Consider the following 57491-nt stretch of genomic DNA (forward strand, 5'->3'; position numbering starts at 1 on the left):
TCGGGACGAAGTGGTAGTCCATGACGTCGATGTGCACACCGTCGGCGCTGCTGATGCGCGAGATCTCGGTCGCGATGTTCGTGAAGTCGGCGTTCAGGATGCTCGGTGTGATTTTCATGCCCACGGGCAGACTCTATCGACAATTCCCGCCCGCCGAGCGGCCCCGCCCACCCGCCGCGGCGCCTACGCCACCGCCACGAGCGCGAGGAACATCGCGTCCGTGCCGTGGCGATGGGGCCACAGTTGCGCGGTGTCGCCACGCAGGCCCGGCACACCCGGCAGATACTGCGGGGCGCTGAGCAGCCGCGTGTGCGGGTGATCGGCGAGCACGGCGTCCACGACCTCGGTCGTCTCGGCCGCGTGCGGCGAGCACGTCACGTAGGCCACGACGCCGCCCGGGCGCGCGGCGGCGAGAGCGCTGCGCAGCAGCGCCCGTTGGAGCGGCACCAGGTCGCCGAGCGAGGCGGGATCGCGGCGCCAGCGGCTCTCGGGCCGGCGGCGCAGCGCCCCGAGCCCCGTGCAGGGGACGTCGGCGAGGACGGCCGCGAACGAGCCCGGCGCCCAGGCCGGCCGCGTCCCGTCGGCACAGATCACGGTGTGCGGCCCGGGATAGGCGGCCATCGCCCTGTCGATCAGGCGCGCCCGGTGCGGGGCCACCTCGGCGGCGACGAGGGGCACTCCGCGCTCCCGGGCCAGACCGTGGAGCAGCGCCGCCTTGCCGCCGGGGCCGGCGCACAGGTCGAGCCAGGGGCCTGCGACCTCGACGGCCCGCGACAACGCGAGCGCGACGAGCTGACTGCCCTCGTCCTGGACGCCGACGCGGGCGCTGCGCACGTCCTCCAGCTCGCCCGGCACACCGTCGTAGCGCGCGCCGACCGGCGACCAGCGGCACGGCTCGGCGCCGAGGGCGAGGAGATCCCGCCGGTCGGTGATTCCGGGGCGGCACACCAGCGTCGGGGCGGCGGGCTCGTTGTTGGCCGCGAGCGCCGCCTCCACCTCGTCCGCGGGCAGGACGTCCGCATAGGCCCGCACGATCCACTCGGGGTGATGAAGGCGGGTGGCGAGCACGACGAGCGGGTCGGTCTCGCCGGCGACCAGCACCTCCATCCAGTCGGACAGCTCCTTCGCGGCGACCTTTCGCAGGATGGCGTTGACCAGCCCCGTGACGCGCTCCCCGACCCGCTCCCGGGCCAGGTCGACGGTCGCGGCGACCGCCGCGTGCACCGGAATCCGCATGGCGAGGAGCTGGTGCGTGCCGAGCCGGAGCAGGTCGACGACGGCCGGCTGGAGCGTGGTGAGGGGTCTCCGCCCCGCCACCGCGAGGATCCGGTCGTAGGTGCCCTGGAACCGACAGGTACCGTTCACGAGCTCGGTCGCGAACGCGGCGTCGCGACCCGTCAGCCCGGCCGACCGGAGCGCGTGGGACAGCTCGATGTTCGGGTACGCCCCGTCCCCGGTGACCGCGCGCAGGACCGCGAACGCCGTGACCCGCGGGAGGTCCGCGCGGCGTCTCACCGCAGCCACGGGTCGTCGTCTCGCAGCCCGCGTCCCCAGGCCGCCGCGTCCATGGGCCGCTTTCCGATCGGCTGCACCGTGACGAGCTCGAGCGTGCCGGCACCGGTTCCCGCCCACACCCCGAGCCTCCCCACCCGTAGCCGTCCCGGTGCGAGGTCCGCCGGGTCGGCGATCCGGCTCCGCAGGATCTTGAACCGATCGCCCCCATAGGTCGTCCAGGCTCCCGGATGCGGGCTGCACCCGCGGACCAGATCGTGCAGCCGTGCGGCGGAGGCCGTCCAGTCCAGCCTGGCGTCGGCGACGGTCACCTTCGGGGCGAGAGAGATCCCGGTGTCGGGCTGCGGCTCGGGCTCGGCTCCGGCGGCGACGGCATCGAGGGTGTCGACGAGCAGCCCGGCCCCGTCGACGGCCAGTCGCGCGAGCACCTCACCGGCCGTTTCGGCGGGGTCGATCCGTGTCGTGAGCGTGCGATACACCGGCCCGGAGTCGAGGCCCGCGTCGATGAGGAAGGTCGTGGCCCCGGTGGTCTTCGCGCCGGCCATGAGCGCACGCTGCACCGGTGCCGCGCCCCGCCAGGCGGGCAGCAGCGAGAAATGGAGGTTCACCCATCCGCGAGCCGGGATCTCCAGCGCGCCGGGCGGCAGCAGCGCGCCGTAGGCCACGACGGGAACGCAATCCGGCGCCAGCTCCCGCAACTGTGCCTGGAATACGGGATCGCGCGGGTGGCCGGGTCGCAGCAGCGGCAGTCCGAGGTCCAGCGCGCGGCGCCCGACCGGGGACGGGACGAGCCGCTTGCTGCGTCCCTTCGCGGCATCGGGCCTGGTGAGGACGGCCACCACCTCGTGGGACGACGAGAGCAGGGCGTCCAGGGACGGCAACGCCACGTCGGGCGTCCCGGCGAAGACCACACGCATCCTCTCAGCTTAGGGCGTCGCCGCACGGCGGATCGTCGGGGCCGGCGGCTAGAGTGCGGCGCATGGAAGGGCAGGGCGTGGTCGATCCCGTGGCGAGCGTGGTGCTCGACCTGAACCTCCCCCACCTCGACCGGGAGTTCGAGTACGCGGTTCCGGCCGACCTGGCCGATGCGGCCGTCGCCGGCGCGCGGGTGCGGGTGCGCTTCGCCGGCCGTCTCGTGGACGGCTTCATCGCGGACCGCCGCGCCACACCCCGTCACGAGGGCCATCTCGCCCCGCTTCACAAGGTCGTCTCGCCCGAGCCCGTCCTGCTGCCAGAGACACTCCGGCTGCTGCGCGCGGTGGCGGACCACTACGCGGGCACCGTGGCCGATCTGCTGCGCTTCGCCGTCCCGCCGCGGCATGCCGCCACGGAGCGGGCCGACCGTGCCGCCCCGCCGGCGCCCGTGCTCGACATCTCCGAGAACGCACTCGCGGCGTACCCGGCGGGCGCGTCCTTCCTCACCGCTCTCCGGGACGGCCGCAGCCCCCGCGCCGCGTGGCAGGTCGCCGCCGTGCACGCTCCGCTCGGCGAGCCGTTCGGCGCCATGGTGACCGCGGCGCAGGAGACGCTGCGCAGCGGCCGGGGCGCAATCCTGCTCGTGGGTCACCGACGCGATCTCGACCGGCTCGCCGCCGAGGTCACGGCCAGGTGCGGGCCCAACTCCTTCGCGGTGCTCGCTGCCGACCTCGGGCCGTCGGTCCGCTACCGGCATTTCCTTTCGGTTGTGCGGGGGCAGCAGCGTCTGGTGATCGGGACGCGCAACGCCGTGTTCGCGCCCGTGCGTGAGCTCGGCCTCGTGGGCATCTGGGACGACGGCTCCGACGACTACGCCGAGCCGCACGCCCCGTACCCGAACGCGCGGGAGGTCGCCGCGATCCGCGTCGCCCAGCAGGGAGCGGGCATCCTGCTCGCGTCCCACTCCCGCAGTCTGGAGGCGCAGGCGTGGGTCGAGGCGGGCTGGCTCCACGACATCGCCGTCCGGCCGGCCGCCCTGCGCGAGCGCACGCCCGTGGTGCACATCGCCGCGTCCACCGACTTCGCGCTCACCCGGGACCCGCACGCCCGCTCCGCACGGCTGCCGCGGGAGGTCTTCGACACGGTTCGCGCGGGTCTTGCGGCCGGGCCGGTGCTCGTGCAGGTTCCGCTGGCCGGCTACGTGCGGGGCGTCGTCTGCTCCGCGTGCGGGACCCCGGCCGCCTGTCCGCGGTGCGGCGGGCGCCTGCAGGGCGAGCCCTGGGCGGCCGGAATCCGGCTCACCTGCGCATGGTGCGGGCCCCCGCAGACCCGGTGGGCGTGCCGCGAATGCGGCGGGCGCGACCTGCGGACGTCCGGTGTGGGATCGGCGCGCACCGCCGAGGAGCTGGGACGCGCCTTCCCCGGCACCAGGGTGATCACGTCCTCCGGGGATCGGATCGTCGACGAGACCTCCGACGAGGTGGCGCTCGTCGTGGCCACGCCGGGAGCCGAACCGCGTGCCGCGCACGGCTATGCGGCCGCCGTTCTGCTCGACACGCTCGCGGCCCTCAACCGCCCCGACCTGCGCGCCGCCGAGGAGTCGCTCCGGCGCTGGCTCAATGCTGTGGCGCTGGTCCGCCCCGCGGCCGACGGCGGCACGGTGCTGGCGGTCGGCCCGAGCACGTCCGGAGCGCTGCGGGCCCTCGTGCGGACCGACCCCGTCGGGTTCGCCACCCGCGAGCTCGCCGACCGGCGTGCGGCGGGGTTCCCGCCGGCGGCGAAGCTCATCACGGTCGAGGGGCCGCCGAACGCCGTCGCCGAGTTCGCCGCCGAACTCCGCCTTCCCGACGGCGCGGCGATCCTCGCCCGCACCCCGGTGCCGGCCTCGTCGTCCGACGACCTCGAACGGCTGACGCTGCGCTCCGCACGGCACGCCGGTCGGGCGCTGACGGCCGAGGTCAGGTCCGCCGCCGCGGTCCGCACCGCGCGAAAGGACACGGGCGCGCTCCGGATCCGCGTCGACCCGCAGGTGCTGGGCTGAGCGCTACTTCAGGAGGTGCGCGATCTCCCCGGAGAGCTCGTCGCAGATCCACGGCGCGTTGCGGGTGCCGATGCGCGCGACGCCCAGCAGCAGGCATCCCAGCGCGACCATCGGCGTCCAGAAGCTCCCGGTGCCGGCGACCTTGACCTTCACCGGCTCGGGTGCGGTCTCGCACATGATCTTGACCTGGCTGAACTGCGGGCCGCCGTGGCGTCCGGTGGACGACTTGACCCAGTCGGCGCCCGCCTCGCTGGCCAGTTCCACCGCCGTCTTGATCTGGTCGTCGGTCAGCAACTGCACCTCGAGGATCGCCTTGCACTCCGCCCCGCCGTCGTGAGCGACCTTCACGACCTCGGCGATGTCCTTCTTGTAGAGGTCGTAGTCGCCGCTCTTGAGCGCGCCGTGGTTGGCGACCATGTCCACCACCCACGGCTTCCCGCTCAGCGCCGTGACACCCTCCTTCGCTTCCGCGACCTTCATGGCCGTGGAGACCGCACCGAACGGGAAGGCCAGCACCCACCCGGTCTCGATGCCCGTCCCTGCGAGCTGCTCCGAGACGTAGGGGGCCCAGAAGGTATTGGTGTGGAATCCCTTGAATCCGTACTGCTTGGCGATCTCGATACCGTGGTCGATGTCGTCCTGGCTCGCGTCGGAGTTCAGGACCGAGAAGTCCATCGCCTGGGCAAGCCCCTCCTTCGAGAGATCAAGGTCCTTCACGTGGATCGGCGCGGGCATGGGTACCACTCTCCTCTGATGTCGGTGTCTCTCCCGAGACGGACGCGCGGCCTGCGATGGCCGGCGGAGACGCCACTCTGCGTGTCCGTCGCTCGTTGCCTGTACATGTATAGCCCAGTTTAGTCATGCCGATCCCGCGACCCACAGCCCTGCGCGCTGACTGTGGACGTCGTCCGGCGCGCGGCTCCTACCCGGTCTCGTCGAGACGACGGCCCTCCCGGATCAGCCGATCGGCCGGCAGGCGCACACTGCGCCGCGCCGTGGCCTCCGAGGCCCAGCCGATCCGCAAGACGATGGCAGGATGCTCACCGACCGCCGCCGGGAAGACGGCGTCGAAGTCGTCCTGCTGCGCGCGGATCACCTCTGCGTAGCGGCCGAAGGTCTCCGGCTCGACGGCCGCCTTCGTGAGGTACTGCGGCATGACTCCGTGCGGCTGGACAGCCAGCCCCCGAGCGGTCGCGGCGAGCCAGATCCGCTCCATCGCCCGCCCGGCCTCGACGTAGCCGGCGGCATCCGCGCGTCGTGCGGTGACCAGACACAGGGCGCCCGCATGCCGCAGCCGGTCGGCCAGACGGCGCGCGACCAGCCGCCCGATTCCCAGCCTGCTCACGAGCCCGACGACAGGGGCGTGCCTCATCAATCGGCCCATCCAGACGAGAACGCCGGGCACCCCGAGCGCTTCGAACTCCAGCCCGAACCCGGTGGTCTCGATGTCGTGCCGGGTGAACCGCAGGATCTCGAAGAGCTCGTCGTGCAGCGGTCTGTGCTCCAGCCGGATGTAGGTCGAAGCGGCGTCCATCGTGGCCATCCGGTCGAGTGCGCCGCGCCCGGCGGCCCAGTGGACGCCCGCAGCAAGCCCGGCGGCTGCACCGGTGAGTGCCGCCACAATCCCGGTATCGAGCGGTCGGTCCTCGAAGGCGCCCCGGTCGGTCCGGCGCTCGTGGAGCACCGACGCCAGCGCGTCGCCCTCGCCGGCCCGCCCCAGCCGGACGATCACGGGCGTGTCGCGGCCGAGCGCTCCGGGCTCGACCTCCGGGTCGCGGCCCGCGTGGCGGGCGGCGATCACGAGGTTCTCGACCGCAGCGCCGAGGCCGACCCAGGCGAACATCGCGTTCACATCCGTCGGGAGCACACGGCTCGGCTCCAGCCGTGCCTCGATCGCGTCCCCCGCCCGGGCGAACACCCATGCCTGCATGTTGTCCGGAGACGGAGCGCGTCGCGCGGCCGCGATCAGGTCGGCGAACAGCCCGTCGGGGATCATGGCCGGGCCTCCCCCGCCGGCCAGGTCGGGGTGCGTGCCGCGGCGAAAACGTCGAGGGCGTGGCGCAGCATCTCCTCGGTGTGCGTCGCCATCAGCGAGACCCGCAACAGTTCCTGGTTCCTCGGGACCGCCGGGTGGGTGACCGGGTTGACGAAGACACCGCCGTCGAGCAGCCGGTGATACGCCGCGAGGGTGAGCAGCTCGTCGCCGCAGAAGACCGGCAGGATGGCATTGCCGTGGTCGTCCACCCGGTACCCCAGGTCTCGCAGGCCGGCCGCCAGGAACCGGGCGTTCGCGAGCAGGCGCCGGCGCCGCTCGGGCTCGGCCTCGACGACTCCCAGCGCCGCGAGCGCCGCCGCAACCGACGCCGGGGGCAGGCTCGCCGAGAACAGATGGGCACGCGCGGTGTGCCGCAGCGTGTCGATCACCTTGCGGTCGCCCGCCACGAAGCCGCCGATCGACGCCAAGGACTTGCTCATCGTGCCCATCACGAGATCGACCTGATCGAGCATCCCGAAATGCTCGGCCACGCCGCGTCCTCCCGGCCCCATCACGCCGATCGCGTGGGACTCGTCCAGCAGCAGTCGCGCATGGCGGGCCCGGACGAGCCGCACGATCTCGGGAAGGTCGACCACCGTGCCCTCCATGCTGAACAGCGAATCGGTGACGACCAGCGTCCGCCGGCCCGGCCGCCGCTCGAGCGCCTCCGCGAGCGCCGCGGTGTCGGCATGGCGGTAGCGCACCACCGTGGCACCCGCCAGGCGTGCCCCGTCGATCAGGCTGGCGTGGCTGCGCTCGTCCATCACGACGACGCCGTCCCTCCCGGCGAGCGCCGAGACGACCCCCACATTCGTCTGATACCCGGTCGAGCAGACCAGCGCGTCGTCCTTGCCGAGGAACCGGGCCAGTCGATCCGCGAGGTCGACGTGCAGGTCCAGCGTGCCGTTCAGCATCGGAGACCCCGAGCACCCGCTGCCGTACCGGGCGAGCGCCGCGCTCGCCGCCGCCGTGATCCGCGGGTGGGTCGCGAGGCCGAGGTAGCAGTTGGTTCCGAGCATCACCACCGGGCGTCCGTCGTGGACCACGACCGGCTCCTGCGCGCTTTCGAACACCGGGCGGAACGGATACAGGCCGGCGACGCGTGCGACGTCCGCGCGGGTGTAGCCGCACGGCCTCACGAACGGGTCGGCAGGATCCGCCGGGTCGGCGAACAGCCGGGCCGCGTCGGCAGGCTGCGGGCGGGCGGCCACGGTCGCCGGGTCGGAGCTCGCGAAGGCGCGGTGGCGGTTCTCCGGCTGGGGGATGCCGGTGCGGAAGAGCTCCGCGTAGGCCGCGCTGTGATCCGGGTCGCGGACGGCCTTGACCAGGAACACGACCGGGTGCAGCTCGGCGCCCAGCGACGTCTTGGCATCGTAGGTGGTGATGCCGAGGTTCAGCGACGTCTTGCCGAGGTCACAGGCCACCCGGATCACCTCCAGGAACAGGTTCGGGTACAGCGCGTAGTCGTCTCGGACGCTGCCGTCGATTCCCTCCGCCACGCCGAAGTAGTCCCCGTCGCCGACCAGGCCCAGGCCGAACGCGACGATCTCGCCGTCCAGCTTGATCGCGACGACGTGACTGCGTCCGGGCAGGTGCCGCGCCATCGCCTCGAAGTAGGCCGGGGTGAGGACCTCGTGCTCGTACTCGCCGTGCCGCTCGGCGACCTGCCGCCACAGCGCCGCCAGCCGGTCGGCATGAGGTGCGTAGTCGTCGATCACCTCGACGCTGATGCCCGGCGCGTGCAGGGCGTCCTGCACCCGACGGATGCGCTGTCGCTTCTTGTGCTTCAGCGCGGCGAGGTACCCGTCGAAATCCGGCCACCGCAGGGCGAGACGGGCGATCGGGAAACCGAGCACCGGCTGGTAGCCCGCCGCCCGGACGGCGTGGAAGTCCGGATACCGCTCGACCGGAATGTCCCGCACGACGATCAGGTCGGCGCCCTCGATCCGGGCGAGCTCGTCGAGCGTCGGCCCGAGAGCGCCCAGGAACGCCTCGCGATGCTCGCCGGGCGCCTCGATCGTCGCACCGAGCGACGCCAGGTGCCCCACCTCCAGCAGCCGGAACCTCATGAAGTCCGGTCGCCATTCCTTCACGGCGGCCAGCACCTCGGGCGACGTCGCGGTCGTGAGCTTCGTGAGGTCCATGTCGAACGCGAAGCACGAGGCGATGCCCACCGCCTCGCCGGCGCAGGAACCGATCAGATAGTGAGGGTGCAGGTCGTTGATGCCGGACGCCTCGACAGCACGGAGGTGCCCCGACTCGAGACCGACCGCGGTCGTCGAGGCAAGCCCGTCCCACACGGCGACGGGGACGTCCACGATGGACGTGTAGCGGGCGATCGTGATGTCGCCGGCACGCGCGGGCCGGCCGATGACCACCGGGTCGGCAGCAAGGATGCTCACGCGTCGAAGCTACGACGCCGCGCGCCGGCCCGCTCCCCGTTCGGGGTCCTCCTCGGGTTAAGTCAGCGCTCCCCCGGACACGACCCCAGCCCGTGCCCCGATCGGTCTACGACGTCGTCCTCACAGCACCGAGCGGACCGGGCGCGACACGGCCTCGCGCAGCGCCTCGGCGCGGTCGGTGCGCTCCCAGGTCATGACCGGCAGCTCCCGGCCGAAGTGCCCGTAGCACGTCACCTGGGAGTAGATCGGCCGCAGCAGGTCGAGGTCGTCGATGATCGCCGCAGGACGCAGGTCGAAGACCTCGTCCACGGCCGCGACGATCCGCTCCAGCGGCACCTTCTCGGTGCCGAAGCACTCCGCATAGAAGCCCACGGGATGTGCGCGGCCGATGGCGTAGGCGGCCTGTACCTCGCAGCGGTCGGCCAGCCCGGCGGCCACGACGTTCTTGGCGACCCAGCGCAGCGCATACGCGGCGGACCGGTCGACCTTCGACGGATCCTTCCCCGAGAACGCCCCACCGCCGTGCCGGGCCATGCCGCCGTAGGTGTCGACGATGATCTTGCGTCCCGTCACGCCGGCGTCGCCCATCGGGCCGCCGACGACGAAGGTGCCCGTGGGGTTCACGAAGGTGCGCAGGCCCTCGGTCGACACCGCATAGCGACCGAGCACGGGGGCGATCACCCGGTCCCGGATCGCCGCGGCCAAGTCTCCGTGCTCGATCTCCGCCGCGTGCTGCGTCGACACGACGACCGTATCGACGCGGACCGGACGGTCACCCTCGTACTCGACGGTCACCTGGGTCTTGCCGTCGGGACGCACCCACTCCAGTTCGCCGGACTTGCGCACCTCGGTGAGGCGCTCGGCCAGTCGATGGGCGATGTCGATCGGCATCGGCATGAGCGTCGACGTCTCGTTGGCCGCATAGCCGAACATGAGCCCCTGGTCGCCGGCCCCCTGCCGGTCGTAGGCGTCCGACGAGCCCTCGTTGCGCGCCTCCTCGGCCGTGTCGACCCCCTGCGCGATGTCAGGCGACTGGGCACCGAGCGAGACGAGAACACCGCAGGAGCGACCGTCGAAGCTCTTCTCGTCGTCGTCGTAGCCGACCGCGAGAATCCGGTCCCGCGCGATCCGGGAGATGTCGGCGTAGGCGGTTGTCGTCACCTCCCCGGCGACGATCACCGTCCCTGTCGTCACGAGGGTCTCGACGGCGACCCGCGCGTCGTGGTCCTCGGTGAGCAGAGCGTCGAGGACCGCGTCGGAGATCGCGTCGGCGAGCTTGTCGGGGTGTCCTTCGGTGACGGATTCGGACGTGAACAAACGCTTCAATGCTCCCCCTCGATCTCGGCTCGCGCCGCGGACAGGATGTGGTGGGCGACCGTGTCCTTGGGGCCGGCGGCGCGCGCGACGATCCCCTGACGGTCGATGATCACGACGCTGTTGTCACGCGAGCCGAAGACCCGGCCGGCGGTGACGTCGTTGAGGACGAGCAGGTCGCAGCCCTTGCGGCGGAGCTTCTCGGTGCCCAGCCGCAGAAGCTCGTCGCCCTCGGCGGTCTCGGCGGCGAAGCCGACGATCACCCGCGCCCGCGGGGACGCCGCCGCGAGGCCCGCGAGGACGTCGGGGGTCTGGACGAGCGCGAGCGTCATCCCGCCCGTCCCGTCCTTCTTGATCTTCGCGTCGCTGCGGGTCGCCGGCGTGAAGTCGGCGGGAGCGGCGGCCATGACGACGATGTCGGCGTCCGGGGCGAGAGCCGTCATCGCGTCCGCCAGGTCGGCGGTCGACACGACATCGACCACCTCGATCCCGCTCGGGACGGGTGCTCCGATCGTGGCCCGCACCAGAGTCACGGCCGCCCCCCGCAGGGCGGCGGCGCGCGCGATGCCGATCCCCATGCGCCCCGACGATGCGTTGGACAGGTAGCGCACAGGGTCGAGGACCTCCCGCGTTCCCCCGGCGCTGACGACGACGCGCAACCCTTCGAGATCTCGGCTCACGATCGCCGCCGTCGCCGCGTCGTCCCGCAGGCCGGTCGCCACGGCGTGGATGTCTTCGGGCTCGGGCAGCCGGCCCGGCCCGGAATCGGCACCGGTGAGGCGACCACTCGCGGGCTCCATGACCACCGCTCCGCGGTCGCGGAGCGTGCGGACGTTCGCGCCGGTCGCAGGATGCAGCCACATCTCGGTGTGCATCGCGGGGACGAACAGCACCGGGCAGCGGGCCGTCAGCAGTGTCGCGGTGAGCAGGTCGTCGGCACGACCGGCCGCGGCCCGCGCCAGGAGGTCGGCCGTCGCGGGAGCGACCACGACGAGGTCGGCGCTCTTGCCCAGCCGCACGTGCCGGACCTCTGCCACGTCATCCCAGACCTCACTGGTCACGGGGTGTCCGGACAGCGCCTCCCATGTGGGCGCGCCAACGAACCGCAGTGCGGCCGCGGTCGGAACGACCGTCACGTCATCGCCGGCCTCGGTGAACCGGCGGACGAGCTCACACGCCTTGTAGGCAGCGATCCCGCCACCCACGCCGAGGACGACGCGACTCACGGCGGGTCAGGCGAGACCGGGGTCGCCGAACGGGTCGAGTGAGAAGTCGGGCTCGGCGGCCTCGGCCTCAGCAGCCGCGGCGGCCTCGGCCTCGGGGTCGAACTCGTTGCACTCCAGGACGCCTGCCTCGATCTCGCGCAACGCGATCGACAGCGGCTTCTCCTGCACCGACGTCTCGACCAGCGGTCCGACGCTCTCCAGCAGGCCTTCGCCGAGCTGGGAGTAGTAGGCGTTGATCTGACGTGCTCGCTTTGCAGCGAACAGAACCAGCCGGTACTTGGAGTCGACCTTGTCGAGCAACTCGTCGATCGAGGGATGGGTGATGCCTTCGGCAATGTGATTGGTCAATGCAAACCTTCGCTCGGGCAGCGCAAGACGCGCCATTCTTCACAGGCCCAGTAAGCCTACCAAACGCTCCACGGTCTGCGGTATCTCGTCGTTCACCACCACGGCATCGAACGCCTCGGCGGCGGCGAGCTCGCCCTTGGCGGTCTCCAACCGGCGCTGCTGCATCTCGTGGCTCTCGGTCCCCCGGCCCACAAGCCGCTCCACCAGCGCGTCCCAGCTCGGCGGGGCGAGGAACACCAGCCGGCATCCGGGAAGATGCTCGCGCACCTGGAGCGCACCCTGCAGGTCGATCTCCAAGATCACGGTGCGTCCGGCCGCCACGGCCCGCTCCACCGGCGCGGCCGGTGTGCCGTACCGGTGGGCACCGTGGACCTCGGCCCACTCGAGCAGCCCGTCGGTGGCGATCAGCTCGTCGAACTGCTCGTCGGTCACGAAGTGGTAGTCGACGCCGTCGACCTCGAGCGGCCGCGGCGGTCTGGTCGTCACCGACACCGAGACCCACACGTCGGGATGCTCGGCCTTCAGCCGCTTCACGACCGTCCCTTTGCCCACGGCCGTAGGACCGGAGATGACGGTGACGGAGCCTGTCACGAGAACTCGGCGCGCAACGCGGCCGTCTGGTGCCTGCCGAGCCCGCGGATCCGCCTGTTCGGCGCGATCTCCAGCTTCTCCATGATCCGGGCGGCCCGCTTCTCGCCGACGCGCGGGAGCGCCTTCAGCAGGTCGATGACCTTCACATGCGCGAGGACCTCGTCCTCGGTCGCCTTGTCGAGCGCCTCGCCGAGCGTCAGTTCGCCGGAGCGCAGCTGCTCCTTGAGGGCGGCTCGCTGACGACGGGCGGCGGTTGCGGCCGCCCGGGCTCCCTCCAACTGCTCCGGGGTGAGAGATGGGATGCTCACTGGTTCGCCTCCACGGTTGATGTCTGCGCCCCAAGATAGCGGCATTCGGGGGGCAAGACACCCCTGGTACGGGAGGAGAATGGCTTTTGGTCCCCCCTGCGAGGAACTCGGCCCCCGGCTCGCCGCTTCTCCTTGTCCTGCTGACGTTCCGGCGATCAGACGCCGAGGAACTGCTCCACCTTCGCCGTGAGCGCGAACACGCTCGGACCGGCCGCCAGGACCCCGCGGCTCACGACCGGCAGAACGCGGTCGAGCGCGTCGCCGAACAGCCGCGGGAGGTCGTCGATGCGACCGCCCTGGAACCCGATCCCCGGGACGAGGATCGACCCGTTGAACCCCGACAGATCGCACCCGATCGAGTCGTGGGTGCCCCCCACGACGAGACCGATCGCCCCCTGGCCGCTGCGGCGGTTGAGGCGGGCGCTCTCGTCGATGATCCGCTGCGCGACCGAGGAGTCCTCCCCCATCGCGAGCTGGATCTCGGCACCCTCGGGGTTGGACGTCCGGGCCAGGACATAGACGCCGCGCCCGGTGTCGTGCGCCTGGTCGAACGCCGGCATCAGCGAGCCGAAGCCCAGATAGGGCGACACCGTGATCGCGTCGGCCCGCAGAGGCGCGTCGTCGGCGAGGTAGGCCGCCGCATACCCGGCCATCGTCGAACCGATGTCACCGCGCTTCACGTCGAGGATGCTCAGCGCACCCGCTGCGCGGATGTCGGCCAGCACCCGTTCCAGGACGGCGATGCCGGCCGCTCCGAACCGCTCGAAGAAGGCCGACTGCGGCTTGAACACCGCGACCTTGTCGCCGACGGCCTCGACGACCGCGCGGGCGCACTTCTCAAGGCCCACCGCGTTCGCGGGCAGCCGCCAGGCCTCCAGGACACTGGCGTGCGGGTCGATGCCGACGCACAGGGATCCACGGGCCTCGGTCACGGCGGCGAGTCGCCCCTGATATGTCGCGGTCATGCCGTCCTCCTCGTCGGCGGCAGGGCGTTGATCGCTGCGATCAGGCCCGACCCTTCGTAGATGAAGCCAGTGTAGAGCTCCACGAGCCGAGCGCCGGCGTCGAACATGGCTTCCGCATCGGTGGCGCTCATGATTCCGCCCGACGCGATCACCGGCAACGGGCTGTGCGCGGTGATGTAGGTCACGACCTCCCGCGCCCGCGCCGTCAGGGGCACGCCGGACAGCCCGCCCGCCTCCGCCGCGCGGGCCTCGTCGGCCGGTGCCAGCCCGTGCCGGGTGAGCGTGGTGTTGGTCGCGATCACGCCCCGGACGTTCTGCTCGCAGGCGGTCTCCAGGACCGCGTCGACCTCATTCCAGGACAGGTCGGGGGCGATCTTGAGGAAGATCGGCACCGCGCCCAGCGGCTCGGCCGCCGCCAGGTGCTCGGCCTCGCGCGTCAGCGCGCCCAGCAGGGCGCCCAGATGGTCCGCCCCCTGCAGGCTCCGCAATCCGGGCGTGTTCGGACTCGACACGTTGACCGCGATGTAGTCGGCGAACGGCGCGAGCGCCCGCAGCGACGTCAGGTAGTCCTCGGCGGCGGCGTCGAGCGGGACGGCCTTCGTCTTCCCGAGCGAGATCCCCAGCGGGACGCCGACCTGCAGGTTGCCCCGCCGGACGCCGAGGCCGTCCAGTCGCTCGGCCATGGCCCGCGCACCGAGGTTGTTGAAGCCCATCCGGTTGATGATCGCGGAGCTCTCGCGGAGCCGGAAGACGCGCGGCCGGTCGTTCCCGGGCTGCGCGAGCCCCGTGACCGTGCCCAGCTCGGCGAAGCCGAACCCGAACGCCTGCCACGCGAGAGCCGCGCGGCCGTCCTTGTCGAGACCCGCCGCCACGCCGACGCGGCCCGGGAACGCGACGCCTGCCACGCTCACCGGATTCGCCGCACCGCCGTGCAGCAGCCGGAGCAGCCCGCGCACGGCAGGGCTGGCGCCGAGCCGCTCGAGCCAGGTGATCATGTCCTCGTGGATCGCCTCGGGATCACCGTGATGGGCCCGGAAGAGCAGAGGACGCAGGAACGTCCGGTAGCCCGTGCGCAGCAGCACCGCCCGCGCGGTCACCGCAGGCCCGCGCGCAGTTCGGCGTCCATGTCGGCGCTCCACGCCTGCAGCGGACGCACTCCGAGCTCGCCCTTGCGGAGAGACTCGATTCCCTGCACCGCCGCCTGCAGCCCGGCACCCGTCGTGATGCAGGCCACGTCGCGCAGGACGGCCGCGGTGCGGATCTCCCAGCCGTCCTTGCGCGGACTGCCGTGGGCGCTGTGCCCGTGGGGCGTGTTGAAGACGAGATCGACATCGCCGTCGGCGATCCGCTGGGCGATCGTCGGTTCGCCGTCGGGGCCGGGGCCCTGGCTCACCTTCCGCACGGTCCGCACCGAGACGCCGTGACGACGCAGCACCTGCGCCGTGCCGGCCGTCGCCCACAGCTCGAAGCCCATGTCGGCCAGCCGCTTCACGGCGAAGATCGCGTTGCGCTTGTCCTGGTTGGCCACGGAGACGAACACGCGCCCCGACGTCGGCAGGTCTCCGTAGGACGCCGACGCCGTCTTCGCGAACGCCTTCCCGAAGCTCGAGTCGATGCCCATCACCTCGCCCGTGGACTTCATCTCGGGACCGAGGACGGTGTCCACCGACACACCCTCGGGCGTCCGGAAGCGGTTCCACGGCATGACCGCCTCCTTCACCGAGATGGGCGCCGAGTCCAGGTTCGCCGCGCCGTCGCCCTCGGCGCGCAGCATCCCCTCCGCGCGCAGATCGGCCACGCTGAGACCCAGCATGATGCGCGCCGCAGCCTTGGCGAGCTGCGTGCCGGTGGCCTTCGACACGAACGGCACCGTGCGCGACGCGCGGGGATTCGCCTCCAGCACGTACAGCGTGTCGGACAGCAACGCGTATTGGATGTTGAGGAGCCCCCGGACGCCGATCCCGTCGGCGATCAGCCTCGTGGACTCGCGGATCTTGTCGATGACCTCCGCGCCGAGCGTGATCGGCGGCAGCGAGCACGCCGAGTCGCCCGAGTGGATGCCGGCCTCCTCGATGTGCTCCATGACGCCGCCGAGATACAGCTCCTGCCCGTCGTACAGGGCGTCCACGTCGATCTCGATCGCGTCATCGAGGAAGCGGTCGACGAGAACGGGCCGGTCGGGTGTGATGAGCGTGGCGCGCTGGATGTAGGCCGCCAGCGACTCCTCGTCGTAGACGATCTCCATGCCCCGCCCGCCGAGCACGTACGACGGCCGCACGAGCACGGGGTAGCCGATCTCGGCGGCGATCCGCTTGGCCTCGTCGACCGAGAGCGCCGTCCCGTACGCGGGCGCAGGCAGGTCCGCCGCCGCGAGCACGCCCCCGAAGGCGCCGCGGTCCTCGGCCAGGAAGATGGACTCCGGCGACGTGCCGACGATGGGGACGCCGGCCTTCTTCAGCCCCGTGGACAGCCCGAGCGGCGTCTGCCCGCCGAGCTGCACGATGACCCCGCGGACCGGGCCGACGGCCTGCTCGGCGTGGACGATCTCGAGGACGTCCTCCAGCGTCAGCGGCTCGAAGTACAGCCGGTCCGAGGTGTCGTAGTCGGTGGAGACCGTCTCGGGGTTGCAGTTGACCATGATGGTCTCGTACCCCGCGTCGCGCAGGCTCATCGCCGCATGGACGCACGAGTAGTCGAACTCGATGCCCTGCCCGATGCGGTTCGGACCGCTGCCGAGGATGATCACGGCCTCGCGTTCCCGAGGCGCCACCTCGGTCTCCTCGTCGTAGGACGAGTACATGTACGGCGTCCGCGCCGCGAACTCCGCGGCGCACGTGTCGACCGTCTTGTAGACCGGCCGCACCCCGAGCGCCCAGCGGCGCTCCCGCACGACGGCCGGGCTGAGGCCGCGCACCGCCCCGACCTGCCGGTCGGACAGTCCGTGGCGCTTGGCCAGGCGCAGCACGTCGGCGGTGAGCTCGGGCGCGGTGCGCACGGTCTCCGCGACCTGCACGAGCAGGAGCAACTGGTCCAGGAACCACGGATCGATCCGGGTGACCTCGTGCACCTCCGCGGTCGAGACGCCCATCCGCAGCGCCGCGACGACCGCCGACAGCCGCCCGTCGTGCGGTCGTGCCGCCCGGGCGAGCGTCTCCTCGCGCGTGGCGTCGAGCGGCGCCGCGAAGTCGAACGGGGCCTTCGCATCCTCCAAGGAGCGCAGCGCCTTGCCGAGCGCCTCGGTGAAGTTGCGTCCGATGGCCATCGCCTCGCCGACCGACTTCATGTGGGTGGTGAGCGTCGAGTCGGCGAACGGGAACTTCTCGAAGGCGAAGCGCGGCACCTTCACCACGACGTAGTCGAGGGTCGGCTCGAACGACGCCGGCGTCTCGGCCGTGATGTCGTTGGGGATCTCGTCGAGCGTGTAGCCGACCGCAACCCGGGCCGCGATCTTCGCGATCGGGAAGCCCGTGGCCTTCGACGCCAGCGCCGAGGACCGCGACACCCGCGGGTTCATCTCGATGACGACCATGCGCCCGTCGGCCGGGTTGATCGCGAACTGGATGTTGCACCCGCCCGTGTCCACCCCCACCGCACGGATGATGCCGATGCCCACATCGCGCATCCGCTGGTACTCGCGGTCGGTGAGCGTCATCGCGGGCGCGACCGTGATCGAATCGCCCGTGTGGACGCCCATCGGGTCGAGGTTCTCGATGGAGCACACGACGACCACGTTGTCGGCCTTGTCGCGCATGACCTCCAGCTCGTACTCCTTCCAGCCCACGACCGACTCCTCGATGAGGACCTCGGTCACGGGGCTGGCGGCGAGACCGATGCCGGCGATCCGCCGCAGTTCCTCCTCGGTGGAGGCGTGGCCGGAGCCGATACCGCCCATCGTGAAGGAGGGCCGCACGACGACCGGGTATCCCAACTGCCCGGCGGCGGCCATCACCTCCTCGATGCTGTGGCAGATGACCGAGCGCGCGACCTCGGCTGGTCCGCCGGCGACGTCGAGAGCCTCGACGATGTGCTTGAACTGCTCCCGGTCCTCGCCGCGTTGGATCGCCTCCACGGACGCGCCGATGAGCTCGACGCCGTAGGCGTCCAGCACGCCCGACTCGTGGAGGGCGACGGCCGTGTTGAGCGCGGTCTGTCCCCCGAGCGTGGCCAGCAGGGCGTCGGGACGCTCGGCGGCAATGATCTTCTCGAGGTAGGTGGGCGTGATCGGTTCGATGTACGTCGCGTCGGCGAACTCGGGGTCGGTCATGATCGTCGCCGGATTCGAGTTCACGAGGATCACCCGGAACCCCTCCTGCCGCAGGATGCGGCATGCCTGCGTCCCAGAGTAGTCGAACTCGGCGGCCTGGCCGATGACGATCGGGCCGGAACCGATGACGAGGATGGAGGAGATGTCGGTCCGGCGGGGCATCAGGCGTCCTTCCCCGCCCGGTGGGCGAGCATGTCGGTGAACCGGTCGAACAGATAGGCGGAATCGTGCGGGCCGGCGGCCGCCTCGGGGTGGTACTGGACGCTGAACGCGACGAGCTCGCCGTCGGCGTCGTGCAGTTCGAGTCCCTCCACGACGTCGTCGTTGAGACACACATGGCTGACGGTCGCGGCACCCCACGGGGTGTCGATCACCTCGTCGCGCGGCGCGTCGACCGCGAAGCCGTGATTGTGGGCCGTGATCTCGACCTTGCGCGTGGTGCGGTCCATCACCGGCTGGTTGATCCCGCGGTGGCCGTACTTGAGCTTGTAGGTCGGGAATCCGAGCGCCCGGCCGAACAACTGGTTGCCGAAGCAGATCCCGAAGAACGGCATGCCGTCGTCGAGGACCTGCCGCAGCAGGTCCACCGAGGCCGTCGCGGCGGCCGGATCGCCGGGCCCGTTGGAGAAGAACACCCCGTCGGGCCGCAGGCTCCTCAGATCCTCGAAGGACACCGAGGCCGGCAGGACGTGCACCTCGATACCGCGCTCGGCCATGCGGTGGGGCGTCATGTCCTTGATCCCGAGGTCGACGGCGGCGACGGTGAAGCGCCTCTCCCCGGCGGGCGGGACGATCACCTCGTGGCTCGTCGTCACGTCCCCGACGAGATCGGCGCCGGCCATCGACGGCTGCTGCAGCACCTTGGCGCGCAGCGACGCCGGGTCGAGATCGACCGTCGAGATGCCGACCCGCATCACGCCGCGTTCGCGCAGATGCCGCGTGAGCGCGCGTGTGTCGATGCCCGTGATCCCGACGACGCCCTGTCGCGCGAGTTCCGAGGGCAGGTCGCGGTCGCTCCGCCAGTTCGAGCGGACGCGGGACACGTCCCGTACGACATAGCCCGCCACCCAGATCCGCGACGACTCGTCGTCCTCGTCGTTCCACCCGGTGTTGCCGATGTGGGGGGCCGTCGCGACGACGACCTGGCGATGGTAGCTGGGGTCGGTCAGGGTCTCCTGGTAGCCGGACATCCCCGTCGCGAACACGGCCTCGCCGAACGTCTCGCCCTGGGCGCCCATGGACTCGCCGCGGAACGATCGCCCGTCCTCGAGAACCAGCAATGCAGGAGCGCCGGGTGTCAGTCCGCCAATCGTCATCGGATTCTCCTTGAGTTCGCCCCGACACTAGCAAAGGACACGGCCCGCCCCGGGTGTCGCCCGGCCGGTGTCAGGTGCCCGTGATTCGTGTCAGCACGCCGTTGAGGAAGGCCGGCGACTCGTCGGTCGACAGCTCGCCGGCAAGGCCCACCGCCTCGGACACGGCGACCTGGGCCGGGAGTCCGCCGTAGACCGACTCGTACACGGCGATGCGTGCGAGGTTGCGATCCACCCGGGGCATGCGGGTCAGGGTCCACCCCTCCCGCAGGCTGTCGACGATGCGACGGTCGATCTCGTCGGCGTGCGCCACCACGCCCTGCACGAGCTCGGTGGTGTACACGCGCACCGGCGGGTCGGCGTCCGCGGTCCGTTCGCTCAGCGTCGAGAGCGGGTCGTTGCCGCGCAGCTCCGCCTCGAACAGGATGTCGAGAGCGCGTTTGCGCGCCTTGCCGCGCGCCGACGTGCGGGGAGCGCCCGGGTCGTGCGCCACCTAACTGACCCGGCCCAGGTACTCACCGGTGCGGGTGTCGACCTTCACACGCTCACCGGTGACGATGAACAGCGGCACCTGGATCTGCAGGCCGGTCTCGACCGTCGCGGGCTTCGTGCCGCCGGTGGAACGATCGCCCTGCAGGCCCGGCTCGGTGTAGGTCACCTCCAGCTCGACGCTGGCCGGCAGGTCGATGTAGAGCGGGTTCTCCTCGTGCAGCGCGACGGTCGCGAGCGCGTTCTCCAGCAGGTAGTCCTTCGCATCGCCCACCACATCGTCGGGGATGTTGAGCTGGTCGTACGTCGCGGTGTCCATGAAGACGAAGGACGCGCCGTCGTGGTAGAGGTACTGCATCTCGCGGCGGTCGACGTTCGCGGTCTCGACCTTCGTGTCGGAGTTGAACGTCTTGTCGACCACCTTGCCGCTCAGCACATGCTTGAGCTTCGACCGGACGACGGTGTTGCCCTTGCCTGGCTTGTGGTGCTGGAACCAGATGACGGTCCAGAGCTGACCGTCGAGGTTCAGGACCATGCCGTTCTTGAGGTCGTTGGTCGAGGAGGTGCCCATTAGCTGCCTTTCGCGCGAGAAACCGCAGGCCAGTGTAGCGGTCTCCGCGACCCTGGGCGTCAGGTTCGGGCAGGCCGGTCGCGGTTCGCGGCCGCCTGGGTCACGACCTCGTCGCGCCGGGCGGCGTACGGGCAGGCGATCTGCTCGGTCTCGGTCGCGAGCTCGTCGAGCCCGGCGTCGCGCAGCCCGGCGACGATCTCCGCCAGGTCGGACAGCGACCGGTTCTGGCTGAGCTTCGCCTTCGCCACGACCCGGGTCACCTGGAGCTCGATCCCGACGATGGCGCGCAACTGACCGCTGCGGTACGGCTCGGGCAGGGCGTCCACGTCGTACCCCGGTTCCAGCAGCTCCGCCAGTTCGGCGGCGGCACGGCACGCCCACTGCTCGTCGTCGTGGATCACGAGGCGGCCGTATGCGTGGACCGACAGGTAATTCCAGGTCGGGATCGCCGTGCCCGCGGCCAAGACGTCCGGCATCCACCGGGTCGTCATGAAGGCATGCGGACCGGTGAGGATCAGGAGCGCCTCGCCGATGATCTCGGCGCGCCACTGCGGGTTGACCCGCGACATGTGTGCGATGAACGATCCGTGCGGACCGTCGTCGGGGTGGTACACGACCGGCAGCAGGGTCGCCTCGGGACCGTGCGGGGTCACCGTCACGAGATCGCCGGCCCGCGGCTGCGCCAGGAATCGTCGCAGATGCTCGTCATCCATCTCGTACTGCCGGGGCACGTACACGATCACTCCACCTCTGTCCTGAAGAAGACGTCCGTGCTCACTCTGCCAGAGCCGCGAAGGCTACGCTGAGGACGGCCTCCGGCGGATCCTCCAGCACGCGCGCATGACCGATCCCGGTGAGGGAGATGAGCCGCAGTGACCGTCCTCGCGCCTTCTTGTCGACCGCCATCACCTCGCGAAGCGTCTCCCACCGGTCGCTGCGGTAGGACGTCGGCAGGTGGAGCGAGCGGAGCACGTCGCCGTGCCGCGCGGATGTCTGCGGGTCGAGCAGCCCGAGCATCAGGGCGACCTCGGCCATCCAGGCCATGCCGACGCTGATCGCCTCGCCGTGGCGCCAGGTGTACCCCTCGACCCGTTCGATGGCGTGCCCCAGGGTGTGCCCGTAGTTCAGGATCTCCCGCCCGACCATGTCCCCGTGCGACGTGTACTCGCGGAAGTCCTGCGACACGACCTGCGCCTTCACCGTGACCGCCCGGCGGACCAGGTCGGCCAGCACGGGCGATCGGCAGTCGAGGCACGCCTCCGGCTGGGACTCGATCGTGTCGAGGATCACCGGGTCGGAGATGAACCCGCACTTCACGACCTCGGCCATGCCGGCGCGCAGGTCGGCGTCGGGCAGGCTGGAGAGAAAGTCCAGGTCGCAGCTCACCGCGATCGGGTGGTAGAAGGACCCGACGAGGTTCTTGCCCGCCGGAAGATTGATGCCCGTCTTCCCGCCCACCGCCGCATCCACCATGCCGAGCAGCGTGGTCGGCACCGCCATGTAGTCGATGCCGCGCAGCCAGGTCGCCGCGACGAATCCCGCGACATCGGTCGTGGCTCCACCCCCGAGCCCGATCAGCAGGTCCGAACGGGTGAAGCCGTGCCCCGCGAGGCGCTCCCAGCACGCGGCGACGACTCCGGCGGTCTTCGCGGCCTCCCCGTCGGGGAGTTCGACCAGGATCGTCTCCTCGGCGAGCGACACCGCGGCGAACTCGGCCGCCTGCGCGGTCAGCGTGGGCGGATGGAGGACGGCGACGCGAGCCCTGTGATCGGTGAACGTGACGACCTCGTCGATCAGCCCGCGTCCGATCCGGACCTGATAGGGGCGTTCCCCGTGGACATCGATCACATCGCGGTGCGTCATGGCTCCTCCTTCACGGCGGACAGGATCGAGGCGACCACGTCGGCCGGATCGGTGTGATCGGTGTCGACGGCGATGGTCGCCACCTCCTCGTACAGCGGGGTGCGTTCGGCCAGCAGCGTCTGCAACCGGCTCCGCAGGTTGCCCCACAGCAGCGGGCGGCTCGCGTTGAGCCCGGCGCGCCGTGCCGCCTGGGCGGCGGAGACCCTGAGCCACACGACGGTGTGTCCGGCCAGCGCCCGGCGGATCTCGGCGCTGACGACGGCGCCACCGCCCAGCGAGACGACTCCGGGCCCGGTGAGCGCGGCGAGCGTCTGTTCGACCTCGAGCGCGCGGAAGTGCGGCTCGCCGTCGGTCACGAAGATCTCGGCGATCGGCTTTCCGGCGACCTCCTCGACGCGGGCGTCCACGTCCACGAACGACAGGCCGAGCGCCGTGGCCAACGCGCGACCGATGGTCGTCTTCCCGGCGCCCGGCGCCCCCACCACCGCGATGGTCGTCACAGGAGGTCTCGCGATCGCAGCGAATCCAGGTACGCCCGGTGATTGCGCGCGGTCTCGGCCACGGAGTCCCCGCCGAACTTCTCCAGTGCCGCGTCCGCCAGGACATAGGCGACCATGGCCTCGGCCACCACGCCGGCCGCCGGGACGGCGCACACGTCGGATCGCTGATGGTGCGCCGTCGTCGCCTCGCCGGTCACCGTGTCGAACGTGGCCAGCGCCCGCGGCACGGTGGCGATCGGCTTCATGGCGGCCCGGACCCGCAGCGAGGCGCCGGTGCTCATCCCCCCCTCGGTGCCTCCGGACCTGTTCGAATGACGCACGATGCCCTCGGCGTCCTTGAAGATCTCGTCGTGGGCGAGGGAACCACGGGTGCGGGCGAGGTCGAACCCGTCCCCGACCTCGACGCCCTTGATCGCCTGGATGGACATCAGCGCGCCCGCGAGCCGGGCGTCGAGCCGGCGATCCCAGTGGACGTGCGAGCCCAGTCCCGGCGGGAGGCCCTCGGCGATCACCTCGACCACGCCCCCGAGGGTGTCGCCCTCCTTGTGCGCCCGGGCGATCTCGTCCTGCATCGCCTCGCTCCCGGCCGGATCGGCGCAGCGCACGGGGTCGGCGTCGATCCGCGCCAGGTCCGCGTAGACCGGGCGCGTGGCGGCCGGGACGCGGGCGGCGCCGAGTTCGACGACATGGCTCAGGACGGTGATGCCGCAGGCCTGGAGCAGGAAACGTCTCGCCACCTCTCCCATCGCGACGCGGGCGGCGGTCTCGCGCGCCGACGCGCGCTCCAGCAGCGGGCGCGCCTCGGCGAAGTCGTACTTCTGCATGCCCGCCAGATCCGCGTGGCCCGGGCGCGGCCGCGTCAGGGGCGCGTTCCGGGACAGCCGAGCGAGATCGGCCTCCGGGACGGGATCGGCCGCCATCACCTGCTGCCATTTCGGCCACTCGGTGTTGCCGATCATGATCCCCACCGGAGAGCCCAGCGTGCGACCGTGCCGCACGCCCCCGACGATCGTGACCTCGTCGGCCTCGAACGCCATCCGTGCCCCCCGGCCCGCTCCGAGACGACGCCGGGCCAGCGCGGCCGCGATGTCGGCGGTGCCCACCTCAACGTGGGCCGGGATCCCTTCGAGCGTCACGAACAACGCGGGCCCGTGGGACTCGCCGGCGGTGAGGAAACGGAGCATAGGGGGCAGTCTGTCACGTCGCCGTCCGCCGTGCTGCCTCCGCCCGCACGGCAAGAAGTAGCGGCGCGGCGGGGACGCTGCGCCCGGTGAACAGGCGGAACTGCGCGGTCGCCTGGTGGACGAGGAGATCCAGCCCCGACAGCACCGCGGCGCCCGCCTGCGCGGCCGCCGTGGCCAGCGGCGTCGGCCAGGGGTCGTAGATCACGTCGAACACGAGCCGCGGGCCCGCGTCCAGAACGGCCCGGACATGCGGCCCGACCCCGGCCGACGGAACCGTCGAGACGACCGTGTCGCAGGACGGGAAGGTCCCCCAGACGGTCGTGTCGGTCGCGACGCCGAGATCGTCGCCGCGGGCCGCGAGCAGGGCCGCCTTCCGTTCGTCGCGCGCCGCCACCACAACGCGCGCCCCGAGCGAGCCGAGCGCGACCACCGCCGACAGGGCCGTCGCGCCGGAGCCGATCACGACGGCCGAGCGGGGAGCCGGCAGACCCGTCCCGGTCACCGCGTCCACCAGACCGCCGACGTCGGTGTTGTACACGCGCCGCACCGGGCCGCCGGGGTGCGGCTCGATCACGAGCGTGTTCGCGACGTGCATGCGCTCCACGAGAGGGTCGGGCACGCCCAGCGCGGCGACGGTCTCCTTCAAGGGCATGGTGACGCTGAACCCCCGCCACGACGCGTCCCTCGACCGGAGGAAGCCCTCGACCTCGGCGGGACGCAGCTCGACCACGTCGTACCGCCAGTCCTCCAGCCCACAGAGCTCGTAGCCACGGCGGTGGATCACCGGCGACAGGGAGTGCGCGGCCGGGTATCCGAGGACGGCGACGCGGTGCTGGCCCGGAGCCGGACCGGTGGAGCGGTCGGCTCCGTCAGCAACGTCCGGAATGGGCATTGCACCAGTCCTGGAACTTCTTGACGTTCGCCTCGTGCTCCTCGTAGGAGCTCGTGAAGAGGGTCTCGCCCGTGTCGAGATCGACGGTCACGAAGTACAGCCAGTCGCCGCTGTCGGGCGCGATCGCGGCCTCCAGCGCCGACTGGCCCGGCGAACCGATCGGGCCGGGCGGGAGACCCTTGTGGACGTAGGTGTTGTACGGGGACGAGTTCTTGCGGTCCTCGTCGGTCGTCGTGACCGTCCCGCTCTTGCCGACCGCGTAGTGGACGGTCGAGTCGAGCTGGAGGTTCATGCCTTTGGCGAGCCTGTTGTAGATGACGCGGGCCACCTTCGTCTGGTACTCCGACGTGTGGACCTCGCCCTCGATCAGGGAGGCGATGATGAGCGCCTGGTAGGCCGAGACCTTGTTCTCGCCGGCCCGGCCGGAGAAGTTGATCGAGTTCGTGACCTTCGTGAACTGCTTGGTCGTGAGCGACACGATCTGCACCGCGGTCGGGTCCTGCGGGAGCTCGTAGGTCTCGGGGAAGAGGAACCCCTCGGGGTTCTTGTTCGCCCAGGACGGAAGCCCGATCTTGCTCGCGTCCTTGAGCGCCGTGGTGATCTCGGACTGCTCGAGCCCCCCGGCCTTGGCCATGATCGCGACGCTCTGGGTCACGGTCAGACCCTCCTGCAGCGTCATCTTGGTGCGGACGAGGTTGTTGGAGTCCAGCAGCATCGACAAGGCGGTCTTGGCGGGCAACTGCGTCTTCAGCCGGTACTTGCCGGCCTGGATCTTGCTGGCGTCGGGTTCGTCGTTGACGGCCTGGCTGAAGGCCCGGGTCGTCTTCACGACGTCGGCCTTCACCAGCAGCGTCCCGATCCCGCCCAGGGACATGCCTTTGGGGACGGTGACCTCGATGTCGTCCTTGCCGTCGCCGATGTAGTCCTCCACGGTGCGGATCGCGTAGTAGGCCTCGTTCACCTTGACCGCGGCGAAGACGCCACCGCCGATCAGGATCCCCAGGGACAGCACGATCGCGAACGCGCTCTTCAGCCGGCGGCCGAGCGCTCCCTTCTCGACCTCCGTCGGCTCCTTCGGGCTCACAACGCCTTCCCTTCCACGAGCTCACCGGGCAACGACCCCGACCGGCGCTCCAACTCGACGGCCTGCTCCAGTATCGCAACCGCCGCGGCCTGATCGATCACGCGACGCCGACGGCGAGCCGATCTTCCGGCCTCCGCCAGCGCCTTGTGCGCGACGGCGGTGGTGAGCCGCTCGTCCACCAGACGCAGCGGCACGGGAGCCAGCCGCGACGCCACCGTGTCGGCGGCCTCCCGGATGGCGATCGCCGCCGGGCCCTCGTCTCCGCGTAGCGTGCGCGGCAGTCCCATGTACACCACGACCGGCTCCCGCTCGGCGATCGCCGCGAAGAGCCGGTCCAGCCCGGCCGGCGACGGGTCGAACGTGTCCACCGGGACGCACAGCGTCGCGGTCGGGTCGGTGGCCGCCACGCCGATGCGGACTTTCCCCCAGTCGACGGCGATCCGGACGCCCGGCTCCATCTACGGGGCGGACAGGGCTCGCTCGACCGCCGCGACGGCCGCGGGGATGCCGGCCGCATCGGTGCCGCCTCCCTGCGCGATGTCGTCGCGCCCGCCGCCACGCCCGCCGAGTTCGGCGACGGCCGCTCCGACCAGCGTCCCTGCCTTGCGGCCCTGCGCCCGCGCAGCCGCCGTGGTGGCCACGACGACGGACGGCTTGCCGCTCGCGCCGCCGAAGAGCGCGACCACTCCGGCCTGCGCGCCGAGCCGGTCGCGGACGTCCAGCGCGAGGTCGCGCAACTGCGCCGCGTCGGCATCCGCCACCTCTGCGGTGACGAGCCGGACGTCCGCGATCACACGGCCGTCGGCGAGCAGTTGCGGGATCCGCGCGGCGAGTTCGCGCCGTTTCAGGTCGGCGATGGTCCGGTGCGCATCCTTCAGCTCGGCGACCAGCGCGCCCACCCGGTCGGTGAGCTGGCCGGGCTGCACCTTCAGCAGCTCCGCGAGATTTGTCACGAGCGCGCGTTCGGCGGCCAGGTGCGAGAACGCATCGGTGCTGACGAGGGCCTCCACCCGGCGCACGCCCGAACCGACGGACGACTCGCCGAGCAAGGTGAGCAGCCCGATCTGGGACGAACGCTCGACATGGGTGCCGCCGCACAACTCGCGCGACCACGGCCCGCCCATCTCGACCATCCGGACGATCTCGGGATACTTCTCGCCGAACATCGCCATCGCGCCGAGCGCCTTCGCGTCGGCCAGCGGCAGTTGGGTCGCGCTGACCTCCAGGTCCGCCTTGATCGCCTCGTTGGCGCGGCCTTCGAGCTCCTGTCGCAGCGTCTCGTCGAGAGCCACCGTGGAGCTGAAGTCGAACCGCAGATAGCCGGGCTTGTTGTACGAGCCCGCCTGCACGGCTGTCGGACCGAGGATCTCGCGCAGGATCGCGTGGACGACATGCGTCGCGGAGTGCGCCTGGCACGCGCCGAGTCGGTCCACCCCGCTGACCTCGCCGGTCACGGCGCCCCCGGTGACGAGCTCCCCGTCGGACACGCGCACCTTGTGGACGATCAGTCCCTGCACCGGCCGCTGCACGTCCAGGACGTCGAGCACCAGCCCGTTCCCGGTGATCCGGCCCGCGTCGGCGTCCTGTCCACCCGACTCGGCGTAGAACGGCGTCTGGTCGAGGACGACCTCGACGACATCACCGGGCCCCGCCTTCGTGACGAGCTCACCGTCGGACACGATCCCGAGGATCTTCGCGTCGGACGCCAGATCGGTGTACCCCAGGAAGCGCGTCTCCCCCACCGAGCGCAACTCGCGGTACGCCTCGATCGCGAGCTGCCCGCCCTTCTTCGCCTTCGCGTCGGCCTTGGCCCGGGCACGTTGCTCGGCCATCAGGCGTGTGAACTCGTCGCGGTCGACGCTCAGGCCCTGCTCCGCGGCCATCTCGAGGGTCAGGTCGATCGGGAAGCCGTAGGTGTCGTGGAGCTGGAACGCCCGTTCGCCGGACAGGACGCTCTGCTGCTCGTTCTTGGCGGCGGTGGCCGCCAGATCGAAGATCTGCGTCCCGGCCGCGAGAGTACGGCGGAACGCCTCCTCCTCCGCATAGGCGTTCTGGCTCACGCGGGTCCATTCGGACGCCACCTCCGCGTACGACCGGCTCATCAGGTCGCGGCTCACCGGCAGCAGCTCGGGCAGGACGGGATCCTCGACGCCGAGCAGACGCATGGACCGGATGACGCGTCGCAGGAGGCGCCGCAGGACGTACCCGCGTGCCTCGTTGCCCGGGGCCACGCCGTCGGTCATGAGCATGAGCGCGGATCGGGTGTGATCCCCCACGACGCGCATCCGCACGTCGTCTCGCCGGTCCGCGCCGTAGCGCTTCCCGGACAGCTCCGCGGCGCGAGCGATCACGGGGTAGATCTCGTCGATCTCGTACATGTTGTCCTTGCCCTGCAGCAGGAACGCCACACGCTCAAGACCCATGCCGGTGTCGATGTTCTTGCTGGGCAGGGGCCCGGCGACGTCGAAGTCCTCCTTGGCCCGGACCTCGGACAGTTCCTCCGTCTGGAAGACGAGGTTCCAGATCTCCAGGAACCGGTCCTCGTCGACGACGGGCCCGCCGTCGGGACCGAACTCCGGCCCGCGATCGATGTAGATCTCACTGCACGGCCCGCCCGGACCGGGGATGCCCATGTGCCAGTAGTTGTCCTTCAGGCCTCGGCGCTGGATGCGCTCGGGCGGAACGCCCACACCGCGCCACAGGCCCGCCGCCTCGTCGTCGTCGAGGTAGACGGTGACCCACACCCGGGCCGGGTCGAAGCCGTAGTTGCCGTCGTCGGGGCTGCCGGTGACGAGTTCCCAGGCGTACTCGATCGCTTCGGCCTTGAAGTAGTCGCCGAAGGAGAAATTCCCCGGCATCTGGAAGAAGGTCCCGTGACGCGTCGTCTTGCCGACGTCCTCGATGTCGAGGGTGCGGACGCACTTCTGCACGCTGGCGGCCCGTGCCCACGGCGGATCCTCGGCACCGGTGAAGTACGGCTTGAACGGCACCATGCCCGCGTTCACGAACAGCAGGGTCGGGTCGTTGTACACGAGAGGTGCGGACGGCACGATGGCGTGCCCGCGCGCCGCGAAGAAATCGAGGAATCGGCGCCGGATCTCGGCGGTCTTCATGTGGTGTCCTAACTGCCTGGGATGGATGCGGGTCAGCGCTCCGGCGCGTCCATGTCGAGGGCCTCACGGATCTCCGCTTCACGGGCGGCCATGTTCTCCGAGACCGTGTCCACGAAGTCCGCTATCCGAGTTTCAAGACTACGCCCCACCTTGACGGCCTGGTCGGCCACCCCCTGGGGCGTGGCCATCTTCAGCAGTTCCTTGCCCTTGACGACGACAAGGACCGTGATCCCGACGCCGACGGCGACCCAGAAGAGCTTCTTCACTTGGCGCTCCGCTTCGCCGGCTTCTTGCCCGACACGGCGCTGCGGACCCCGTACACGAACGCGGCGCCCTTGACGAGCGGCCCGCCGAGGGTTGCGTTGACGACGGTCGCGAGCTTCGCGGCGTTGTCGGTGACGACGGTGACGTTCCGGGTGACGGCCGTCACGTCCTCGGTGACGACCGCGACCTTCGAGATCTCGTCGTTGGTCGCGGTGACCGTGCCCTTGAGCTCTTGCAGGATCGGCACGGTGTTGTGGCCGACGTCGCGAATGGTGAGGCGCAGTTCCTCCAGCACGCGACCGGTCTTGAACAGCGGCACCGCGCACAGCGCGACGAAGACGACAGCGGCCAGCGCCGCGATGAGTCCGGCGATCTCTCCGACGCTCATCTCTCCCCCATCGGTAGGCAACGGCAGCCAGCCTAGTGCACGTCCGGCGGCCCGCGAGCCGTGCGGCGTCACTGTCCGGCGTCCCTGCCCAGCAGTTCGTCGAGGATCCGGACCCGCTCGGCCATCGCGGCCTCCGCACCGTGCTCGGTGGGCTCGTAGTAGCGCACGCCGTCCAGGTCGTCGGGCAGGTACTGCTGCGCCGCGACCCCGTGCGGATGGTCATGGGCGTACTGGTAGCCCCGTCCGTGTCCGAGTCCGCGTGCACCGGCGTAGTGGGCGTCGCGCAGGTGCGGCGGAACCGCGCCCACGCGCCCGGCGCGGATGTCGGCCACGGCGGCGTCGATCGCCCGGATCACGGCGTTGGACTTGGGCGCCAGTGCGCAGGCGACGGTCGCATGCGCGAGGGTGATGCGGGCTTCGGGCATGCCGATGAGGGCGACGGCCTGCGCCGCGGCGACGCATGTCTGCAGGACGGCGGGGGCCGCCATGCCGATGTCCTCCGAGGCGAGGACGATGAGCCGCCGCGCGATGAACCTGGGATCCTCCCCCGCCTCCAGCATGCGGGCGAGGTAGTGCAGGGACGCCTGGACGTCGGATCCGCGCATCGACTTGATGAACGCGCTGATCACGTCGTAGTGCTGGTCGCCGGACTTGTCGTACCGCACCGCGGCACGGTCGACCGCGGTCGTGACATCGGCCGAGCCGATCTCGGCTCGGTCCTGAGCCGCCGCCACGGCGGCGGCCTCCTCCAGGAACGTCAGCACCCGCCGGGCATCGCCGCCCGCGAGCGCGACGACGTCGGCCCGTGCGTCGTCGGCCAGGGTGAAGGGCTCACCGCCGGGTGTCCGCAACCCGCGCTCGTCGGTGAGCGCTCGCTCGACCAGGACGGCCAGGTCGTCGTCGGTCAGCGGCTGCAGCGTGAGCAGCAGCGATCGCGAGAGCAGGGGCGAGATGACGGAGAAGGAGGGATTCTCGGTCGTCGCCGCGATCAGGGTGACCAGACGGTTCTCGACCGCCGGCAACAAGACGTCCTGCTGGCTGCGGCTGAACCGGTGGACCTCGTCGATGAACAGCACGGTGCCGCGCCCCCGGGCCAGCTCCGCCTTCGCCGTCGCCAGTTCTGCCCGCACCTCCTTCACGCCGGCGGTGACCGCGGACAGTTCCACGAACCGGTTGTCGACGGCGCGCGACACGACCGAGGCGATCGTGGTCTTTCCCACCCCGGGCGGGCCCCACAGGAACACCGACATGGGCTGTCCGGCCGTCAGCCGCCGCAACGGCGAACCCGGCGCCAACAGGTGACGCTGTCCGACGATCTCCTCCAGCGTGCGCGGCCGCAACCGGACGGCGAGCGGTGCCTGCCCGTGTCCGCCGTCGCCGAGCGTCCCGCCCAGCGGGGCGCGAGGCTCCGCCGTGACGTTGCCGAACAGGTCCTCAGTCATCACGGCGAACCTACACCGAACCGCCGTGTCCCCGGATCGCGACATCCGCCGAGAGCGAACGGGAAGGGCTTGCTTGATCCGAGTTAACGATATATCGTTTACATATCGCGATCTTCACCGCGACCTATCACGAACACCACTGCTTGAAGGAGCACCTCATGCATACCCATCATCACCACCATCGCAACCTGGCCAGGGACATGGCCCCATTCCTGTTCGCCATGGACCCGGGGCGGGCGGACGCCCCGGGCATGGGCTTCGGCCCCGGCGGTCCCTTCGGACCGCGCGGACCGTTCGGGCCCGGCGGAGCCTTCGGACCCGGAGGACCGCGCGGCAAGCACGGCGGACGAGCCCGTCGCGGCAACGTTCGCATGGCCATCCTCCACGCCCTCGCCGAGACCCCCATGAACGGGTACCAGATCATCGGCTTCATCGAAGCCAAGACCGACGGGCAGTGGCGGCCGAGCCCCGGTGCCGTCTACCCCGCCCTGTCCCAGTTGGAGGACGAACGGCTCGTCGGGCCGATCGACCTCGACGGGCAGAAGGCATTCCAGCTCACGCCGGCCGGTGAGGAGGCCGTGAGGGCGCAGGCCGACAAGCCCAAGCCCTGGGAGTTCGCCACCCGGGAGGAGGCCTTCCCCGAGACGCACCGCGCCATGTTCAAGGAGTTCGGGCAGCTCGGACTTGCCCTCCAGGCGGCCGCCCGCTCCGGCAACAGTGCGGTCTCCACGGGTGCGGTCGACATCCTGACCGCTGCCCGGCGAGATCTGTACCGGCTGCTCGCCGACGCCGACATCGACGCCGAGGCCGACTCCGACGTGTGACGCCCGGCGCGGCCTCTCCGACGCCACGGGGGTGCGGGACGATGTCCCGCACCCCCGTCGCGTCTGCCCACGGCGGATCGCTACGTGGTCGAGGATGCCTTCACGGCGTCCACGCCGGCCTCCCGCCGCTGCTGCGCCGTGATCGGCGCGGGCGCACCTGTGAGGGGATCGAAGCCGTTCCCGCTCTTCGGGAAGGCGATCGTGTCCCGGATGGAGTCCGCGCCGGCGAGCAGCATGACGATCCGGTCCCAGCCGAACGCAATGCCGCCATGGGGCGGCGCGCCGTAGGCGAAGGCGTTCAGCAGGAAGCCGAACTTCTCCTGCGCCTCTTCGGGCCCGATCCCCATGACCGCGAAGACCCGCTCCTGGATGTCGCGGCGGTGGATCCGGATCGACCCGCCGCCGATCTCATTGCCGTTGCAGACGATGTCGTAGGCATAGGCCAGGGCGTTGCCCGGGTCGGTGTCGAAAGTGTCGAGCCACTCGGGCTTCGGCGACGTGAACGCGTGGTGGACAGCGGTCCACTTCCCCTCGCCGACCGCGACATCGCCCTCGGCCCGGGCTTCGCTCGTCGGCTTGAACAGCGGGGCGTCCACGACCCACGCGAGCGACCACGTCCCGGCGCGGACCAGGCCCAGTCGCTCGGCGACCTCGTTGCGCGCGGCCCCCAGCAGAGCCTGCGACGCCGTCCGCTCCCCGGCGGCGAAGAAGACGCAGTCGCCCGGGTTCGCGCCCACCGCGGCGGCCAGGCCCGCACGCTCGGCGTCGGAGATGTTCTTCGCGACGGGCCCGCCGAGCTCGCCATCGGGCGAGATCGTCACGTAGGCAAGGCCCCGCGCACCGCGTTGCCGGGCCCAGTCCTGCCAGGCGTCGAACGTCCGCCTCGGCTGATCGCCGCCACCGGGCATGACGATCGCCCCGACGTAGGCGGCCTGGAAGACGCGGAACGGAGTCGCGGAGAAGAACTCCGTGAGGTCGGTGAGCTCGATGCCGAACCGCAGATCGGGCTTGTCGCTCCCGTACCTGTTCATCGCCTCCGCGTACGTCAGCCGCGGCAGCGGCGTCACCAGGTCATAGCCGATGAGCGCCCAGATCCGGGTGAGGAGCTCCTCGGTGAGTTCGATGACGTCTTCCTGATCCACGAAGCTCTGCTCGATGTCGAGCTGGGTGAACTCGGGCTGGCGATCCGCGCGGAAGTCCTCGTCGCGGTAGCAGCGGGCGATCTGGTAGTAGCGCTCCAGACCCGCCACCATCAGCAACTGCTTGAACAACTGGGGGCTCTGCGGCAGGGCGTACCAACTGCCGGGACTGAGCCGAGCGGGAACGAGGAAGTCGCGCGCGCCCTCCGGCGTGGAGTGCGTCAGCGTCGGCGTCTCGACCTCCACGAAATCGCGCGCCGCCAGGACCTCCCGCGCGACCCGCGACACCTCGCTGCGGAGCTTCAGGACCGCGGCCTGCTGCGGCCGGCGCAGGTCCAGGTAGCGGTACCGCAGCCGCGCCTCCTCGCCGACCTCGATGCGATCGTCCAACTGGAAGGGCAGCGGAGCGGACGGATTGAGCACCGTCAGCTCCGACACCGCCACCTCGACCGCCCCGGTCGGCAGCTCGGAGTTCTCGTTGCCGTCGGGGCGCCGTTCCACGACCCCGGCGACGCGGATGCAGTACTCGTTGCGCAGGTCGTGGGCGCCCGACGCGGCGATGAGCTCGTCGCGGATGACGACCTGGACGATGCCGCTCGCGTCGCGGAGGTCGATGAAGGCCACGCCCCCGTGGTCGCGGCGGCGGGCCACCCAGCCGGCCAGGGTGACGGACGCGCCGATGTCACCGGCGCGTAGCTGTCCTGCGTGATGTGTGCGGATCACTCTCATCCTCTCGTGAACGGCTCGATGCTATGCGGTCGCGGCGGCCGACGGGGAATCGCCCCCGCGCGGACGTCCGTCACGCGGTGACGACGCGCGGGTACAGGTCGTCGGCGGGCGGATCCCATGCTCCCGCGTCCGCGGGCACCTGGTCGCCGGTGCGGATGTCCTTCACCTCGCCCGTGTGACCTCCGAACCACACGAACGGGATGCCGCGCCGGTCTGCGTAGCGGATCTGCTTGCCGTACTTGTCCGCCTTCGGCGCCACCTCGACCGGGATCCCGCGAGCGCGCAGGGCACGGGCGACCGACATGGCGTCGGATCGCGTCTCCTCCGCGTCGACCGCGACGAGCACGCAGGTCGGCACCGGCCTGGTGGACGTCAGCCGCTGTTTGCCGATGAGCGGGACGAGGATCCGCGACACGCCGATCGACAGGCCGACGCCGGGATAGGTCGCACGGCCATCGCTGGCCAGGGAGTCGTAGCGCCCGCCGGACGAGATCGACCCCATCGACTCGTAGCCCTCCATCGTGGTCTCGTACACGGCGCCGGTGTAGTAGTCGAGGCCGCGGGCGATCTTGAGGTCGGCCACGACCCGGCCCGGGACGGCCGCTGCCGCCGCCTCGACGAGGCCCGCGAGCTGGTCGAGCCCGGCGTCCAGCAACGGGTGCTCGACGCCCAGCGCCCGCACTCGTCCGACGAAGGACGTGTCCGGCGCCGTGATCTGCGCCAGTTCCAGACAGCGCTCCGCCGCTGCGGACGACAGTCCGACCTCGTCGCGCAGCAGGCCGGCGACCACCGCCGGGCCCACCTTGTCGAGCTTGTCGACACGTTGCAGGACCGCCATCGGATCCTCGACGCCCAGCCCCCGGTAGAAGCCCTCGGAGAGCTGCCGGTTGTTCACGTGCATCTGTACGCGCGGGACGCCGAAGTCGGCGTGCAGCCGTTCCAGCGCGTCGAGGACCACCAGGGGAAGCTCGACGTCGTGGTGCGCGGCGAGGACGTCCGCCCCGACGATGTCGACGTCGGCCTGCAGGAACTCCCGGTACCGGCCCTCCTGAGGCCGCTCCCCCCGCCAGGCCTTCTGGATCTGGTACCGGCGGAACGGGAACGCGAGGTGCCCGGCGTTCTCCAGCACATACCGGGCGAACGGCACCGTGAGGTCGTAGTGGAGGCCCAGCTCGTCGGCGGCGTCGTCGGCCGCGTGAAGCCGCCGCACGACGTACACCTCCTTGTCGATCTCGCCCTTGCGCGCGAGCTGATCGAGCGGCTCGACCGCCCGTGTCTCGACCGACGCGAAACCGTGCAGCTCGAAGGTGCGCCGCAGGCTGTCCAGGACGGCCAGTTCGACGATCCGGCCGGCCGGCAGGAACTCGGGGAAACCGGACAGTGCCTTGGGTCGTGCCATTACGACTGATTCCTCCAATAGTCCGATTGCAGATAGGGGTTCGTGACCCGCTCGTAGCCGATGCTGGTCTGCGCACCGTGCCCGGGCAGCGCCACGACGTCGTCGGGCAGCGACAGGATCTGCACCTCCAGCGACCGGCGCATCGCGTCGTGGTCGCTACCCGGCAGATCGGTGCGCCCGATGGATCCGGCGAACAGGACGTCGCCGCTGAACATCACAGCCGACACCTCGGGATCGTCGGGGTAGTCGCACAGCGCCAACACGCTGCCCCCCGTGTGCCCGGGCGCGTGGCGGATCCGCAACCCGAGTCCTCCGAGGTCGAGTTCCATCAGGTCGTCCAGCTCCCTCACCAGCCACGGCTCGGGAAGGGTCTCACTCCCGGCGAGCGCCCGCAGCATCGGGGCCCAGTCCGGCGGCAGCCCCGCCCCCGGCTCCCGCAGCAGGCGACGGTCGGCCGGGTGGATCCAGGTCTCGATCTCGTACTCGGCGGCCAGGCCGTGCGCGGCACCGATGTGGTCGAGATGGCCGTGCGTCAGAAGGATCGCCACGGGGCGGAGCCGATGCCGCTCGACGAGCCGCCGCGCCATCTCATCGGCGCCCCAGCCGGGGTCGACGATCACGCAGTCGGTCCCGGGTGCCGCCGATCCGGCGACGAGGTAGCAGTTGGACTGCCACTGGCCGCTGGCGAACGACGTGATGAACACCGGCCCAGCCTACAGTCCGGGGCACGCCTGCCCGCGCCGTGCCCGGGCCCCGGTCGGGCCCCCGTGGCTCCGCCCGACACGCGCATCCACACCCCGGAACCGAGAGATAGGTGCCGACCGGGGGCACGGTCGGGCAAGATGTGCGGTATGACTCAGCCCGCACGTCCGGCCGACTTCGGCCGTGTCGCCGAGGACGGAACCGTCTACGTGATCACCTCCGACGGGGAGCGCGTGGTCGGCCAGGTCCCCGATGCCACCTCGGATGCCGCTCTCGCCATCTTCGTCCGCCGTTTCGAAGCCCTCGACGTCGAGGTGTCGCTGCTGGAACAACGGGTCGGCAACGGCGCGCTCGGGCCCGAGGACGCGCGTCGCGCCATCGCGACCGCGCGCGGCAACATCGAGCAGGCGAATGCCGTCGGGGACCTCGCCGGGCTGCTGACCCGCCTGGACGCGCTGGCGCCGGTCCTGAGCCAGCAGGCCGAGGCTCGCCGGGCGCAGCGGGCGCAGCAGAACGAGGAGACGCGGGCCGCGAAGGAGGCCATGGTCGCCGAGGCGGAGGAACTGGCCGCCGGCACCGACTGGCGCGGCGGGGTCAACCGCTTCCGCACCCTCCTGGAGGGATGGAAGGCGCTCCCCCGCATCGACCGGGCGACCGACGACGCGCTGTGGCACCGGTTCTCCGCAGCACGCACGACCTACACGCGCCGCCGCAAGGTGCAGTTCGCCGAACAGGCACAACGTCGCGAGACCGCGCGCAAGGCCAAGGAAGAGATCATCGCCGAGGCCGAACAGATCGCCGACTCGACGGACTGGGGTCTGACGTCCGCGGAGTTCCGTGACCTCATGGCCCGGTGGAAGGCCGCGGGGCCCGCGCCGCGCGACGTGGACGATGCCCTGTGGGCCCGCTTCCGCGGCCTGCAGGACCAGTTCTTCTCCGCACGCCAGTCGGCCCAGCGGGAGCAGTCGGCCGAGTTCGCCGACAACCTCGCCGCCAAGGAGGAACTGCTCGCGCGTGCCGAGGCCGAGATCCTGCCGGTCACCGATGTCCAGGTCGCCCGCGCGGCGCATCGGACATTCCTCGAGCAGTTCAACGCGCTCGGCAAGGTGCCTCGCGAGGCGATCCGCGGGCTCGACAACCGCATCAGGGCATTGGACAGCGCCATTCAGAAGGCATCCGACGAGGAGTGGCGACGCACCGACCCCGAGGCACGCGCCAGGGCCGCAGACACCGTCTCCATGCTCGAGACCGAGATCGAGCGGCTGCGCACCAAGGCGGCCAAGGCCGAGGACCGTGGCGACTCCCAGGCTGCAGCCAAGGCCATGGATTCGATCGCCACGTACCAGACCTGGCTCGAACAGGCGCAGAAGGCGCTGGCCGAGTTCTCCTGAGCTCCGCCCGGGCGTGGTTCTACGCCCCGCCGCGGCCGGCGGTCCGCGCTACTGCTTGATGCGGTAGACGTCGTAGACGCCGGAGACCCGTCGGATCGACGTCAGCACGTGCTCCAGATGGGTCGGATCGGGCGTCTCGAACGTGAGGCGGACGCGGAACACTCTGTCCTTCGTCGCGTTCATCGCGGCGGACAGGATGTTGAGGTGCTGGTCGGACAGCACGCGCGTGACATCGCTCAGCAGACCGGTGCGGTCGAGCCCGTCCACCTGCACGGCCACGAGGTAGGACGTCTCGACCGACGGCTTGCCCCACGCCACCTGCACGATCCGTTCCGGCGTCGACAGCAGGTGCGCGGCATTCGTACAGTCGCGCCGGTGCACCGACACCCCTTCGCCGCGGGTGACGAAGCCGATGATCTCGTCCCCGAACACGGGCGTGCAGCACTTCGCGAGCTTGACATACACCGCCGCGTCGCCCTCGACCACGACACCGCTCTCGTTGCGGCCGCGGCTCGCCGGCCGTCCGTGATGGACGAGGATCGACTCGTCCTCCATCGAGTCGTCGGCGGCCTCCTCGGGACCGCCGATGATCGTCACCAGCCGCTGCACGGCCGCCTGGGCGCTGACCGTCCCCTCGCCGACCGCCGCGTACAGGGCGTTGACATCGGCCAGCCGGAAGTAGTCGGCCAGTTCGGTGAGCAACTCGTGCGTCACCTGCTTCTGGGCCGACACCCCGGCGCGTCGCAACTGCTTGCCGAGCAGTTCCTTGCCGGCCTCGATGGACTCCTCGCGGCGCTCGCGGGTGAAGAACTGGCGGATCTTCGCACGCGCACGCGGGCTCTTCACGAAGTGGAGCCAGTCGCGGCTCGGGCCCGCGGTAGGCGACTTGGACGTCAGGATCTCGACGACGTCCCCGCTCGACAACGTCGACTGGAGCGGCACCAGCCGGCCATTGACCCGCGCCCCGATACATCGGTGCCCGACCTCGGTGTGGACGGCATACGCGAAGTCGACCGGCGTCGCCCCCTGCACCAGCCCGTGGATGTCACCCTTCGGGGTGAACACGTACACCTCGGTGGAGTTGATCTCGAATCGCAGCGAGTCGAGGAACTCGCTCGGATCCTCGGTCTCACGGCCCCACTGGGTGATCTGCTTGACCCAGTTGAAGTCGCCGACGTCGCGCTGCATCTCCTTGTACTTCCAGTGCGCGGCGACGCCGTACTCGGCCCGGCGGTGCATCTCATGCGTACGGATCTGGAACTCTACCGGCTTGCCGCCCGGGCCCAGCACCGTCGTGTGCAGGGACTGGTAGAGGTTGAACTTCGGCATCGCGATGTAGTCCTTGATGCGCCCCGGCAACGGACTCCACCGCTCGTGCAGGACGCCGAGGGCCGCATAGCAGTCCTTCTGGGAGTCCACGAGGATGCGCAGCCCCACGAGGTCGTAGATCTCGGCGAACTCGCGGCCGCGCACGATCATCTTCTGATAGATCGAGTAGTAGTGCTTCGGCCTCCCGACCACTATGGCCTTGATCTTGGCCCGTTCGAGGTCGTTCTTCACCAGTTCGGTGACGCCGGTGATGTACTCGTCGCGGCGCGGTGCCTCCGCGGCGACCAGACGCACGATCTCGTCGTACACCTTCGGCTCCAGCGTGGCGAACGACAGGTCCTCCAACTCCCACTTGAGGGCGTTCATGCCGAGGCGATGGGCGAGCGGCGCGAAGATCTCCAGCGTGTCCTTCGCGATGCGATTCTGCTTGTCCTGGCGCAGGAAGTGAATCGTCCGCAGGTTGTGCAGCCGATCGGCGAGCTTGATGACGAGCACGCGGATGTCCTTGCTCATCGCCATCACCATCTTGCGGATGGTCTCGGCCTTCGCGGTCTCGCCGTACTGCACCTTGTCGAGCTTCGTGACGCCGTCGACCATGTCGGCGACCTCCTGCCCGAAGTCGGCGGTGAGCTGCTCCATGGTGTAGGAGGTGTCCTCGACCGTGTCGTGCAGCAGCGCCGCGCAGATCGTCGGGTCGGTCATCCCGAGCTCGGCCAGGATCGTCGCCACCGCCAGCGGATGCGTGATGTACGCCGCGCCCGACTTGCGTGTCTGGCCCTGGTGGTAGTGGTCGGCGGTGCGATAGGCGCGCTCGATCAGCGCGACATCGGCCTTCGGGTTGTGCTCCTTGAGGATGGTCAGCAGCGGGTCGAGCACGGCGGGAGGTTGCGCGCGAGGGGCCCCCAGGCGGGCAAGGGCGTGCCGGACGCGCAGCCGCGGAGCCTCCGTCACGATCGGAGTGATGGTTCCGGGCATGTTCTCGGCGGCTGCCTCCTCCACCATCCCTCCTTCACGGGCGGGGACCTGCTGGGTGTTCCATCGTAGCCCGCCCTCTCGCGGGCACGATAACACCGATCAGAGATAGGGCAGACCGGTCTCCTCGTTCCGCGGCGGACGAGGCCGATGCGGGGCCCCGGCCGCGGTCGACTTGCGCACGACGACGAGTTCGTCGCCGACGTCGAGCTTCGCGACCGTCGGATCGTAGAACGGCCGTAGCGACTGATGGCGGACGACGCCGAGCACCCGTTCGCCGGTGATGTCGGCCGGCCCGAGGCCGACCTCCGCGGCCGTGATGAGCCGCTGGGCGACCTCCAGCCCCTCGGCGCTCGACAGGAGGTCCTCGATCACCGCGCCGAGATGCGGGTTCACCGACGAGATGCCGACGAGCCGGCCGACGGCATCGGCGGACGTGATGACCGAGTCGGCACCGGACTGCCTCACCAGCGCGACGTTGGCGCTCTCTCGCACCGACACCGTCATGTGCGCCCCAGGATTGAGCTGGCGCACCGTGAGCGTCGTGAGGATGGCCGTGTCGTCGCGGCCGAGGGCGATGATGACCTCGCGGGCCTTCGAGATCTCGGCGCGCCGCAGCAGCGTGCGGGACGAGACGTCCCCCTCGAAGGCGGCGTAGCCGTCCCGGTTCGCCTCGGCCACGGCCCGCGGGTTGCTGTCGAGCACGACGATCTTCTCGGGCAGCCGCTCATGGCGGCGCAGAGTCGCGACGGCGCTACGGCCCGTCGTGCCGTAGCCCATCACGACGGTGTGGCCTCTCATCCGTTTCCTCCACCTGGTGTCGAGCAGGGCACGGCGGCCCTGATTGGCCAGCACCTCGAGCGTGGTGCCGACCAACAGCACCAGGAACGAGATGCGCAGCGGGGTGACGATGAGCGCGTTGATCAGACGCGCATGGGGAGCGACCGGGGTGATGTCGCCGTAGCCCGTCGTCGTCACGGTGACCGTCGAGTAGTACAGGGCGTCGATGAAGGACACCCCGTCGTGCGCGACGTTGTCGGAATAGCTGCCGCGATCGAGGTAGACGATCAGCGTGCTCACCAGCAGCAGCCCCAGCGCGAGCAGACCTCGCCGCGCGAGCTCGCCCAGCGGCGTGCGGGATCGCTCGGGCAATCGCACGAGCGTCTGGTACCCCCAGCCGGTCGGCGTCGCCATCAGACCGTCACCACCGCCGAGAGATCCGCGACGCCGAGCGACTCGAGGTACGTCCGCCCCCCGAGGAAACCCAGCTCCATCAGCACCGCCACGTGCACGAGCTCCGCGCCGAGGCGTCGGCACAGCAGGGCCGTCGCGCCGATCGTCCCGCCGGTGGCGAGCACGTCGTCGACGATCATCACCCGCGCCCCGGGGCCCACCGCATCCTCGTGAACGGTCAGCGTCGCCTCGCCGTACTCGAGAGCGAACGACTCGCTCAGCGTCGCCCCGGGAAGCTTGCCGGGTTTGCGCACCGGGACGAACCCGGCGCCCAGCGCCAGGGCGACGGGGGCAGCGAAGATGAATCCCCGTGCCTCCATGCCCATCACAACGTCGATGCCGTCCGGGGCCGACGCCGCCAGCGCGCCGACCGCCGCGCCGAAGCCCGCGGGGTCGCGCAGCAGCGGCGTGATGTCCTTGAACACGACGCCCGGCTCGGGAAAATCGGGCACGTCCCTGATGAGGCCCGCGATGACGCCCCCGTCCGACACGGCGCTACCCCTTCTTCGCCGGCCCGCGCTTGTCGCGCACGGGCACGGCCGTGGGCGACGCGATCGCCTCGGTCGTCGTCATCGTCACGGCGACGCGCGCGGCCTCGCGGTCGGCACGCCGTCGGACGCGGTTGCGCTGCGCCACCATCTCCGGCTCACGTTCCTTGAGCTGGGCCAGCAGCGGCGTCGCGATGAAGATGGACGAGTACGCGCCGGCGAGCATGCCCACGAACAGCACCAGCCCGACATCCTTCAGCGGCCCGGTGCCGAGGACGAACACACCCGTGACCAGCAGCGCGGCGACCGGCAGCACGCCGATGATCGTCGTGTTGACCGACCGCACGAGCACCTGGTTGACGGCGTTGTTGGCCGCCTCCGAGTACGTCCGGTTGGTGTTCTTCAGGTCGGCCGTGTTCTCCCTGACCTTGTCGAACACCACCACCGTGTCGTACAGCGAATACCCGAGGATCGTCAGCATGCCGATGAGCGACGCCGGGGTGAAGGCGAACCCCGCGATCGCGAACACGCCGATGGTGACGACGAGGTCGTGCACGAGCGCGACCAGCGCCGAGATGGCCATCTTCGCCTCGCGGAAGTAGATCCAGATGAGCAGCGACACCAGCGCGAGGAACACCACCAGCGCGATGATCCCCTGGTTCGTGATCTGCTGGCCCCAACTCGCGCCGACGAGGCTGTAGGCGACCTCGTTGCCGTCGACGCCCACGGCATCGCCGATGGCCGTCTTCACCTGGGAGATCTCATCGACCTCCAGGCTGCGGGTCTGCACGCGGATCGAGCCGTCGCCGATCTTCTGCACCGGGACGTCGGCCATGTCGGGCAGGTCGAGGCCGATCACGGCGTCCTGCACCTTGGCGACCGCCTCGTCGGTGGCCTGCGTCGCCACGGTGAACTCGGCGCCGCCCCGGAACTCGATGCTCAGGTTCAGGCCGCGAACGGCGAAGGCGACGACGCAGATGAGGAGCACGACCGCCGACACCGAGTACCACAAGCGACGATGGCCGATGAAGTCGTAGGACAGCGCACCCGTGTAGAGCTTGTGGGCCAGGCTCGTCTTGCGCTGCTCCTCCGCTTTCGCCCCGGCGGGAGACGCCGTCGCCGAGCGCTCCTGGGTGACCGGCTCCACCGGGGTGGAGCCGAGCTCGTCGAGAGGGCCGGTTTCCTTCTTGGGGGTCACGATGTCGCCGCCTTCCTGCGAACCCCGGTGCGCCGACGCCCGAGGAGGGACTCGAGGGACACGCCCATGTGCTCGGCGCCGAAGCCGGACATCGGGTGCCCGCCGCCGAAGAACTTCGTACGCCCCAGGACGGAGACCAGGGGTTTGGTGAAGAAGAACACGATGAGGATGTCCAGCAGCGTCGTCAGCCCGAGCGTGAACGCGAAGCCCTTGACGCTGCCCACGGCGAGGAAGAACAGGACGACGGCCGACAGCAGCGACACCCCGTCGGCGACCAGGATCGTGTGGCGGGAGCGGATCCAGCCGGTCTCGATGGCCGACGTCAGGGGTCTGCCCTCGCGCACCTCGTCGCGTATTCGTTCGAAGTAGATGATGAACGAGTCGGCTGTGACGCCGATCGCGACGATCGCACCGGCCACGCCGGGCAGGTTCAGAGCGAACCCGACCGACTGCCCCAGCAGCGCCATCAGTGCCCAGGTCTGCACCCCGGCGAGGGCGAGGGATGCCACGACGACGATCGCGAGGCCGCGGTAGTAGGTCACCGCGAAGATCACGACCAGTCCCAGGCCGATGAGGCCTGCGATGATGCCGGCGCGCAACTGGTCGCCGCCCAGCGTCGGCGACACCGTGTCGACCGAGGACACCTCGAACGACAGCGGCAGGGCACCGTACTTCAGCACGTTGGCGAGCTCTGTCGCCGTCTGCTGGGTGAAGCTGCCGCTGATCTCCGCCCCGCCTCCGGCGATGGACGAACTGACACTCGGATAGCTGATGACCTCCCCGTCGAGGACGATCGCGAACGAGTTCTCGGGAGAGGTGCGGGTCGCCAGCTCCCCCGTGACGGTCTCGAAGTCGGTCGCGCCCGCGCTGTTGAACTGCAGGTTCACGACCCAGTTGAGGCTGTTCTGCGGCACACCGGCCTGTGCGCTCGTGAGCTGCGTCCCCTCCAGGAGCACAGGACCGAGGAGGAACTTCTCCGTGCCGGCCTTGCTGCAGGTGATGAGCGGCTGATCCGTCACATCGGGCGTCGGAGACTCCTCGCCGCAGTTGAACTCGGAGAACTCGTCGGAGTCCTGAGAGCTCGGCGTGTACGCGAGCAGCGTATCGACCGAGGCCGCCGGCGAGGCCGCCGCGGTGGGACGCGGGGTGAGGGTGCTCGGCGGAGCCGTCGGCAGCGCCGGCAGCGGCCGGCGGGCGCTCGGCGAGGCCGACGCGGTCGCGGCGGCCTGTGTGGAGGACGCGCTCGTCTCGGACGTCGCCGTGGTGGACGCCGCAGTCGGGGAGGCCGTCGCGACCGGCGTGACCGATTCCACCTGGTACACCGCGCGGAAGGTCAGCCGCGCGGTCTGCCCGACGAGCTCGATGAGCTGCTCCTGCTCGACGTTCGGGACGGACACGACGATCTGCCTGTCGCCGCTCGTCGTCACCTCGGACTCGCCCACACCGAGGCTGTCGACGCGCTGCTGGATGATCGACCGCGCACGTTCGAGCCGGTCCGCGTCGACGGTGCCGTTGTCGCTGGAGGCCGTCAGCGTGATGGTCGTCCCGCCGCGCAGGTCGAGACCGAGCTTCGGCGCCCAGGCACCCGTTGCGGCCATCACCACGAAGGCTGCGGCCGTGAGGGTGAGGAAGATGACGAGGGTACGGACAGGATGGCCGTGCGTTCGTGTCTTGGAGGTAGCCACTATCGGGGGTGCCTCACTTGCTCTGCGCGTCGTCGGGCCCGGGCGCGTCGGCGGCCGGACCCTCCTCGTCACCGCCGCTCTCGGCCGATGCCTCCTTCTCGAAGAAGGCGGCGATCTCTTCGTTCGTGGGCGCGCTCACCTGATCCTCCGCAACGGGGATCGCGGCCTCCGAGGCGGACTCGTCCTCGTACTCGAACTCCTCTTCGGAGGGGTCGACGATCTTCATGATGGCCTGCTTCACAACCGTGATCTCCAGGCCGGGCGCCACTTCGAGGATGAGCTGCTTCTCGCCACGGTGGCGGACCGTGCCGAAGATGCCGCTGGTCAGCATGACCCGCGTCCCGACGTCGATGCTGCTCATCTTCTGCTGCTGCTCCTTCATCCGCTTCTGCTGCGGACGGAGCAGGAAGAAGTAGAACACCACGCCCAGCACCGCGAGCATGAGGATGGTCATCGTGAACTGATCCATGAGAATCCCAGGTAGACGGTCGATGCGGACCGGTCCCGGCCCACCAGAGGACAAGACTAGCCGGACAACCCGCGTATCTCAGACCCGACACTAATCAGCGGGGTCGAACAGCCCGTACTGTGTCGCTCCGGCCGGCGGCGTCAGGCCGAGATGCTCCCAGGCGGCGGCCGTCGCGACCCGGCCGCGCGGGGTGCGCATGAGGAAACCGAGCCGGACGAGGAACGGCTCGGCCACCTCGGCGACCGTCTCCATCTCCTCGCCCACGCTGATCGCGAGCGTGGACAGGCCGACGGGACCACCGCCGAACTTGCCGCAGATCGCCTCCAGGACGCCCCGGTCGAGCCGGTCCAGCCCCAGCGGATCGATCTCGTACAGGTCGAGCGCCGCCGCGGCGAGCGAGGCGGTCACGACGCCGTCGGCCTTCACCTCGGCGTAGTCGCGGACCCGTCGCAGCAGCCGGTTCGCGATCCGGGGGGTGCCGCGAGACCGGGAGGCGATGAGGTCGGCGGCACCGTCGGCGAGTGTGACCTGCAGAAGCGCCGCGGATCGCCGCAGGATCGTCTCCAGATCGGGGGCCTCGTAGAAGTCGAGCTGACCGGTGAAGCCGAACCGGTCGCGCAACGGGCCGGGCAACAGCCCCGCCCGGGTGGTCGCGCCGACGAGCGTGAACGGCGGGATCTCCAGCGGGATCGCCGTCGCGCCGGGACCCTTTCCGACGACGACGTCGACCCGGAAGTCCTCCATCGCCAGGTAGAGCATCTCCTCGGCGGGGCGGGACATGCGATGGATCTCGTCGAGGAAGAAGACCTCTCCCTCGGTCAGCCCGGACAGGATCGCCGCCAGGTCCCCCGCGTGCTGAATGGCCGGCCCGGACGACACCCGCAGCGGGACACCCATCTCGGCGGCGATGATCATCGCGAGCGTCGTCTTGCCGAGCCCGGGCGGGCCCGACAGCAGGACGTGGTCGGGCACCGAGCCTCGCCGGCGCGCCGCGTGGAGCACGAGGTCCAACTGGTCGGCGACCCGGCGCTGGCCGTGGAACTCCGCGAGCGTCGTCGGCCGGAGTGCCGCCTCGGCGGCCGACTCGCCCGGCGCGGGATGCGGATCTACGAGGTCGACGTCCATGTCACTTCTTCGCCAGCCGTTGCAGCGCCGCCCGCATCAGGACCGCCAGCGACGCCCCCTCGGCGGCGTCGGCGGCCACCGCCTCGCAGGCGGCCTCGGCCTCCTTCACCGACCAGCCCAGCCCGACGAGGCCGTCGCGCACCTGCTCACGCCACAGCTCGTCCGCGGCACCCGCCGGCTGCGCCGCACCGCCGGCCGCGAGCAGGGACGGCACCTTGTCCTTCAACTCGAGCATGAGCCGCTGCGCCGCCTTCGGGCCGATCCCCGGCACCTTCGTCAGGGCACCCGTGTCGCCGCCGGTGACCGCGACCGCGAGCTCGTCGGCATTCATCACCGAGATCACGGCGAGGGCGAGCTTGGGACCGACCCCGCTCACCGACAGCAGCAACTCGAACGCGTCCCGCTCGGCGACCGCCGCGAACCCGTAGAGGGTGAGCGCGTCCTGGCGCACGATGAGCGACGTCTCCAGCACCGTCTCCGAGCCGCGCCGGGTCGCCATCACCGTCTGCGGCGGGCACCATGCCTTCAGCCCCAGTCCCCCGACCGATACGACGAGCCAGTTCACGCCGAGATCGACCACGGTGCCGGCGAGCTGCGAGATCATGCGGTCCTCTCCTTGGCCGCGGCGACGGCTGCGGCGATACGATCCGTCGCGGCGCCGCGCCAGAGATGGCAGATCGCGAGCGCCAATGCGTCGGCGGCATCCGCGGGCTTCGGCACCTCGGCGAGTCGCAGGACGCGGGCCACCATGGTCCCGACCTGCGCCTTGTCGGCGCGTCCGGAGCCGGTGATCGCCGCCTTCACCTCGCTCGGGGTGTGCGTCGCGACCCGCACCCCGCGGCGGGCGGCGACGAGCATCGCGACGCCGGCGGCCTGCGCGGTTCCCGCCACCGTGTTGAGGTTGTGCTGCGCGAAGACGCGCTCGATCGCGACCACATCGGGGCGGTACTCGGTCAGCCACTCCTCCAGACCGGCCTCCAGCGCCACGAGACGCTGCGGGACCTCCGCGGTCGCCGGGGTGCGGATCACACCCACGCCGAGCAGCACCGGGGGACGTCCGAGTTCGCCGGCGACGGCCCCCAGCCCGCACCGCGTCAGGCCCGGGTCGACCCCGAGGATGCGCATGTCAGCCCCTCCCAAACGAACAGTTGTTCGGATCATAGGCCGCGCCGCGCGAGGCTGTCCGCTCTCCACGCCGGGCGGACCCGCTTCGCGCACGGCGCCCCGTCCACGCCGTCAGACCATCTGATGCAGAGCGAGGTAGATGGACGGAAGGGCGACGATGCCGACGAGCATGCTGACGGAGTTCATGAAGGTCGCCAGCTCCACGTCCAGCCCCGCCCGGGCCGTGAAGATCGGCATCATCGCGGCGATCGGGGCGAACAGCAGCATGACGACGACCAGCCGTGCCTCGCCCGGGACCGGCAGGAGATACCAGCAGGCGACCGCCGCGACGAGCGAGAACGCATACCGCACGGCCAGCAGCCGCGCCGCGGCGCCGTACTTCTCGCGGGGCAGCCTCACCTCCAGCCCGACACCGATCATGAGCATCGCCAGGAACGGGTTCGCGGCGCCCACGACGGAGGTGAACGTGATGACCTGATCCGGCAGCCGCAGATCGAGCAGCCGCATGAGCAGCAGCACGAGATAGGTCACGAACACCGGCGACGTCGCGAGTGTGCGCAGGAGCCCCCGGCCTCCGTGGCGGCCCGGGCCGCGCGCCAGCGACATGCCCCACGCGTACGCCACCCCGGCCGAGGCGAAGGCCGTCCCGAAGTCGAACAGGGTGGAGTAGATCATCGCGTGCGGACCCATGAAACCGCCGAGGTACGGGGTCGCGAACGCACCGATGTTGTAGCTGCCGGAGTTGAAGACGGCGAACGCCTGCGCATCCCGCCCGCGCCGCGCCGCCAGCAGGTACCCGATGGCCTGCTGGCCGATGTTGATCGCCAGGGCGAGCACCGTGAGGCCCAGCAGCGCGTACTCGAGGTGATAGTCGTTGAAGCTCGTGAACAGCGCGCACGGCAGCGTGACGCCCAGCACGATCCGCGACAGCAGCCCGAAATCGGCCGTGGTCGCCCACCCCAGTCGCTTGATCCCGAGCCCGATGGCGACGATCGCGATCAGCGACAGCGCCCGCGCGACGATCTCAAGCATGGCCGCACGCTACCGACGTCGGCGTCGTGGACACGACAGCGGGCCGCGGTGCGGACCGCGACCCGCCGCTTCCGGGCCGTGCCGGTGACTCAGTCGTCGAGCTGCGCCCCGATCTCGTCGGGGACGTCCTCGTTGCTGTAGACCTCCTGGACGTCGTCGCAGTCCTCGAGCGCGTCGATGATCCGGAACAGCTTCTGCGCCTCGTCCACCGTCGTCAGCGCCTGCGTGTACGACGGCACGAACGCCACGTCGGCCGAGTCGTAGTCGTAGCCGGCGTCTTGGACGGCCTGCCGCACCGCGACCAGGTCGTTGGGCTCGGTCAGCACCTCGAAGCTCTCGCCGTGGTCGGTGATCTCCTCGGGCCCCGCCTCGAGCGTGGCCTCCAGCAGGTCGTCCTCGGTCAGCGCGCCCGCCGACTGCTCCGTCGGAACGGTGACGACGCCCTTGCGGGAGAAGATGCGCTGCACCGACCCGACATCGGCCAGCGTGCCGCCGTTGCGGGTCACTGCGACGCGCACGTCGGACGCCGACCGGTTGCGGTTGTCGGTGAGGCACTCGATGAGGATCGCGACGCCCGCGGGGCCGTAGGCCTCGTACATGATCGTCTGATAGTCCGAACCGCCGGACTCGGCGCCCGATCCGCGCTTGACGGCGCGCTCGATGTTGTCCAGCGGCACCGACGATTTGCGTGCCTTCTGGATCGCGTCGTAGAGGGTCGGGTTCCCGCCGGGGTCACCGCCACCGGTGCGCGCGGCGACCTCGATGTTCTTGATCAGCTTGGCGAACAGCTTGCCGCGCTTCGCATCGATGGCTGCCTTCTTGTGCTTGGTGGTGGCCCACTTGGAATGACCGCTCATGCATCGTCCCCGTGATCGTTCGACTGTGATCGACTCCTCAGCTTACCGGAGGACGCGCCACAGGCTCACCCCTCGGCGACGGCGAGCGCCTCGGGCAGCGTGAAGTTGCCGACGTACAGGGCGGTGCCGATGATCGCGCCCTCGACACCGGCGGGGACGAGGGCGCGCAGCGCCCGCAGGTCGTCCAGGCTGGAGATGCCCCCGCTGGCCACGACCGCGGCGTCGGTCCGCGCGCACACGTCGGCGAGCAGGCTCGTGTTGGGGCCGCTCAGCATGCCGTCGGAGGCCACGTCCGTGACGACGTACCGCGCGCAGCCCGCCTCTTCGAGCCGCGCCAGCGTCTCGTACAGCTCGCCGCCCTCCTGCGTCCATCCCCGGGCCGCAAGCCGGGTTCCGCGCACATCGAGCCCGATCGCGATCCGGTCGCCGTGCGCCGCGATCACCTCGGCGCACCACTGCGGCCGCTCGAGCGCCGCGGTTCCGATGTTGACCCGGCGGCAGCCCGTCGCGAGGGCGCGCTCCAGGCCGGCGTCGTCGCGGATGCCGCCCGACAGCTCGACCGACACCTTCGCCTCGGCCACCACCTCCGCGATGACCTCCGCGTTGGAGCCGCGGCCGAAGGCGGCGTCGAGATCGACCAGGTGGATCCAGGACGCGCCCGCCTCCGCCCACCTCCGCGCGGCGTCCCGCGGATCGCCGAAGACCCTCTCCGAACCGTCCACGCCTTGGCGCAACTGGACGGCGCGGCCGTCCTTCACATCGACGGCCGGAAGCAGGACCAGGGGCGCAGAGGTGTCGTTCACGACCCGAAGGCTAGCGGACCGACGCGACCCAGTTGCGCAGCAGTCGCGCCCCGGCCGCTCCCGACTTCTCGGGATGGAACTGCGTACTGGCCAGCGGCCCGCGTTCCACGGCCGCCAGGAACCGGTCCCCGCCGTGCTCCACCCAGGTCGCCAGCGTCCCGGCGCCGGGGTCGGCGTGCACGCCGTAGGAATGGACGAAGTAGAACCGCTCGGCCTCCACGCCCGCGAACAGCACCGACCCGGCCGGGGCCGTCACGGTGTTCCAGCCCATGTGCGGCAGCCGATCCGCCGTGAGCCGCTCGACCACTCCGGGGAACAGGCCCAGTCCCCGCTCCTGCGTCCCGTGCTCGACGCCTCGCTCGAACAACACCTGGTGGCCGACGCAGATCCCGAGCACGGGGGCGCCTGCGGCCACACGCTGCGCCACCATCGCGTCGCCGCCGACCGCCCGCAGCCCCTGCACACACGCTGCGAAGGCCCCGACGCCGGGAACCACGAGACCGTCGGCCTCGGCAACCGTCTCCGGGTCGCTGGTGAGCCGCACCGTCGCCCCCGTCGCCGTGAGGGCGCGGGTGGCGGAGTGCAGATTGCCCGAACCGTAGTCGAGGACGGCGACGAGCGTCACAGGGCGCCCTTCGTCGACGGGATCGTTCCCTCGGTCCGCGGGTCGAGTTCGACGGCGCGGCGCAGCGCCTGCGCGACAGCCTTGAACTGGGCCTCCACGATGTGATGCGGGTCCCGCCCGGACAGCAGCCGAAGGTGCAGGCACATGCGCGCGTGCAGCGCCAGCGACTCCATCGCGTGGTAGGTCATCGACCCCGCGTAGGGCGCACCGGTGCCGCCGATCCGCGCGTACACCTGCGCGTCGGGCTCCCCCACCCCCACGAAGTACGGACGTCCCGAGACGTCCACGACCGCCTGGGCGAGGGACTCGTCCAGGGGGACGAGCGCATCGCCGAAGCGGCGGATTCCCGTCCTGTCGCCGAGCGCGCGATCGAGGCACTGTCCCAGCACGATGGCCGTGTCCTCGATCGTGTGATGACCGTCGATGTGCAGATCGCCGGTGGCCCGGATGCGCATGTCGATCAGCGAGTGCTTGGACAGCGCGGTCAGCATGTGGTCGTAGAACCCCACGCCGGTGGAGATCTCGTAGCTGCCGGAGCCGTCGAGGTCGATCCAGCAGGTGATGTCGGACTCGCTCGTCGCGCGGTGGATCTCGGCGGTGCGCATCAGGACTCCTTCCGTTCCAGCGTCGGTAGAACCTTCTCCAGGGCCGCGTAGAACGCGTCCATCTCCTCCGGCGTGCCCGCCGACACCCGCAGGTATCCGTCGGGACCGGTCTCCCGCACGAGGACCCCCTCGTCGAGCAGCGCCGCGAAGGCGGCGTGCCGGTCGGCGAACCGGCCCATGAGGACGAAGTTCGCCGCGGAGTCGACGACCTCCAGCCCCAGTTCGGGCAGGGTCGCGAGCAGTCGGTCCCGTTCACGGCGCAGCACGTCGACCTGTGCGAGCATCTCTTCGGCGTGGGCGAGCGCGACCGTCGCGAGCGCCTGCGTCTGCGCCGACAGGTGGTACGGCAGGCGGACGATACGGCACGCGTCGACGATCGCCGGCGCGGCCGCCAGGTAGCCGACACGCCCGCCGGCGAATGCGAACGCCTTGCTCATCGTGCGGGACACGATGAGGTTCGGGAAGGTCTCCAGCAGGGCCACGGCGGTGGCGGCGGGATCGCGGGCGAACTCCTGATACGCCTCGTCCACGACGAGCAGCGTGCCGTCCGGCAGATGATCGCAGATCTCCTCCAGCACCGGCAGCGGTGTCGCCGTGCCCGTGGGGTTGTTGGGCGTGGTGACGATGACGACGCTCGGAGCGTGCTCGGCGACAGCGGCCGCCACGAGGTCGGCGTCGAGCGTGAAATCGTCCTTGCGGGGCGCCGTCACGTACGTGCTGTGCGTGTTGCGGGCGTACTCGGGGTACATGGAGTACGTCGGCGTGAACGAGAGCACCGTCCGTCCCGGACCGCCGAACGCGCCCAGGACGTGCGTCATCACCTCGTTGCTCCCGTTGGCGGCCCAGACCTCGTCGGCGCGCAGCCCGTGCCCGAGGTACGCCGCCAGCGCCTCCCGCAGCGCCGCCGCCTCCCGGTCGGGATAGCGGTTCACACCGGTCGCGGCCGCGAGGACGGCCGCCGCCATGTCGATCCGTGTCGCCGCGCTCGGCGGATACGGGTTCTCGTTCACGTTCAACGGCACCGGCACGTCGAGTTGCGGGGCGCCGTAGGGCTCCTCGCCCACGAGTTCGGGCCGCAGCGGCAGGTCGGCCAGGGTCAGCTCGCGAAAGGTGCTCATCGGGTCCTCCTGACGCTGATCGCCGCGCGGTGTGCGGGAAGGTGCTCCGCCGCCGCGAAGTCCTCGACTCCCGCGGCGATCTCCTGCAGTGCGGCGGCCGTGTAGTCGATGTGGTGGACGGCCCGCTGGAAGCTCTGCACGCTGAGCCCGGACGAGTGGGCCGCGCAGCCGGCGGTGGGCAGGACGTGCGTCGAGCCCGCGCTGTAGTCGCCGAGCGACACCGGCGACCACGACCCCACGAACACCGCGCCCGCGTTGCGGACCCGGTCGGCCACCGCGCGGGCGTCGGCGGTCTGGATCTCCAGATGCTCGGCGGCGTACGCGTCGGCGACCTCGAGCCCCTGCTCCACGTCGCGGACGAACACCACCGCCGACTGCGGACCCGTCAGCGCGGCCCTGATCCGGTCGGCATTCGGCAGCGCCGCGGTCTGGGCCGCCAGTTCCTCCTCGACGGCGGCGGCGAGGGCCGGCGAGGGGGTCACGAGCACCGAGGCGGCCATCGGATCGTGCTCGGCCTGCGAGATGAGGTCGGCCGCGACGAACCGCGGATCGGCGGTGTCGTCGGCGAGGACGAGGATCTCGGTGGGTCCCGCCTCGGAGTCGATCCCGACGGTCCCCCGCAGGTGACGCTTCGCGGCCACCACGTAGATGTTGCCCGGTCCGGTCACCAGATCGACCCGGGGACAGAGCCCCGCGACCCCGTACGCGAACATCGCGATGGCCTGCGCGCCTCCGACGGCGTACACCTCGGTGACGCCCAGCATGTGGCACAGCCCCAGGATGTTGGGGTGCGGCAATCCGCCGAAGCCGGCCTGCGGGGGGGACGCGACGGCGATCTGGGCGACACCCGCCGCCTGGGCGGGGACGACGTTCATGATCACGCTCGACGCCAGCGGCGCGACGCCGCCCGGCACATACAGGCCGACGCGGGACACCGGCACCATCCGCTGTTCGACCACGGCTCCGGGCGCGAGTTCGACCCGGCGCGGCGGCTGGGCCGCCTCCGCCTCGCACACCGCTCGCCGGCGGCGGATCGATTCCAGGAACGCCGCTCGCACGTTCGGCTCCAGGTCGGCCTCGCAGCGGGCGAGCGTGTCCGCATCGACACGGAGGCTCTCCGGGACGACATGGTCGAATTGCTCGCTGAACCGGCGCAGCGCCGCCTCCCCCTCGGCCGCCACGGCCGCGCAGATCGGGGCGACGGCGGCCACCGCCTGCTCCACGTCGAACTCCGCTCTGGGCATGAGCGCCCGGTAGTCGACGTCCGTCAGATCGCGCAGGTCAAGGATTCGCAGCACAGGGTGATTGTATGGACCCATGTTCATCGGGGTTGGCACCGTGACCAATGTGGTCACCGTGGTCGTCGGCTCGGCGATCGGTCTGTGGCTCGGAGACCGGCTGACGGCAGGCACCCGGACCCTGGTGACGCAGGTTCTCGGCCTGTTCACGCTCGTGATCGCCGGGATGTCGATCGTCCGCATCTCGTCGGCCGATCTCGCGGCCGCGGTCGCGGGTGCCGGACAGCTCGTGGTCCTCGGATCGCTGCTCGCCGGTGCGCTCCTCGGAACGTGGCTGCGCGTGGAACAGCGGCTGGACGATCTCGCCGGATGGCTCCAGGGCCGGCTTCAGGGCGGCGTCGCCTCGGTCGACAGGGAGCGCTTCGTCACGGGCTTCGTGACCGCGACGATCGTCTTCTGCGTGGGTCCGCTGACGATCCTCGGGTCGCTGTCCGACGGTCTGGGCCAAGGCGCGGACCAGTTGCTCGTGAAGTCGGTCATGGACGGTTTCGCCGCCATCGCGTTCGCGTCCACGCTCGGCGTCGGCGTGCTCGCCTCGGCGCTCGCCGTGGGCGTGATCCAGGGGAGCCTCACGCTGCTCGGCTTCCTGCTCGGCAGCTTCCTTCCCGCTGCGGCCGTCGATGCCCTCACCGTCACGGGCGGCGTGATCCTGCTCGCCATGGCGTTCCGCCTGCTGGACCTGCTCCACATCCGCGTCGCGGACCTGCTGCCGGCGCTGCTCGTGGCACCGACGCTCACCTGGGCACTCTCGCTCGTGGTCTGACCGCCGTTCCCGGGGGCCGACGAGCGTACCCTGACGTCGTGGCCAGGAAGTCGTCCGGAGGAACCCCCGCCACGGCCGTCCTTGCGGCCGCCGGCGTCCCGTTCACGCTGCACGCCTACACCCACCGCGACGAGACGAGGGCCTTCGGCGACGAGGCCGCCGCCGAGCTCGGCGTCGACCCGGCGCGGATCTTCAAGACGCTCGTGTGCGAGACGGGGCAGTCGCGCCCCGAGCTGGCCGTCGCGATCGTCCCGGTCGCCGGACACCTGGACCTCAAGGCCATGGCCACCGCACGGGGCGCGAAGAAGGCCTCCCTCGCCGACCCGCGGGTCGCGGCGCGCAGCTCCGGCTACGTGGTCGGAGGCATCTCGCCGCTCGGCCAGCGGACGGTGCTGCCCACGGTGATCGACGTGTCGGCGAGACAGTTCGAGACCATCCTCGTGTCGGCCGGCAAGCGAGGCCTCCAGGTGGAACTGGCGCCGGCAGACCTGGCCCGGCTGACCGCTGCGACCTTCGCCGCGGTCGCGACCGGCTGAGGGAACGCCGAAGCCGAGAGCGGGCACCGCCCGGCCCGCAGGGCGGACGACCCTCCCTCAGGAGGTGAGCCCGGGCTCCAGCGCGGCGGCCAGGGCGTCGCGTCCCTCGGCCAGCGCGCGGGCCCCGGCTGCGCGTTCCCGTTCGAGCAGAACCTCGTAGGTGTGGGTCGGCTCTCCGGCCCGCGCGGCATCGTGCGCCAGCTCGCGCAGCCGCTCCCGCGCCACCTGTGTGTCCTGGAGCGTGCCGAGAAGCTCCGTCACCGCCTCCCACCGGCCCGCAGCCTCCTCCGCCGGCGCGCCGGACCACGGCACGATCGCCTCGTTGGCGTACCGGGCCGCCTTGGCCAGTTTGCGCACGTCGTGCCAGCCGGCCGGGTTCCCGGGATCGTCCGCGGCCGCGGCGGCCGCCTGGGCGACGCGGGCGGACGTCCGGCGCACGAGTCCGACCAGGGTGTCCGGATCCGCGGCGGCCCGCGCGGTGAGCGGGGGCGCGGCGGCGAGGTTCCGCAGCGCGATGCGCAGCTCGGTGTAGCGCCGCGTGTCCATGGACCGCACGAGGCCGGCGCGGGCCTCCGCGTGCGTCGCCGCGAGCGATCCGAGAATGCGTGCCGCGACGGGCCCGTGGACGTCCGCGGCAGGGACCTCGGCGAGGAAAGCGGAGAGGCTCTCCTGCAACACCTCCGCGTCCCGCACGGCGCCGAGCTCCTCGGCGTGCCACCGCACCTCCCGGCGCAGACCGGGCAGCGGCCCGAACAGGGGTGCGAAGGTACGCAGGACGCTCCGCAGGCGGCGCGTCGCGACCCGGCTCTTGTGGACGGCGTCGTCGGTCCGGGCGCGCACGCCGGCGGCGTAGGCCTGCACGGCACCGACCTGGAGGCGGACGTAGTCGCCGATGACGGATCCGGCGGTGGCCGCGACCGCAGGGGCGTTCGCCAGCGGCGCGACCGCGACCGCGTACTTCGAGACGTTGGACGAGACGTGGATCCCGGCCGCCGCGAACTCCTCGGTGACCTCGTCGAGCCATGCGGCCCCTGCCCCGACCGCTTCGACCTCGATCTCGGCCCAGCGCGTGACCGTCCCCGCGGCCTCGGCGGTGACCTCGTCGCGGAAGACCGTCCCGACGATCCCACCGGCCGCGTCGAGGACGTCGGTCTCGGTGCGACGCGTGAGGAGCGTGGCGACAGGGATCAGCGGCTCGGTGCCGACCAGGTCGGCGAGCCGGGCGCGCAGCTCGTCGGGGATCAACGGCCCGAGCGGGGCGTGAACCTCCAGCCGCTCCCCCGGCCGCACGGCGAGCTTGACGTGCCAGCCCTCGTCATGGCCGCCCTCGCGCCGGCGCAGCGTGCCGCGGCCGCTGCGCAGCAGGATCAGCCCCGGCGTGTCGAAGTAGACGGCGTGCAACGCGAACTCGCGGGCCGGCCCGTAGGCCCCCGCTCGCAGCCGCGGAAGCACGGCGTCCGGCGGCGCATCGAACTTGCGCTCGATCTCGGCGACGTCCATGGTCATCCCCCGGTCGGCGGCGCGGCCTCGTGCGCGGCGGGCACGGAGCCCTGGCCCCCGGCCGGATCGGCCGCGGTCGCCCCGGCCACGGGATCCGTCGCGGAGGGTGCGATGACTCCGGTGCCCGCGGCGTCTGGCGCCTCGGTCGCAGCCCCGGCCGCACGGGCGGTCCCGTCGGCGGTGAGCGGCGGATCCTCGGGGTCGCGCAGCAACGACGCGGCGATGAGGACGGGCAACTCGGCCATCATCACCCACAGGGCCAGCGCGACGGGAGCGTGCAACTCCAGACTGACCGACACCACGTCGCCCGCCGAGGCCGTCGCAAGCCGCTGGTCGAAGGGGCTGGGCCCCATCAGCGATCCCAACTGCCAGCAGGTCACCCCGGCCAGCAGCGCCGCCAGCCCGGCGAGCACCGGCGCGATCCATCCGAGCGTCCGGAACCAGTTCCAGGCCAGCAGCCCCAGCAGCAGGCCCGCCACCGCTCCGATCCCCGCGAACCAGGCGTCGGACTGGAAGACCTGCGTCATGCCGGCCTGCGTGATGACGGCCTTCCCGTCACTCTCGACGGTGTAGCCGGGAAGGCGGACCACCAGCACCCACACGACCGCGCCGAGCGCTCCGAGCACGATGGCGGCCAGCATGTACAGCGCGATCCACTGGATGCTCCCGCGAGGACGCCTTCGCACCGCCGACGTGGGCGCGGCGCGGTCGGGGTCCGGCTCGAAGGCGGTCACCTTGGCAGCCTAGACCGTGACGCTCGTGGCGCCCAAGAGCGCCTTGATGTCGGCGAACAGCGGCCCTTCGGCTCTGACCCGCAGCTTGTCGTCGAGCCGCCACAACGTCGCGCGCTGTGATTCCGACACCAGGCGCAGATGGACCTCGGTGACACCGGGATGGCTTCGCAGCACCTCCCGCAACTGGGACACCACCGGGGGTGTGCACCGCACCGCGGGCAGCGAGATCACGACAGGACCATGCTCCGCGCCCTCCGTGACGTCGGGGAACGTCACCGCCTGCGCGACGATGTCCCGCGCGTCGTCCCGCTCGCGCACCTTGCCGACGACCTTGCACAGCCGGTCGGGCGCCAACTGCATGGCCAGCCCCTGGTAGGTGCGGCTGTACATCATCACCTCGACGCTGCTCTCGAGATCCTCCAGCGTCACGATCGCCCAGATGTCTCCGTTCTTGCTCTGTTTGCGGGAGATGTTCGTGATCAGCCCGCAGACCGTCACCATCGCGTCCTTCGGCGCATCCTCACCGCTGAGCTCTCCGATGGAGATGTCCCGGTTGGCGCGCACGATGTGTTCGATGCCGAGCAGCGGATGGTCGCTCACGTACAGCCCGAGCATCTCGCGCTCGAAGCCGAGCTTGGTGCGCTTGTCCCACTCCGGCAGGTCGGGGACGGGAGTGAGCGACACCGGCTCGTCGTCCCCGCCGCCGAACTCGCCGAACAGGTCGTCCTGGCCGATGGCCTCGTTGCGTTTGAGGGGCACGACCTCGTCGATCTTCTGCTCGTACACCT

General features: G+C 71.0%; 55 protein-coding genes (2 of these 55 running past the window's edge). 5 read left to right on the plus strand and 50 right to left on the minus strand.

Annotation, left to right across the window (positions count from 1 at the left end):
- From rpe to fmt, 3 genes are all read right to left on the minus strand, one after another.
- Positions 1–118, minus strand: partial view of a ribulose-phosphate 3-epimerase gene (gene rpe, locus G555_RS0108235; protein ID WP_036921635.1) — the 5' end (the start) only. 542 nt of this gene lie to the left of the window's left edge; the window shows 118 of its 660 coding nt (coding positions 1–118); its start codon is at positions 116–118; its stop codon lies off the left edge, out of view.
- A 65-nt stretch (positions 119–183) separates the two neighbouring features.
- Positions 184–1524 carry an RsmB/NOP family class I SAM-dependent RNA methyltransferase gene (locus G555_RS0108240; protein WP_028708519.1) on the minus strand — a complete coding sequence of 447 codons (1341 nt, stop codon included), beginning with the start codon at positions 1522–1524 and terminating at the stop codon, positions 184–186.
- Positions 1512–2429 (minus strand): methionyl-tRNA formyltransferase, encoded by a 918-nt coding sequence (gene fmt / locus G555_RS0108245; RefSeq protein WP_028708520.1) that lies wholly within the window; start codon positions 2427–2429, stop codon positions 1512–1514. The genes G555_RS0108240 and fmt overlap by 13 nt, the downstream gene beginning before the upstream one ends.
- 62 nt (positions 2430–2491) lie before the next feature.
- Between fmt and G555_RS0108250 the strand changes: the two genes are divergently transcribed.
- On the plus strand, positions 2492–4468 hold the full coding sequence (locus tag G555_RS0108250) for a primosomal protein N' (protein WP_036921637.1): 1977 nt from the start codon (positions 2492–2494) through the stop codon (positions 4466–4468).
- 3 nt (positions 4469–4471) lie between these two features.
- Here G555_RS0108250 and deoC read toward each other — a convergent pair whose 3' ends face one another.
- The 25 genes from deoC to G555_RS0108375 all read right to left on the minus strand — a co-directional run bounded on the left by deoC (position 4472) and on the right by G555_RS0108375 (position 31027).
- A complete protein-coding gene (deoC, locus tag G555_RS0108255; RefSeq protein WP_051208575.1) occupies positions 4472–5203 on the minus strand; it encodes a deoxyribose-phosphate aldolase in 732 nt (243 codons plus the stop codon).
- Between the two features lie 187 nt (positions 5204–5390).
- Positions 5391–6464: a nitroreductase family protein gene (locus tag G555_RS0108260; protein ID WP_028708523.1), complete on the minus strand. Its 1074-nt coding sequence runs from the start codon at positions 6462–6464 to the stop codon at positions 5391–5393.
- Positions 6461–8905: an aminotransferase class I/II-fold pyridoxal phosphate-dependent enzyme gene (locus G555_RS18720; protein WP_051208576.1), complete on the minus strand. Its 2445-nt coding sequence runs from the start codon at positions 8903–8905 to the stop codon at positions 6461–6463. The genes G555_RS0108260 and G555_RS18720 overlap by 4 nt, the downstream gene beginning before the upstream one ends.
- A gap of 120 nt (positions 8906–9025) precedes the next feature.
- Entirely contained in the window at positions 9026–10231 is a 1206-nt protein-coding gene (gene metK, locus G555_RS0108270; RefSeq protein WP_036921639.1) for a methionine adenosyltransferase, read from the minus strand.
- The gene (gene coaBC, locus G555_RS0108275) at positions 10228–11445 is read right to left on the minus strand and encodes a bifunctional phosphopantothenoylcysteine decarboxylase/phosphopantothenate--cysteine ligase CoaBC (RefSeq protein WP_028708525.1); all 1218 of its coding nucleotides are present in this window, start codon (positions 11443–11445) and stop codon (positions 10228–10230) included. Before coaBC ends, metK begins: the two co-directional genes overlap by 4 nt.
- Positions 11446–11451: 6 nt before the next feature.
- Positions 11452–11793, minus strand: a complete 342-nt coding sequence (gene rpoZ / locus G555_RS0108280; protein ID WP_028708526.1) for a DNA-directed RNA polymerase subunit omega — start codon at positions 11791–11793, stop codon at positions 11452–11454.
- A 39-nt stretch (positions 11794–11832) separates the two neighbouring features.
- A complete protein-coding gene (gmk, locus tag G555_RS0108285; RefSeq protein WP_028708527.1) occupies positions 11833–12384 on the minus strand; it encodes a guanylate kinase in 552 nt (183 codons plus the stop codon).
- Positions 12381–12692 carry an integration host factor, actinobacterial type gene (mihF, locus tag G555_RS0108290; RefSeq protein WP_028708528.1) on the minus strand — a complete coding sequence of 104 codons (312 nt, stop codon included), beginning with the start codon at positions 12690–12692 and terminating at the stop codon, positions 12381–12383. Before mihF ends, gmk begins: the two co-directional genes overlap by 4 nt.
- Before the next feature lie 155 nt (positions 12693–12847).
- Entirely contained in the window at positions 12848–13657 is an 810-nt protein-coding gene (gene pyrF, locus G555_RS0108295; RefSeq protein ID WP_028708529.1) for an orotidine-5'-phosphate decarboxylase, read from the minus strand.
- A complete protein-coding gene (locus G555_RS0108300) occupies positions 13654–14754 on the minus strand; it encodes a quinone-dependent dihydroorotate dehydrogenase (protein ID WP_051208579.1) in 1101 nt (366 codons plus the stop codon). The genes pyrF and G555_RS0108300 overlap by 4 nt, the downstream gene beginning before the upstream one ends.
- Positions 14751–18083 carry a carbamoyl-phosphate synthase large subunit gene (carB, locus tag G555_RS0108305; protein WP_028708531.1) on the minus strand — a complete coding sequence of 1111 codons (3333 nt, stop codon included), beginning with the start codon at positions 18081–18083 and terminating at the stop codon, positions 14751–14753. Before carB ends, G555_RS0108300 begins: the two co-directional genes overlap by 4 nt.
- The gene (carA, locus tag G555_RS0108310; protein WP_036921642.1) at positions 18083–19237 is read right to left on the minus strand and encodes a glutamine-hydrolyzing carbamoyl-phosphate synthase small subunit; all 1155 of its coding nucleotides are present in this window, start codon (positions 19235–19237) and stop codon (positions 18083–18085) included. The genes carB and carA overlap by 1 nt, the downstream gene beginning before the upstream one ends.
- Positions 19238–19307: 70 nt before the next feature.
- Positions 19308–19727 carry a transcription antitermination factor NusB gene (gene nusB, locus G555_RS0108315; protein WP_028708533.1) on the minus strand — a complete coding sequence of 140 codons (420 nt, stop codon included), beginning with the start codon at positions 19725–19727 and terminating at the stop codon, positions 19308–19310.
- Positions 19728–20294, minus strand: coding sequence for an elongation factor P (gene efp / locus G555_RS0108320; protein WP_028708534.1), 567 nt, complete (start codon positions 20292–20294; stop codon positions 19728–19730).
- A 59-nt stretch (positions 20295–20353) separates the two neighbouring features.
- Positions 20354–21037 carry an FMN-binding negative transcriptional regulator gene (locus G555_RS18725; protein ID WP_051208580.1) on the minus strand — a complete coding sequence of 228 codons (684 nt, stop codon included), beginning with the start codon at positions 21035–21037 and terminating at the stop codon, positions 20354–20356.
- A 31-nt stretch (positions 21038–21068) separates the two neighbouring features.
- Complete coding sequence (gene aroB / locus G555_RS0108330) at positions 21069–22157, minus strand: 3-dehydroquinate synthase (RefSeq protein WP_028708535.1); 1089 nt, start codon at positions 22155–22157, stop codon at positions 21069–21071.
- Positions 22154–22657: a shikimate kinase gene (locus G555_RS0108335; protein WP_036921645.1), complete on the minus strand. Its 504-nt coding sequence runs from the start codon at positions 22655–22657 to the stop codon at positions 22154–22156. Before G555_RS0108335 ends, aroB begins: the two co-directional genes overlap by 4 nt.
- Positions 22654–23841 (minus strand): chorismate synthase, encoded by a 1188-nt coding sequence (aroC, locus tag G555_RS0108340; protein ID WP_028708537.1) that lies wholly within the window; start codon positions 23839–23841, stop codon positions 22654–22656. Before aroC ends, G555_RS0108335 begins: the two co-directional genes overlap by 4 nt.
- A gap of 13 nt (positions 23842–23854) precedes the next feature.
- The gene (locus G555_RS18730; protein ID WP_051208581.1) at positions 23855–24733 is read right to left on the minus strand and encodes a shikimate dehydrogenase family protein; all 879 of its coding nucleotides are present in this window, start codon (positions 24731–24733) and stop codon (positions 23855–23857) included.
- Positions 24711–25817, minus strand: coding sequence for an endolytic transglycosylase MltG (mltG, locus tag G555_RS0108350; RefSeq protein ID WP_028708538.1), 1107 nt, complete (start codon positions 25815–25817; stop codon positions 24711–24713). Before mltG ends, G555_RS18730 begins: the two co-directional genes overlap by 23 nt.
- Positions 25814–26275, minus strand: coding sequence for a Holliday junction resolvase RuvX (ruvX, locus tag G555_RS0108355; protein WP_028708539.1), 462 nt, complete (start codon positions 26273–26275; stop codon positions 25814–25816). The genes mltG and ruvX overlap by 4 nt, the downstream gene beginning before the upstream one ends.
- Positions 26276–28930, minus strand: a complete 2655-nt coding sequence (alaS, locus tag G555_RS0108360; protein WP_028708540.1) for an alanine--tRNA ligase — start codon at positions 28928–28930, stop codon at positions 26276–26278. It abuts the gene before it with no gap.
- A 32-nt stretch (positions 28931–28962) separates the two neighbouring features.
- Complete coding sequence (locus G555_RS18735; protein ID WP_036921648.1) at positions 28963–29196, minus strand: hypothetical protein; 234 nt, start codon at positions 29194–29196, stop codon at positions 28963–28965.
- Entirely contained in the window at positions 29193–29582 is a 390-nt protein-coding gene (locus G555_RS18740; RefSeq protein ID WP_036921651.1) for a DUF948 domain-containing protein, read from the minus strand. Before G555_RS18740 ends, G555_RS18735 begins: the two co-directional genes overlap by 4 nt.
- Positions 29583–29650: 68 nt before the next feature.
- Entirely contained in the window at positions 29651–31027 is a 1377-nt protein-coding gene (locus G555_RS0108375; protein WP_028708541.1) for a replication-associated recombination protein A, read from the minus strand.
- A gap of 155 nt (positions 31028–31182) precedes the next feature.
- Here G555_RS0108375 and G555_RS18745 point away from each other — a divergent pair, with 155 nt between their 5' ends.
- Positions 31183–31848, plus strand: a complete 666-nt coding sequence (locus G555_RS18745; RefSeq protein ID WP_051208582.1) for a PadR family transcriptional regulator — start codon at positions 31183–31185, stop codon at positions 31846–31848.
- Between the two features lie 80 nt (positions 31849–31928).
- On the opposite strand, the gene aspS is transcribed toward G555_RS18745, so the two are convergent.
- From aspS to G555_RS0108395, 3 genes are all read right to left on the minus strand, one after another.
- Positions 31929–33710: an aspartate--tRNA ligase gene (gene aspS / locus G555_RS18750; RefSeq protein WP_036921657.1), complete on the minus strand. Its 1782-nt coding sequence runs from the start codon at positions 33708–33710 to the stop codon at positions 31929–31931.
- A gap of 76 nt (positions 33711–33786) precedes the next feature.
- Positions 33787–35115, minus strand: coding sequence for a histidine--tRNA ligase (hisS, locus tag G555_RS0108390; RefSeq protein ID WP_028708542.1), 1329 nt, complete (start codon positions 35113–35115; stop codon positions 33787–33789).
- Positions 35115–35819, minus strand: coding sequence for an MBL fold metallo-hydrolase (locus tag G555_RS0108395; protein ID WP_028708543.1), 705 nt, complete (start codon positions 35817–35819; stop codon positions 35115–35117). The genes hisS and G555_RS0108395 overlap by 1 nt, the downstream gene beginning before the upstream one ends.
- A 147-nt stretch (positions 35820–35966) precedes the next feature.
- Here G555_RS0108395 and G555_RS0108400 point away from each other — a divergent pair, with 147 nt between their 5' ends.
- Positions 35967–37208: a DUF349 domain-containing protein gene (locus G555_RS0108400; protein ID WP_051208583.1), complete on the plus strand. Its 1242-nt coding sequence runs from the start codon at positions 35967–35969 to the stop codon at positions 37206–37208.
- Between the two features lie 48 nt (positions 37209–37256).
- Here the strand turns inward: G555_RS0108400 and G555_RS0108405 are convergent, their stop codons facing one another.
- The 16 genes from G555_RS0108405 to hisD form a co-directional block, all read right to left on the minus strand.
- A complete protein-coding gene (locus G555_RS0108405; RefSeq protein WP_342662671.1) occupies positions 37257–39512 on the minus strand; it encodes a RelA/SpoT family protein in 2256 nt (751 codons plus the stop codon).
- Positions 39513–39611: 99 nt separating this feature from the next.
- Positions 39612–40703 carry a potassium channel family protein gene (locus tag G555_RS0108410; RefSeq protein ID WP_028708546.1) on the minus strand — a complete coding sequence of 364 codons (1092 nt, stop codon included), beginning with the start codon at positions 40701–40703 and terminating at the stop codon, positions 39612–39614.
- Positions 40703–41233, minus strand: coding sequence for an adenine phosphoribosyltransferase (locus G555_RS0108415; protein ID WP_028708547.1), 531 nt, complete (start codon positions 41231–41233; stop codon positions 40703–40705). Before G555_RS0108415 ends, G555_RS0108410 begins: the two co-directional genes overlap by 1 nt.
- Before the next feature lie 4 nt (positions 41234–41237).
- Entirely contained in the window at positions 41238–42377 is a 1140-nt protein-coding gene (gene secF / locus G555_RS0108420) for a protein translocase subunit SecF (RefSeq protein WP_084635120.1), read from the minus strand.
- Positions 42378–42424: 47 nt separating this feature from the next.
- Positions 42425–44026, minus strand: a complete 1602-nt coding sequence (gene secD, locus G555_RS0108425) for a protein translocase subunit SecD (RefSeq protein WP_051208706.1) — start codon at positions 44024–44026, stop codon at positions 42425–42427.
- A 100-nt stretch (positions 44027–44126) separates the two neighbouring features.
- Entirely contained in the window at positions 44127–44582 is a 456-nt protein-coding gene (gene yajC / locus G555_RS18755) for a preprotein translocase subunit YajC (RefSeq protein ID WP_051208584.1), read from the minus strand.
- Between the two features lie 90 nt (positions 44583–44672).
- The gene (gene ruvB / locus G555_RS0108435; protein ID WP_028708550.1) at positions 44673–45707 is read right to left on the minus strand and encodes a Holliday junction branch migration DNA helicase RuvB; all 1035 of its coding nucleotides are present in this window, start codon (positions 45705–45707) and stop codon (positions 44673–44675) included.
- A 1-nt stretch (position 45708) separates the two neighbouring features.
- The gene (gene ruvA / locus G555_RS0108440; RefSeq protein ID WP_028708551.1) at positions 45709–46311 is read right to left on the minus strand and encodes a Holliday junction branch migration protein RuvA; all 603 of its coding nucleotides are present in this window, start codon (positions 46309–46311) and stop codon (positions 45709–45711) included.
- Complete coding sequence (gene ruvC / locus G555_RS0108445; RefSeq protein WP_028708552.1) at positions 46308–46832, minus strand: crossover junction endodeoxyribonuclease RuvC; 525 nt, start codon at positions 46830–46832, stop codon at positions 46308–46310. Before ruvC ends, ruvA begins: the two co-directional genes overlap by 4 nt.
- A 111-nt stretch (positions 46833–46943) precedes the next feature.
- Positions 46944–47864 (minus strand): AEC family transporter, encoded by a 921-nt coding sequence (locus G555_RS0108450; protein WP_028708553.1) that lies wholly within the window; start codon positions 47862–47864, stop codon positions 46944–46946.
- 89 nt (positions 47865–47953) lie between these two features.
- Positions 47954–48721, minus strand: a complete 768-nt coding sequence (locus tag G555_RS0108455) for a YebC/PmpR family DNA-binding transcriptional regulator (RefSeq protein ID WP_028708554.1) — start codon at positions 48719–48721, stop codon at positions 47954–47956.
- Between the two features lie 65 nt (positions 48722–48786).
- The gene (gene priA / locus G555_RS0108460) at positions 48787–49524 is read right to left on the minus strand and encodes a bifunctional 1-(5-phosphoribosyl)-5-((5-phosphoribosylamino)methylideneamino)imidazole-4-carboxamide isomerase/phosphoribosylanthranilate isomerase PriA (protein WP_028708555.1); all 738 of its coding nucleotides are present in this window, start codon (positions 49522–49524) and stop codon (positions 48787–48789) included.
- A gap of 10 nt (positions 49525–49534) precedes the next feature.
- Positions 49535–50149, minus strand: coding sequence for an imidazole glycerol phosphate synthase subunit HisH (gene hisH / locus G555_RS0108465; RefSeq protein WP_028708556.1), 615 nt, complete (start codon positions 50147–50149; stop codon positions 49535–49537).
- Positions 50146–50754, minus strand: a complete 609-nt coding sequence (hisB, locus tag G555_RS0108470) for an imidazoleglycerol-phosphate dehydratase HisB (RefSeq protein ID WP_036921662.1) — start codon at positions 50752–50754, stop codon at positions 50146–50148. The genes hisH and hisB overlap by 4 nt, the downstream gene beginning before the upstream one ends.
- Positions 50754–51872 carry a histidinol-phosphate transaminase gene (locus tag G555_RS0108475; protein ID WP_028708558.1) on the minus strand — a complete coding sequence of 373 codons (1119 nt, stop codon included), beginning with the start codon at positions 51870–51872 and terminating at the stop codon, positions 50754–50756. Before G555_RS0108475 ends, hisB begins: the two co-directional genes overlap by 1 nt.
- Complete coding sequence (gene hisD, locus G555_RS0108480; RefSeq protein ID WP_028708559.1) at positions 51869–53170, minus strand: histidinol dehydrogenase; 1302 nt, start codon at positions 53168–53170, stop codon at positions 51869–51871. Before hisD ends, G555_RS0108475 begins: the two co-directional genes overlap by 4 nt.
- A 19-nt stretch (positions 53171–53189) precedes the next feature.
- Between hisD and G555_RS0108485 the strand changes: the two genes are divergently transcribed.
- Positions 53190–53933 (plus strand): DUF554 domain-containing protein, encoded by a 744-nt coding sequence (locus tag G555_RS0108485; protein ID WP_028708560.1) that lies wholly within the window; start codon positions 53190–53192, stop codon positions 53931–53933.
- A 38-nt stretch (positions 53934–53971) separates the two neighbouring features.
- Positions 53972–54469, plus strand: coding sequence for a Cys-tRNA(Pro) deacylase (gene ybaK, locus G555_RS0108490; RefSeq protein WP_028708561.1), 498 nt, complete (start codon positions 53972–53974; stop codon positions 54467–54469).
- Between the two features lie 57 nt (positions 54470–54526).
- Here the strand turns inward: ybaK and G555_RS18760 are convergent, their stop codons facing one another.
- The 3 genes in view from G555_RS18760 to dnaE are tightly spaced (at most 9 nt apart) and all read right to left on the minus strand, a layout consistent with a single transcriptional unit that may run on beyond the window.
- A complete protein-coding gene (locus G555_RS18760) occupies positions 54527–55969 on the minus strand; it encodes a CYTH and CHAD domain-containing protein (RefSeq protein ID WP_051208585.1) in 1443 nt (480 codons plus the stop codon).
- Between the two features lie 2 nt (positions 55970–55971).
- The gene (locus G555_RS22595; protein WP_051208586.1) at positions 55972–56703 is read right to left on the minus strand and encodes a hypothetical protein; all 732 of its coding nucleotides are present in this window, start codon (positions 56701–56703) and stop codon (positions 55972–55974) included.
- 9 nt (positions 56704–56712) lie between these two features.
- Positions 56713–57491, minus strand: the 3' portion of a protein-coding gene (gene dnaE, locus G555_RS0108505; RefSeq protein ID WP_028708562.1) for a DNA polymerase III subunit alpha. It continues 2752 nt past the right edge of the window; the window shows 779 of its 3531 coding nt (coding positions 2753–3531); its start codon lies off the right edge, out of view; it ends in the stop codon at positions 56713–56715.

The sequence above is a fragment of the Propionicicella superfundia DSM 22317 genome, assembly GCF_000423465.1.
GTDB classification, from domain to species: Bacteria; Actinomycetota; Actinomycetes; order Propionibacteriales; family Propionibacteriaceae; genus Propionicicella; species Propionicicella superfundia.

What these genes read in the sequence shown, in the direction of transcription:
- G555_RS18740 (WP_036921651.1), bottom strand. Translation starts at nt 29,582, where the DNA reads ATGAGCGTCGGAGAGATCGCCGGACTCATCGCGGCGCTGGCCGCTGTC.
- G555_RS0108405 (WP_342662671.1), bottom strand. Translation starts at nt 39,512, where the DNA reads ATGCCCGGAACCATCACTCCGATCGTGACGGAGGCTCCGCGGCTGCGC.
- G555_RS18745 (WP_051208582.1), top strand. Translation starts at nt 31,183, where the DNA reads ATGCATACCCATCATCACCACCATCGCAACCTGGCCAGGGACATGGCC.
- aroC (WP_028708537.1), bottom strand. Translation starts at nt 23,841, where the DNA reads ATGCTCCGTTTCCTCACCGCCGGCGAGTCCCACGGGCCCGCGTTGTTC.
- G555_RS0108410 (WP_028708546.1), bottom strand. Translation starts at nt 40,703, where the DNA reads ATGGCGACGCCGACCGGCTGGGGGTACCAGACGCTCGTGCGATTGCCC.
- G555_RS0108260 (WP_028708523.1), bottom strand. Translation starts at nt 6,464, where the DNA reads ATGATCCCCGACGGGCTGTTCGCCGACCTGATCGCGGCCGCGCGACGC.
- deoC (WP_051208575.1), bottom strand. Translation starts at nt 5,203, where the DNA reads ATGCCCGCGCCGATCCACGTGAAGGACCTTGATCTCTCGAAGGAGGGG.
- G555_RS18730 (WP_051208581.1), bottom strand. Translation starts at nt 24,733, where the DNA reads ATGCCCATTCCGGACGTTGCTGACGGAGCCGACCGCTCCACCGGTCCG.
- ruvX (WP_028708539.1), bottom strand. Translation starts at nt 26,275, where the DNA reads ATGGAGCCGGGCGTCCGGATCGCCGTCGACTGGGGGAAAGTCCGCATC.
- aroB (WP_028708535.1), bottom strand. Translation starts at nt 22,157, where the DNA reads ATGACGCACCGCGATGTGATCGATGTCCACGGGGAACGCCCCTATCAG.
- yajC (WP_051208584.1), bottom strand. Translation starts at nt 44,582, where the DNA reads ATGGATCAGTTCACGATGACCATCCTCATGCTCGCGGTGCTGGGCGTG.
- G555_RS0108250 (WP_036921637.1), top strand. Translation starts at nt 2,492, where the DNA reads ATGGAAGGGCAGGGCGTGGTCGATCCCGTGGCGAGCGTGGTGCTCGAC.
- hisB (WP_036921662.1), bottom strand. Translation starts at nt 50,754, where the DNA reads ATGCGCACCGCCGAGATCCACCGCGCGACGAGCGAGTCCGACATCACC.
- carA (WP_036921642.1), bottom strand. Translation starts at nt 19,237, where the DNA reads ATGACGATTGGCGGACTGACACCCGGCGCTCCTGCATTGCTGGTTCTC.
- ruvB (WP_028708550.1), bottom strand. Translation starts at nt 45,707, where the DNA reads ATGGACGTCGACCTCGTAGATCCGCATCCCGCGCCGGGCGAGTCGGCC.
- fmt (WP_028708520.1), bottom strand. Translation starts at nt 2,429, where the DNA reads ATGCGTGTGGTCTTCGCCGGGACGCCCGACGTGGCGTTGCCGTCCCTG.
- G555_RS0108475 (WP_028708558.1), bottom strand. Translation starts at nt 51,872, where the DNA reads ATGAGCACCTTTCGCGAGCTGACCCTGGCCGACCTGCCGCTGCGGCCC.
- hisS (WP_028708542.1), bottom strand. Translation starts at nt 35,115, where the DNA reads ATGGCACGACCCAAGGCACTGTCCGGTTTCCCCGAGTTCCTGCCGGCC.
- G555_RS18760 (WP_051208585.1), bottom strand. Translation starts at nt 55,969, where the DNA reads ATGGACGTCGCCGAGATCGAGCGCAAGTTCGATGCGCCGCCGGACGCC.
- pyrF (WP_028708529.1), bottom strand. Translation starts at nt 13,657, where the DNA reads ATGACCGCGACATATCAGGGGCGACTCGCCGCCGTGACCGAGGCCCGT.
- G555_RS0108485 (WP_028708560.1), top strand. Translation starts at nt 53,190, where the DNA reads ATGTTCATCGGGGTTGGCACCGTGACCAATGTGGTCACCGTGGTCGTC.
- efp (WP_028708534.1), bottom strand. Translation starts at nt 20,294, where the DNA reads ATGGGCACCTCCTCGACCAACGACCTCAAGAACGGCATGGTCCTGAAC.
- G555_RS0108455 (WP_028708554.1), bottom strand. Translation starts at nt 48,721, where the DNA reads ATGAGCGGTCATTCCAAGTGGGCCACCACCAAGCACAAGAAGGCAGCC.
- ruvA (WP_028708551.1), bottom strand. Translation starts at nt 46,311, where the DNA reads ATGATCTCGCAGCTCGCCGGCACCGTGGTCGATCTCGGCGTGAACTGG.
- G555_RS0108450 (WP_028708553.1), bottom strand. Translation starts at nt 47,864, where the DNA reads ATGCTTGAGATCGTCGCGCGGGCGCTGTCGCTGATCGCGATCGTCGCC.
- secD (WP_051208706.1), bottom strand. Translation starts at nt 44,026, where the DNA reads ATGGCCGCAACGGGTGCCTGGGCGCCGAAGCTCGGTCTCGACCTGCGC.
- alaS (WP_028708540.1), bottom strand. Translation starts at nt 28,930, where the DNA reads ATGAAGACCGCCGAGATCCGGCGCCGATTCCTCGATTTCTTCGCGGCG.
- ruvC (WP_028708552.1), bottom strand. Translation starts at nt 46,832, where the DNA reads ATGCGCATCCTCGGGGTCGACCCGGGCCTGACGCGGTGCGGGCTGGGG.
- G555_RS0108400 (WP_051208583.1), top strand. Translation starts at nt 35,967, where the DNA reads ATGACTCAGCCCGCACGTCCGGCCGACTTCGGCCGTGTCGCCGAGGAC.
- carB (WP_028708531.1), bottom strand. Translation starts at nt 18,083, where the DNA reads ATGCCCCGCCGGACCGACATCTCCTCCATCCTCGTCATCGGTTCCGGC.